The organism is Arthrobacter sp. Hor0625 (assembly GCF_052567525.1).
The window spans coordinates 688815-744307 of the sequence record NZ_CP199586.1 but is presented as its reverse complement, the minus strand read 5'-3'; the positions used below and the strand labels follow the sequence as shown (position 1 = coordinate 744307).

At 68.8% G+C, this 55493-nt stretch carries 57 protein-coding genes, 1 tRNA gene and 2 riboswitches (2 of these 60 cut by a window edge); of the genes, 45 read left to right on the top strand and 13 right to left on the bottom strand.

Annotated elements, in window-relative coordinates:
- Positions 1-764, bottom strand: the 5' portion of a protein-coding gene (locus ACTWLI_RS03300; RefSeq protein ID WP_445155271.1) for an alpha,alpha-trehalose-phosphate synthase (UDP-forming). It extends 778 nt beyond the left edge of the window; 764 of the gene's 1542 nt are visible here — the first part of the coding sequence; the start codon lies at positions 762-764; its stop codon lies beyond the left edge, outside the window.
- Between the two features lie 177 nt (positions 765-941).
- Between ACTWLI_RS03300 and ACTWLI_RS03295 the strand changes: the two genes are divergently transcribed.
- Together ACTWLI_RS03295 and ACTWLI_RS03290 are read left to right on the top strand one after the other, a co-directional pair.
- Positions 942-1832 carry a DsbA family protein gene (locus tag ACTWLI_RS03295; RefSeq protein WP_445155270.1) on the top strand — a complete coding sequence of 297 codons (891 nt, stop codon included), beginning with the start codon at positions 942-944 and terminating at the stop codon, positions 1830-1832.
- Positions 1833-2002: 170 nt separating this feature from the next.
- A tRNA-Thr gene (locus tag ACTWLI_RS03290) sits at positions 2003-2079 on the top strand.
- A 463-nt stretch (positions 2080-2542) separates the two neighbouring features.
- Here ACTWLI_RS03290 and ACTWLI_RS03285 read toward each other — a convergent pair.
- The 4 genes from ACTWLI_RS03285 to ACTWLI_RS03270 form a co-directional block, all read right to left on the bottom strand.
- Positions 2543-3088: a hypothetical protein gene (locus ACTWLI_RS03285; RefSeq protein ID WP_445155269.1), complete on the bottom strand. Its 546-nt coding sequence runs from the start codon at positions 3086-3088 to the stop codon at positions 2543-2545.
- Between the two features lie 45 nt (positions 3089-3133).
- Complete coding sequence (locus ACTWLI_RS03280; RefSeq protein ID WP_445155268.1) at positions 3134-5977, bottom strand: FAD-binding and (Fe-S)-binding domain-containing protein; 2844 nt, start codon at positions 5975-5977, stop codon at positions 3134-3136.
- A gap of 26 nt (positions 5978-6003) precedes the next feature.
- Entirely contained in the window at positions 6004-6750 is a 747-nt protein-coding gene (locus ACTWLI_RS03275) for a FadR/GntR family transcriptional regulator (protein WP_445155267.1), read from the bottom strand.
- Between the two features lie 72 nt (positions 6751-6822).
- Positions 6823-8559 (bottom strand): L-lactate permease, encoded by a 1737-nt coding sequence (locus tag ACTWLI_RS03270; protein ID WP_445155266.1) that lies wholly within the window; start codon positions 8557-8559, stop codon positions 6823-6825.
- A gap of 183 nt (positions 8560-8742) precedes the next feature.
- Between ACTWLI_RS03270 and ACTWLI_RS03265 the strand changes: the two genes are divergently transcribed.
- From ACTWLI_RS03265 to ACTWLI_RS03250, 4 genes are all read left to right on the top strand, one after another.
- Positions 8743-9546 (top strand): (Fe-S)-binding protein, encoded by an 804-nt coding sequence (locus tag ACTWLI_RS03265; RefSeq protein WP_445155265.1) that lies wholly within the window; start codon positions 8743-8745, stop codon positions 9544-9546.
- The gene (locus tag ACTWLI_RS03260) at positions 9543-11078 is read left to right on the top strand and encodes a LutB/LldF family L-lactate oxidation iron-sulfur protein (protein WP_445155264.1); all 1536 of its coding nucleotides are present in this window, start codon (positions 9543-9545) and stop codon (positions 11076-11078) included. The genes ACTWLI_RS03265 and ACTWLI_RS03260 overlap by 4 nt, the downstream gene beginning before the upstream one ends.
- Positions 11075-11734 carry a LutC/YkgG family protein gene (locus ACTWLI_RS03255; RefSeq protein WP_445155263.1) on the top strand — a complete coding sequence of 220 codons (660 nt, stop codon included), beginning with the start codon at positions 11075-11077 and terminating at the stop codon, positions 11732-11734. Before ACTWLI_RS03260 ends, ACTWLI_RS03255 begins: the two co-directional genes overlap by 4 nt.
- A 99-nt stretch (positions 11735-11833) precedes the next feature.
- The gene (locus ACTWLI_RS03250) at positions 11834-12322 is read left to right on the top strand and encodes a GyrI-like domain-containing protein (protein WP_445155262.1); all 489 of its coding nucleotides are present in this window, start codon (positions 11834-11836) and stop codon (positions 12320-12322) included.
- A gap of 24 nt (positions 12323-12346) precedes the next feature.
- On the opposite strand, the gene ACTWLI_RS03245 is transcribed toward ACTWLI_RS03250, so the two are convergent.
- Entirely contained in the window at positions 12347-12694 is a 348-nt protein-coding gene (locus ACTWLI_RS03245; RefSeq protein WP_445155261.1) for a hypothetical protein, read from the bottom strand.
- A gap of 140 nt (positions 12695-12834) precedes the next feature.
- Here ACTWLI_RS03245 and ACTWLI_RS03240 point away from each other — a divergent pair, with 140 nt between their 5' ends.
- Complete coding sequence (locus tag ACTWLI_RS03240; protein WP_056741192.1) at positions 12835-13137, top strand: DUF4193 domain-containing protein; 303 nt, start codon at positions 12835-12837, stop codon at positions 13135-13137.
- 124 nt (positions 13138-13261) lie between these two features.
- Here ACTWLI_RS03240 and fliW read toward each other — a convergent pair whose 3' ends face one another.
- From fliW to ACTWLI_RS03220, 4 genes are read right to left on the bottom strand one after another with little or no spacing between them, the layout of a single operon-like run.
- On the bottom strand, positions 13262-13651 hold the full coding sequence (gene fliW, locus ACTWLI_RS03235) for a flagellar assembly protein FliW (protein WP_445155260.1): 390 nt from the start codon (positions 13649-13651) through the stop codon (positions 13262-13264).
- On the bottom strand, positions 13648-14571 hold the full coding sequence (gene flgL / locus ACTWLI_RS03230) for a flagellar hook-associated protein FlgL (RefSeq protein ID WP_445155259.1): 924 nt from the start codon (positions 14569-14571) through the stop codon (positions 13648-13650). The genes fliW and flgL overlap by 4 nt, the downstream gene beginning before the upstream one ends.
- A gap of 2 nt (positions 14572-14573) precedes the next feature.
- On the bottom strand, positions 14574-15977 hold the full coding sequence (gene flgK / locus ACTWLI_RS03225) for a flagellar hook-associated protein FlgK (RefSeq protein WP_445155258.1): 1404 nt from the start codon (positions 15975-15977) through the stop codon (positions 14574-14576).
- Between the two features lie 10 nt (positions 15978-15987).
- Entirely contained in the window at positions 15988-16473 is a 486-nt protein-coding gene (locus ACTWLI_RS03220; RefSeq protein WP_445155257.1) for a flagellar protein FlgN, read from the bottom strand.
- A gap of 282 nt (positions 16474-16755) precedes the next feature.
- Between ACTWLI_RS03220 and ACTWLI_RS03215 the strand changes: the two genes are divergently transcribed.
- The 29 genes from ACTWLI_RS03215 to ACTWLI_RS03075 all read left to right on the top strand — a co-directional run bounded on the left by ACTWLI_RS03215 (position 16756) and on the right by ACTWLI_RS03075 (position 41044).
- Entirely contained in the window at positions 16756-17625 is an 870-nt protein-coding gene (locus tag ACTWLI_RS03215) for a flagellin N-terminal helical domain-containing protein (RefSeq protein WP_445155256.1), read from the top strand.
- 221 nt (positions 17626-17846) lie between these two features.
- The gene (gene fliD / locus ACTWLI_RS03210) at positions 17847-19178 is read left to right on the top strand and encodes a flagellar filament capping protein FliD (RefSeq protein WP_445155255.1); all 1332 of its coding nucleotides are present in this window, start codon (positions 17847-17849) and stop codon (positions 19176-19178) included.
- Positions 19178-19696, top strand: coding sequence for a flagellar export chaperone FliS (gene fliS, locus ACTWLI_RS03205; RefSeq protein ID WP_445155254.1), 519 nt, complete (start codon positions 19178-19180; stop codon positions 19694-19696). The genes fliD and fliS overlap by 1 nt, the downstream gene beginning before the upstream one ends.
- Entirely contained in the window at positions 19689-20075 is a 387-nt protein-coding gene (locus tag ACTWLI_RS03200; RefSeq protein ID WP_445155253.1) for a hypothetical protein, read from the top strand. Before fliS ends, ACTWLI_RS03200 begins: the two co-directional genes overlap by 8 nt.
- Before the next feature lie 157 nt (positions 20076-20232).
- On the top strand, positions 20233-20574 hold the full coding sequence (locus tag ACTWLI_RS03195; protein WP_445155252.1) for a flagellar basal body rod protein FlgB: 342 nt from the start codon (positions 20233-20235) through the stop codon (positions 20572-20574).
- Positions 20574-20966: a flagellar basal body rod protein FlgC gene (locus ACTWLI_RS03190; RefSeq protein WP_445155251.1), complete on the top strand. Its 393-nt coding sequence runs from the start codon at positions 20574-20576 to the stop codon at positions 20964-20966. The genes ACTWLI_RS03195 and ACTWLI_RS03190 overlap by 1 nt, the downstream gene beginning before the upstream one ends.
- Positions 20966-21271: a flagellar hook-basal body complex protein FliE gene (gene fliE, locus ACTWLI_RS03185; protein WP_445155250.1), complete on the top strand. Its 306-nt coding sequence runs from the start codon at positions 20966-20968 to the stop codon at positions 21269-21271. Before ACTWLI_RS03190 ends, fliE begins: the two co-directional genes overlap by 1 nt.
- Positions 21271-22881: a flagellar basal-body MS-ring/collar protein FliF gene (gene fliF / locus ACTWLI_RS03180; RefSeq protein WP_445155249.1), complete on the top strand. Its 1611-nt coding sequence runs from the start codon at positions 21271-21273 to the stop codon at positions 22879-22881. The genes fliE and fliF overlap by 1 nt, the downstream gene beginning before the upstream one ends.
- Positions 22878-23894: a flagellar motor switch protein FliG gene (gene fliG / locus ACTWLI_RS03175; RefSeq protein WP_445155248.1), complete on the top strand. Its 1017-nt coding sequence runs from the start codon at positions 22878-22880 to the stop codon at positions 23892-23894. The genes fliF and fliG overlap by 4 nt, the downstream gene beginning before the upstream one ends.
- A complete protein-coding gene (locus ACTWLI_RS03170) occupies positions 23884-24567 on the top strand; it encodes a FliH/SctL family protein (protein WP_445155247.1) in 684 nt (227 codons plus the stop codon). The genes fliG and ACTWLI_RS03170 overlap by 11 nt, the downstream gene beginning before the upstream one ends.
- Positions 24564-25892: a FliI/YscN family ATPase gene (locus ACTWLI_RS03165; RefSeq protein WP_445155246.1), complete on the top strand. Its 1329-nt coding sequence runs from the start codon at positions 24564-24566 to the stop codon at positions 25890-25892. Before ACTWLI_RS03170 ends, ACTWLI_RS03165 begins: the two co-directional genes overlap by 4 nt.
- Positions 25889-26323: a flagellar FliJ family protein gene (locus tag ACTWLI_RS03160; protein ID WP_445155245.1), complete on the top strand. Its 435-nt coding sequence runs from the start codon at positions 25889-25891 to the stop codon at positions 26321-26323. Before ACTWLI_RS03165 ends, ACTWLI_RS03160 begins: the two co-directional genes overlap by 4 nt.
- Positions 26320-27000: a C40 family peptidase gene (locus tag ACTWLI_RS03155; RefSeq protein ID WP_445155244.1), complete on the top strand. Its 681-nt coding sequence runs from the start codon at positions 26320-26322 to the stop codon at positions 26998-27000. The genes ACTWLI_RS03160 and ACTWLI_RS03155 overlap by 4 nt, the downstream gene beginning before the upstream one ends.
- Positions 26997-28526 (top strand): flagellar hook-length control protein FliK, encoded by a 1530-nt coding sequence (locus ACTWLI_RS03150; RefSeq protein ID WP_445155243.1) that lies wholly within the window; start codon positions 26997-26999, stop codon positions 28524-28526. The genes ACTWLI_RS03155 and ACTWLI_RS03150 overlap by 4 nt, the downstream gene beginning before the upstream one ends.
- Before the next feature lie 18 nt (positions 28527-28544).
- A complete protein-coding gene (locus tag ACTWLI_RS03145; RefSeq protein ID WP_445155242.1) occupies positions 28545-28979 on the top strand; it encodes a flagellar hook assembly protein FlgD in 435 nt (144 codons plus the stop codon).
- Between the two features lie 30 nt (positions 28980-29009).
- Positions 29010-30182, top strand: coding sequence for a flagellar hook protein FlgE (locus ACTWLI_RS03140; protein ID WP_445155241.1), 1173 nt, complete (start codon positions 29010-29012; stop codon positions 30180-30182).
- Between the two features lie 222 nt (positions 30183-30404).
- Positions 30405-30692: a flagellar FlbD family protein gene (locus ACTWLI_RS03135; RefSeq protein ID WP_445155240.1), complete on the top strand. Its 288-nt coding sequence runs from the start codon at positions 30405-30407 to the stop codon at positions 30690-30692.
- A 3-nt stretch (positions 30693-30695) separates the two neighbouring features.
- Entirely contained in the window at positions 30696-31517 is an 822-nt protein-coding gene (locus tag ACTWLI_RS03130; RefSeq protein ID WP_445155239.1) for a motility protein A, read from the top strand.
- Positions 31514-32341 (top strand): OmpA/MotB family protein, encoded by an 828-nt coding sequence (locus ACTWLI_RS03125; RefSeq protein WP_445155238.1) that lies wholly within the window; start codon positions 31514-31516, stop codon positions 32339-32341. The genes ACTWLI_RS03130 and ACTWLI_RS03125 overlap by 4 nt, the downstream gene beginning before the upstream one ends.
- A gap of 85 nt (positions 32342-32426) precedes the next feature.
- The gene (locus ACTWLI_RS03120; protein ID WP_445155237.1) at positions 32427-33323 is read left to right on the top strand and encodes a flagellar motor switch protein FliM; all 897 of its coding nucleotides are present in this window, start codon (positions 32427-32429) and stop codon (positions 33321-33323) included.
- Positions 33320-34048, top strand: coding sequence for a flagellar motor switch protein FliN (fliN, locus tag ACTWLI_RS03115; RefSeq protein WP_445155236.1), 729 nt, complete (start codon positions 33320-33322; stop codon positions 34046-34048). The genes ACTWLI_RS03120 and fliN overlap by 4 nt, the downstream gene beginning before the upstream one ends.
- Positions 34049-34609 carry a flagellar biosynthetic protein FliO gene (fliO, locus tag ACTWLI_RS03110; RefSeq protein WP_445155235.1) on the top strand — a complete coding sequence of 187 codons (561 nt, stop codon included), beginning with the start codon at positions 34049-34051 and terminating at the stop codon, positions 34607-34609.
- Positions 34606-35433 (top strand): flagellar type III secretion system pore protein FliP, encoded by an 828-nt coding sequence (fliP, locus tag ACTWLI_RS03105; protein WP_445155234.1) that lies wholly within the window; start codon positions 34606-34608, stop codon positions 35431-35433. Before fliO ends, fliP begins: the two co-directional genes overlap by 4 nt.
- A complete protein-coding gene (gene fliQ, locus ACTWLI_RS03100) occupies positions 35430-35705 on the top strand; it encodes a flagellar biosynthesis protein FliQ (protein ID WP_056741139.1) in 276 nt (91 codons plus the stop codon). The genes fliP and fliQ overlap by 4 nt, the downstream gene beginning before the upstream one ends.
- Position 35706: 1 nt before the next feature.
- Complete coding sequence (locus ACTWLI_RS03095) at positions 35707-36465, top strand: flagellar biosynthetic protein FliR (RefSeq protein ID WP_056741137.1); 759 nt, start codon at positions 35707-35709, stop codon at positions 36463-36465.
- On the top strand, positions 36465-37547 hold the full coding sequence (locus ACTWLI_RS03090) for an EscU/YscU/HrcU family type III secretion system export apparatus switch protein (protein WP_445155233.1): 1083 nt from the start codon (positions 36465-36467) through the stop codon (positions 37545-37547). Before ACTWLI_RS03095 ends, ACTWLI_RS03090 begins: the two co-directional genes overlap by 1 nt.
- A 37-nt stretch (positions 37548-37584) precedes the next feature.
- The gene (locus ACTWLI_RS03085) at positions 37585-39633 is read left to right on the top strand and encodes a flagellar biosynthesis protein FlhA (RefSeq protein ID WP_445155232.1); all 2049 of its coding nucleotides are present in this window, start codon (positions 37585-37587) and stop codon (positions 39631-39633) included.
- On the top strand, positions 39611-40783 hold the full coding sequence (locus ACTWLI_RS03080; protein WP_445155231.1) for a hypothetical protein: 1173 nt from the start codon (positions 39611-39613) through the stop codon (positions 40781-40783). The genes ACTWLI_RS03085 and ACTWLI_RS03080 overlap by 23 nt, the downstream gene beginning before the upstream one ends.
- 9 nt (positions 40784-40792) lie before the next feature.
- The gene (locus ACTWLI_RS03075; protein ID WP_445155230.1) at positions 40793-41044 is read left to right on the top strand and encodes a carbon storage regulator; all 252 of its coding nucleotides are present in this window, start codon (positions 40793-40795) and stop codon (positions 41042-41044) included.
- Between the two features lie 146 nt (positions 41045-41190).
- Here ACTWLI_RS03075 and flgN read toward each other — a convergent pair whose 3' ends face one another.
- Positions 41191-41706 (bottom strand): flagellar export chaperone FlgN, encoded by a 516-nt coding sequence (gene flgN / locus ACTWLI_RS03070; protein WP_445155229.1) that lies wholly within the window; start codon positions 41704-41706, stop codon positions 41191-41193.
- Positions 41707-41933: 227 nt separating this feature from the next.
- On the opposite strand from flgN, the gene ACTWLI_RS03065 reads away from it, so the two are divergent.
- Together ACTWLI_RS03065 and ACTWLI_RS03060 are read left to right on the top strand one after the other, a co-directional pair.
- Positions 41934-42752, top strand: a complete 819-nt coding sequence (locus ACTWLI_RS03065) for a sigma-70 family RNA polymerase sigma factor (protein ID WP_445155228.1) — start codon at positions 41934-41936, stop codon at positions 42750-42752.
- A gap of 146 nt (positions 42753-42898) precedes the next feature.
- A complete protein-coding gene (locus ACTWLI_RS03060) occupies positions 42899-43381 on the top strand; it encodes a Dps family protein (RefSeq protein WP_445155227.1) in 483 nt (160 codons plus the stop codon).
- Positions 43382-43546: 165 nt separating this feature from the next.
- Here the strand turns inward: ACTWLI_RS03060 and ACTWLI_RS03055 are convergent, their stop codons facing one another.
- A complete protein-coding gene (locus ACTWLI_RS03055; RefSeq protein ID WP_445155226.1) occupies positions 43547-45112 on the bottom strand; it encodes an MFS transporter in 1566 nt (521 codons plus the stop codon).
- 66 nt (positions 45113-45178) lie between these two features.
- Between ACTWLI_RS03055 and ACTWLI_RS03050 the strand changes: the two genes are divergently transcribed.
- The 6 genes from ACTWLI_RS03050 to ACTWLI_RS03025 all read left to right on the top strand — a co-directional run bounded on the left by ACTWLI_RS03050 (position 45179) and on the right by ACTWLI_RS03025 (position 54096).
- A complete protein-coding gene (locus tag ACTWLI_RS03050) occupies positions 45179-45718 on the top strand; it encodes a TetR/AcrR family transcriptional regulator (RefSeq protein ID WP_445155225.1) in 540 nt (179 codons plus the stop codon).
- A 356-nt stretch (positions 45719-46074) separates the two neighbouring features.
- Positions 46075-46173, top strand: a riboswitch (glycine riboswitch).
- A 1-nt stretch (position 46174) separates the two neighbouring features.
- A riboswitch (glycine riboswitch) is annotated at positions 46175-46293 on the top strand.
- 39 nt (positions 46294-46332) lie between these two features.
- Entirely contained in the window at positions 46333-49224 is a 2892-nt protein-coding gene (gene gcvP, locus ACTWLI_RS03045; RefSeq protein WP_445155224.1) for an aminomethyl-transferring glycine dehydrogenase, read from the top strand.
- Positions 49225-49236: 12 nt separating this feature from the next.
- Positions 49237-50385, top strand: coding sequence for a glycine cleavage system aminomethyltransferase GcvT (gene gcvT, locus ACTWLI_RS03040; protein ID WP_445155223.1), 1149 nt, complete (start codon positions 49237-49239; stop codon positions 50383-50385).
- Between the two features lie 249 nt (positions 50386-50634).
- Positions 50635-51021, top strand: a complete 387-nt coding sequence (gene gcvH, locus ACTWLI_RS03035) for a glycine cleavage system protein GcvH (protein ID WP_445155222.1) — start codon at positions 50635-50637, stop codon at positions 51019-51021.
- Positions 51018-52346, top strand: coding sequence for a serine hydroxymethyltransferase (gene glyA / locus ACTWLI_RS03030; RefSeq protein WP_445155221.1), 1329 nt, complete (start codon positions 51018-51020; stop codon positions 52344-52346). Before gcvH ends, glyA begins: the two co-directional genes overlap by 4 nt.
- 337 nt (positions 52347-52683) lie before the next feature.
- Positions 52684-54096, top strand: coding sequence for an L-serine ammonia-lyase (locus ACTWLI_RS03025; protein ID WP_445155220.1), 1413 nt, complete (start codon positions 52684-52686; stop codon positions 54094-54096).
- Positions 54097-54100: 4 nt separating this feature from the next.
- Here ACTWLI_RS03025 and ACTWLI_RS03020 read toward each other — a convergent pair whose 3' ends face one another.
- Positions 54101-54655: a TspO/MBR family protein gene (locus ACTWLI_RS03020; protein WP_445155219.1), complete on the bottom strand. Its 555-nt coding sequence runs from the start codon at positions 54653-54655 to the stop codon at positions 54101-54103.
- A gap of 97 nt (positions 54656-54752) precedes the next feature.
- Here ACTWLI_RS03020 and ACTWLI_RS03015 point away from each other — a divergent pair, with 97 nt between their 5' ends.
- Positions 54753-55493, top strand: the 5' portion of a protein-coding gene (locus ACTWLI_RS03015; protein WP_445155218.1) for a lipid II:glycine glycyltransferase FemX. 333 nt of this gene lie beyond the right edge of the window; 741 of the gene's 1074 nt are visible here — the first part of the coding sequence; the start codon lies at positions 54753-54755; its stop codon lies off the right edge, out of view.

Genomic DNA, 55493 nt, shown 5'->3' with positions numbered 1-55493 from the left:
TGCTTGACGCTGGCGCCGAGGAAGCGGCGGGCGGAGCGCATGAAGTTGCCGGCGTCGCTGCTGCGCTGCAACCCGACCAGGTCCGCGCCGAGCAGGCCGTCGATGATCGCCCGGCGCCACGGCAGCTGCGCGAAGATCTCCGGCGGCGGGAAGGGGATGTGGTTGAAGAAACCGATCTTCAGGTCCGGTCGTGCCTCGCGGAGCATCTTGGGCACCAGCTGGAGCTGGTAGTCCTGGACCCAGACGGTGGCGCCCTGCGCGGCGTAGCGGATGACGGCGTCGGCGAACCGCTTGTTCACCTTCCGGTACGTGTCCCACCAGGCGCGGTGGAACTCCGGCGGGGCGATCACGTCGTGGTACAGCGGCCAGAGGGTGGCGTTGGAGAAACCCTCGTAGTAAAGCTCGACGTCGCGGGTGCTCAGCTGGACGGGGATGAGGTCGATGCCGCCGTGGCTGAACGGTTCGAGGTGCTCGTCGGGGGCCCCGTGCCAGCCCACCCAGGCGCCGTCGGTCTTGGTCATCATCGGCGCCAGAGCGGTGACCAGCCCGCCGGGGGAGCGACGCCAGCCGTCCTCGCAGCCCGGCTCGTCGGGCGAGCAGCGGTCCACCGGCATCCGGTTGGAAACCACCATGAAATCGAAGGTGGCCCCTGGTTCCGATGCGTCGGCATGCTTGTCGGCGGCGGGCTCGGCGTGCGGCCCTCCGTCAGCTGTCTGTGCAGGTTCCTGCTCGGCGCTCTGCTCGGCGCGCTCCGTTGCTTGCATTGGTGCCCCCTGGGTCGCTTGTGGCTCTTGTCCACCCTAGCCGCGCGGAATCTTCCGTGCTATTCGTCCGTTGGGCACACGGAGGAAACTTGAAAGCGCAAGCTCCCGGGTTTCTCCCCTAAAATGATGAAGTTGCCACCCAGTGGACCATCCCAGGCCGATCGACACGAGGAACTAATGAGCCCCGCAAACGAACCCCGTCAGTCCAAAGCGGAGCGCACCGCCGCGGCGCGCGAAAAAGCCCGAGAGATCCGCGAAGCGCAGCTGAAGAAGGAAAAGCGGAACAAGCTGCTCATCGGCTGGGGCATCGTCGTCGCCGTCGTCGCCATCGTGGTGATCGTGGCACTGGTGGTCACCTCCAACATCAAGAACAACGCCCCGGTGGCGGATTCCGGCCCGACGCCGGCCAACGGCAACGTCCACGGCGGCGTCACCCTGCTGGCCAACACCGAGGTCGCCAAGACCGAACCGGCCACCGTCAACGTCGCGGACCTGCCCTCGCCCGCGGCCACGCCGCCGGCGGACATCAAGGCCCCCGGTGCCGAGGCCGAGGCCGGCAAGCCGGTCAAGGTGGTCCTCTACATCGACTTCATCTGCCCGGTCTGCAAGAACTTCGAGGCGCAGTACAACAGCACCCTCACCGAGCTGCGCAACGCAGGCAAGATCACGGTCGAGTACCGTCCGCTGGGCTTCCTGGACAGCCGCTCCAGCACCAACTACTCCTCCCGCGCGGCCAACGCCGCCGCCTGCGTCGTGAACGAATCGCCGGAGAAGTACTCCGCATTCGTGGACGAGCTGTTCGCCAAGCAGCCTGCCGAGGGCGGTGCCGGCCTCTCCGACAACGAGCTGAAGAAGATGGCCACCGACATCGGCGCCAAGAGCATCGACAAGTGCGTGGACGACAAGACCTACCGCCCGTACGTGAAGTACACGACCCAGGAAGCCGCGGCGATCGGCGTCACCGGCACCCCGACGGTCTTCGTCGAGGGCAAGCAGTGGGGCAAGGGCGCCAGCGCCCAGACCCCGTTCGAGCAGTTCCTGCAGGCAGCGGTCGACGCCAAGAAGTAACAGACACCGTACGCAACAGCCCGGCACCGGTTCTCCGGGGCCGGGCTGTTTGCGTTGCCGGTGCGTTGCTGGTGCGTTGCCGGCATTTTTTACCGGCAGGCTTCCGTGGGCTACCCTTGTCTAGCGCCCAGCGTCCGGCCCTTCATGCGGCCAGCGGACGACGGCGGATTGCCTCCTTAGCTCAGTTGGCCAGAGCACCGCTCTTGTAAAGCGGGGGTCGTCGGTTCGAATCCGACAGGGGGCTCCACAAACCCCTCCGTTCCGGCGATGTTGCCCGGACCGGAGGGGCTTTTGCACAAAGCATTCGGGATGCAGCACGTTTATTTTTCGCCCTGTGGTGTCATTTCTTCCAGGCCGGCCCTGGGGTCTTGGAAAGGGTCGCTGCCACCGCAATCGCACCGGCGACTTGTGCCACGCCAATGGCCCGGGTCAGGCCCGGGCGCTTCTTGAACCAGCCCATGATTGGAGCCCACGGACCGAATTCCCACCGTGCGCAATGCTCTACGGGGAACAAAACGGTCAGCACGCCATCCCCGATGTGCAACATGACCGCTGACTCCACGACCCGAACATCCATGAGGTGCCCTCCCACGCCTGAGTCCGATCCCGGCTGATCCGACCTTGGCAACAGTGTGCGCCGGCCTCTCACAGCAACTCAGGGCTGAAAGTCCTGCAATCCCAAGCCTCGCCGATGTTCCAGCCGACGAGCTTCATCCGGCGGTGATCCTGAGCCCGGCGACCGCTCCGGTCCAGGCTCCGCCTGGCTGAACGCGGGTGAGCTGGGCGCCGACGGGACCTGCAGCCAGCTCAACGACCTGGGTCCGGGTTTCCGAGCAGTCGATCTCCAGGACCGTGTACTGGCTTCCGCCCCTGATGCTCTGGGTGAGGTAGATCTGGGCGTGCGGGATACCGACGCAGGCCGCCGCGACGGAGTGGGGCCCGGCCGTCTTGACCGTGGCTGATTTTTGGAAGCCGACACCCGGGCCGTCGGCGGGGCCTGAATCCGCCAGCAGAGCCTCTCCCGGTGCTATGGCCAGGCGCCGCTCCAGCTCCGCGTAGTTGCGGGTTTCGACAGCCAGTACATCAGGATCTTCGACCGGGACGGTGTACCCCGGGCGGCCGCTGGAGCCGGCCGCCGAGGGGCGGGGGCCGGCATCGTCCTCGTAGGCGCAGCCGGCCAGCGCGGGTCCCAGCACCAAGCAGGCGGCCAGCGCCGCGGCCCAACGCGCCGTCGTCATTCCCCCAAGAACAGACATGCGCCGAGTCTACGGACCACCCGCCGGATGGCAAGCGGGCCGCGCTCACCCCACCGGCCGGGTGGCCTCCTCCAGGATCTCCAGCAGGTGCCGGTAGGAGCGGCCGGTGGCCTTGGACATGCCCAGTTCGCAGGTGCGGTTGGTCGAGGCATAGGCCTCGTAGTCGCGCTCGTTGATTTCGGCGGCCTGGGTGCGGGTGGCGGAATCCGTTAGCTCGGGGTGCAGCAGGCCGCGGTCGCCGGCAAAGGCGCAGCAGCCCCAGTTCAGCGGCACGAAGACGTCCCCCGTCACGGTCCGGGCGATCTCCATCAAGGCATCGTTGGTGCACAGCTGGGTTGACGAGCAGGTCGGGTGCAGGGCCATGGAGGCCACCGGCGCGGACACCGTGAGCCGCCCAAGCACGTGCTGGTGGACGAACTCCACCGAGTCCACGAACCGCAGCCCGGCGTAGCGCTCCGCGGATTCGGCCGCGAGCCGCTTCATCGTCTCGAGGCCTTCGGTGCAGGACGCGGCGTCGCACACCACGGGCAGGCTGCCCTGCCCGCTGGCCTCATACAGGCGGTCGAGGACCTTGACCGACATCGCCGCATAACCCTCCGAGAAACCTTTGGACTTCCACGGGGTGCCGCAGCAGAGGCTGTCGATGCCTTCAGGGATGGTCAGGGCAACCCCTGCGCGCTCGCAGAGGTCCAGGAAGGCCTGGGCGGATCCCTTGGCGGACCCGCCGGGACCGCCGCCCGGCGCGTCCGCCGGGCCGAACATGGTCCCGATGCAGGCCGGGAAGAACACCGCGACGCTGTCCGGGTCTTGCCGGGACCGGCGCTTCGAACCGCCGGCGGGCAGGACGGCGTCGTACGCCGGGACGGTCTCGGCGCCCAGTACCGCCCGGCCGACGGCGGTCGCGGCCTTGGCCAGCGGGGCCGGCACCGTCTTCGCCACGGTCAGGGCGAGGCCGCCGCCGGCGGTGACAGCACCCCAGCGGTCCGCGGCAACGCTCCAGCCGGCCGCGGCGACCGTGTTGGCATTTTCCTGGCGCAGCCGCCGGACCAGGTCCCCGGTATTGATCAGCACCGGGCACGCGGTGACGCACATGCCGTCGGCCGCGCAGGTCTGCACGCCGTCGTAGTCGTAGTCCTTCCGCAACCGGGTGGCGAGGGCGTCGTCGCCGCGCTGCTCCGCGGCGGCGATCTCGCGCCGCAGCACAATCCGCTGCCGCGGCGTGAGGGTGATGTCCTTGCTCGGGCAGACCGGTTCGCAGTAACCGCACTCGACGCAGCGATCCACCTCTTCCTCCACGGTCGGCGCCACCTTGAGGTTTTCGATGTAGGACAACGGCTCGTCCGCAAGCAGCACGCCCGGGTTAAGCAGGTGGGCCGGGTCGATCAGCCGCTTGATCTCCTGCATGACCTCGTACAGCTCGTCGCCGTACTGGCGGCGGACGAACGGCGCCATGATCCGCCCGGTGCCGTGTTCGGCCTTGAGCGATCCGCCCGCGCCGAGGACCAAGTCCACCATGTCGTCGGTGAAGGCCTGGTAGCGCAGCAGCTGGTCCGGGTCGTCGAAGCGCTCGTTGAGCATGAAGTGGACGTTCCCGTCCTTGGCATGGCCGAAGATCACCGAGTCCTCGTAGCGGTGCTCGGTGAACAGCCGGGTCAGTTCGCTGCAGGTGTCCGCCAGCGCCGGGACCGGCACCACGATGTCCTCCAGCAGCGCGTTGGTGCCCGACGGCCGGGCGCCGGCCACCGTGGTGTAGAGACCCTTGCGGACGTGCCAGAGCGCGGCCCGGTCCTTCGGGTCCGTGGTCAGGGCGAACGGCGCGGCCAGGTCCAGCGACCCGAACAGCGGCTCGGAGTCCTGCCGCCGGGAGGACAGCTCCGCGGCGTCCGCGCCTTGGTGCTCGACCAGCAGCGCGGTGTGCCCGCGGACCGGTAGCGAACGGATGGCCGGGGGTGCGTCCGCGGCGAGCTGGGCGACCTTGAGGGCGGCCGCGTCCATCAGCTCGATGGTCGCCAGGCCGGAGGCCACGAGGTCGGGCAGCGCGGCCGTGGCGGCGTCGAGGGTGTTGAAGACCAGCAGCCCGGTGGCCACGGCGGGCTTGACCTCGACCGTCCGGAAGACCGCCTCCGCGACGAAGCCGAGGGTGCCCTCGCTGCCGATCAGCAGGTGCGTCAGGATGTCGACGGCCCGTTCGAAGTCGAGGAAGGCGTTGATCCCGTACCCCATGGTGTTCTTCATGGAGAACAGCGAGGTGATGATGCGCACCGAGTCCGCGTTTCCGGCCACCCGGCGGCGGAGCCTGAGCAGGCCCTCGTGGAGGTCGGGTTCGAGGGCTCGCAGCCGCGCGTCGGCGTCGGCGTCGCCGGTGTCGATCACTGTGCCCGAGGGCAGCACCAGCACCATCGACTCCAGCGTCCGGTAGGTGTTGAACTCGGTACCGCAGGCCATCCCGGAGGAGTTATTGGCGATGACGCCACCCACCGTGCAGGCGATTTCGCTGGCCGGGTCGGGCCCAAGCTTGCGTCCGAAGGCTGCCAGCCGGGCGTTGACGCTGCGCACGGTGGCGCCGGGCTGGACCCTGACCCGGGCGCCGCCGTCGAGGACCTCGATGCCGCGGAAGTGCTGGCGGGTGTTGATGAGCAGGCTGTCGCTGACGGCCTGGCCGGACAGGCTGGTGCCGCCGGAGCGGAAGGTGGCCGGGAGGCCGAGTTCGCGGCTGCGCCGCAGCAGGCGCCCGACGTCGTCGGCGCTGCGGGGAGTGGCGACGCCCTGCGGGATGAGCAGGTAATGCGAGGCGTCGTGCGCCATGGCCCGCCGGTCCAGGTCCCGGGTACTGACGGTCTCCGGGTCCAGCTGGTCGATCAGGGATGTGGCGGCTGCCGTGGCTGTCATGCGCTGCTCCAGGGTCGTGCGTGCTGTTAGGGGGCGGGGAGGGGCGGGACCGCTTCGCGTGCCCGCTGGTAAAACCATTCGATGTGTTCGCGCAGCCGGCGGGCCGCGAGTTCGCCGTCGCGCGCCTCGACGGCGTCGAAGATGCCGTGGTGCTGGCTCCGGAGCACCGCGAGGACCTCGGGCCAGGACTCCATCGCGTCCATGGCGCCCTTGACGTAACCGACGATCGAGCCGCTGAGGGACTCCATCATGGTGGCCACCACGGCGTTTCCGGCCAGCGAGCTGAGGGCCACGTGGAACCGTGCGTCGAGCTCGTGGAAGGTGGCCCGGTCGATAGCGGGGTCGTCCATGGCCTCCAGCAGCCGGGCGGCCTGCTCCAGTTCCGCTTCGCCGCCGCTGCGGGCAGCGCCCGCCTGGGCGGTCCAGGTTTCCAGCAGGATGCGCGTTTGCACGATGTCTTCGACCGGGAGCCGGCTGCTGGCCACATGCAGCCGCAGCGCCGAGGACAGGCCCGCGGACGGGTCGGAGATGACGATGGCGCCGGAGGTGGGGCCGGAACCGACCGAGCTGCGCACCACGCCCATGGCGTCAAGGATCCGGATGGCTTCGCGCACCGAGGCCCGGGAGATGCCGTAATTCTCCGCCAGGGTGCGTTCACCCGGGAGGCGGTCGCCGAGCTTGATCTTGCCCGACCGCAGGTCTGCCTCGATGTCCTGCAGGAGCGCGTCATAGGTACGACGGCGGGGGGCGGCTCCTGCTGCGGCGCTGGTCACGGGCGGGTTCCTTCCGGGCGGGGGAGTGCGGGCCGCGGTCGGCCCGCACTCCGGAAATGGGCGGGGCGGGAGCTACGGCAGCATCCAGCCGAGGACGGGGGTGGACTGCAGGAAAGCCAGGGTGCACAGCACCAGCAGCAGAGCCAAGCTCCATCCGACTACCTTACGCAGGATCACCGATTCCTGGCCGTCCATATTGACCGCGGTCGCCGCGATGGCGAGGTTCTGCGGGCTGATCAGCTTGCCCACGACGCCGCCGGAGGTATTGGCGGCCACCAGCAGGTTCGGATCGATGCCGGCCTTCATGCCCGCGGTCTGCTGCAGCTTGGCGAACAGGGCGTTGGCCGAGGTGTCCGAACCGGTTACGGCGGTGCCCAGCCAGCCCAGCACCGGGGAGAGGAAGGCGAAGAAGCTCCCGGTACCGGCCAGCCAGGTGCCGATCGAGACGGTCTGGCCGGAGTTGTTCATGACGTACGCCAGGGCAAGGACCGTGATGATGGTCAGCCCGGCCCAGCGCATCTTGACGATGGTCCGGCCGATCTCCAGGACCGCGTCGCCCACCGAGAGGCGGAACCGGCCGCCGTCGTCGTACTTGGAGTACACCAGCGCCACCAACAGGCCGGTGATCAGCAGCAGCGTGCCCGGGCTGGAGAGCCACTGGAACGAGTAAACGGTGGAGGACACCGGCTTGCCCTCGGCGTTGACCAGGGCGTCGTGCAGGATCGGCCACGGGATTTTGATGTCCGTGGCGGCCAGGAACGCCGGCAGGTCCACGCCCAGCTTCCAGAGCTTCGCGATGCCGAACACCACGATCACCAGGAAGTACGGGAACAGCGCCAGCCAAGTGCGGGAGGGGGTGAGCCCGCCGTCCGCGGTCTTCTCGACGGTTGCGACGGCTGCGTTGCCGCGGTGGCCGTCGCGGCCACCGGCCGCGGTGCCGGCCGCGACGGCGGCTTCACCCAGCCGGCCGCGCGCGGCTTCGCTGCCCTTGGGCTTCCAGAGTCGGAAGAAGACGACGGCGGCGCCGAGCCCGACCAGCGAGGCGAGGATGTCCGTGAGTTCGTAGGAGAAGTAGTTCGAGCAGAGGAACTGGGCGACGGCGAACGACGCGCCCACCACGAGGGCGGCCGGCCAGCAGTCCTTCAGTCCCCGGCGTCCGTCGATGATGAACAGCAGGATCAGCGGCACGAAGGTCGCCAGCAGCGGGGCCTGGCGGCCGACGATGGAGGCAATGTCCGTGGCGTGCAGCCCGGTCAGCCCGGCCGCGGTGGTGATGGGGATGGCCATGGCGCCGAAGGCGACCGGGGCCGTGTTGGCCACCAGGACGGCGGCGGCCGCCCGCAGCGGCGGCAGGCCCAGCGCGAGCAGCATGGTGGCGGTGATCGCGACCGGGGCGCCGAACCCGGCGAGGGCCTCGAGCAGCCCGCCGAAGCAGAACGCCACCAGGACGGCCTGCAGCCGCACGTCGCCGCCGCCGATCGCGTCGAACACCCGGCGCAGGTCCTCAAACCGGCCGCTGAGGACCGTGACCTGGTAGAGCCAGACGGCCATGACGACGATCCACAGCACGGGGAAGGCGCCGAAGACGCCGCCCTGGGTCGCGGACAGGATGGCCAGGCCGGCAGGCATGTGGAAGGCGGCGATACCGACGACCAGCGCCACCAGCAGTGCTGCGGCTCCGGCCACGTGCGCCTTGGTCTTGACGACTGCCAGGAGGATGAAGAAGGTCAGCAGCGGCAACAGACCGACGATGGCCGACCAGGCCACGCTGTTGAGCACCGGATCGGTGGTGGGGGTGAAGTGGTCCACGGAAGTTCCTCTGCGTTGAGAGACGACGGCTTTGGTCTGACCACTGTGGTCGGACCATGAGAGTGTAGCCTACATCTCACTCTCGTGTGAGCCCGTTCACCCGGCGGCTGTCTGTTGTGGGTGACGCGGCCACGTGCTTTACTTTGGTCAGACCACACGTCCAGCGGGCCCCGAAAGGCTGTCATGAGAATCGCATTGTTCGCCACCTGCATCGTCGATGCGATGTATCCGCGCACCGCGCAGGCCACTGTCAGCATCCTCGAACAGCTCGGGCACGAGGTCGTCTTCCCGGCCGGCCAGGCCTGCTGCGGCCAGATGCACGTCAACAGCGGCTACCTCAAGGAGGCCGTTCCCGTCGTCGCCAACCACGTGGCCGCCTTCGATACGGCAGACTACGACGTCGCCGTCGCCCCTTCCGGCTCTTGCGTCGCCTCGGTGAAGCACCAGCACCCCATGGTGGCGCGCTCCTGCGGGGACACCGCCCTGGAAGCCCGGGCCACCGCCGTCGGCGCCAAAACCTACGAGCTCTCCGAGCTGCTGGTGGACGTGCTGGGGGTGACCGACGCCGCCGCCCAGCTGGGCTCCTACTTCCCGCACCGGGTCACCTACCACCCCAGTTGCCACGGCATGCGCCTGCTCCGGCTGGGCGACCGGCAGGCCCGGCTGCTGCGCAGCGTCGCCGGCATCGACCTTGCCGAGCTGCCCGAGGCCGATCAGTGCTGCGGCTTCGGCGGCACGTTTTCGATGAAGAACGCGGACGTCTCCTCCGCGATGCTGGCGGATAAGACGGCCAACATCCGCTCCACCGGCGCCGCCCTGTGCACCGGAGGGGACGCCTCCTGCCTGATGCACATTGGGGGCGGCCTCTCCCGCGAAGGCAGCGCCGCAACCACCCTGCACCTGGCCGAGATCCTGGCCAGCACGTTCGAAGCGCCGGCCTCCGTCACCGGGGACGTCCGCGTCACCACCGGAAAGGCCGGCCGATGAGCACCTTCCTGGGCATGCCCTCCCTGCCGGTCTTCGGCTCGGGCAACCTGCACGCCGCCGAACCGTTCCCCAAGGCTGCGCACCGCGAACTGGGCAATGCCCAGCTGCGCGCCAACCTTGGCCACGCTACGCACACCATCCGGGACAAGCGCCTCCAGGTGGTCTCGGAGTTGCCGGACTGGGAACAGCTGCGCGACGCCGGCTCCGCGATCAAGGAAAACGTGATGGCCCGCCTGCCCCAGCTCCTGGAGCAGTTCGAGGAGAACTTCACTGCCCGCGGCGGGGTGATCCACTGGGCCCGCGACGCCGATGAGGCCAACGCGATTGTGGCGGGGCTGATCCGCGACACCGGCGAGACCGAGGTAGTCAAGGTCAAGTCGATGGCCACCCAGGAAATCGGGCTCAACGAATACCTCGAGGACCAGGGCATCGCGGCCTTCGAAACGGACCTCGCCGAGCTGATCGTCCAGCTGGACCACGACAAGCCCAGCCACATCCTCGTCCCGGCCATCCACAAGAACCGCACCCAGATCCGGGACATCTTCCTGCGCGAGATGCCCGACGCCGACCCGGAACTCACCGATTCCCCGGCGGTGCTCGCCATGGCCGCCCGCGCCCACCTGCGCCGGAAGTTCCTGACCGCCAAGGTGGCCGTCTCCGGGGCCAACTTCGCGCTGGCCGACTCCGGGACCCTCGCCGTCGTCGAATCCGAGGGCAACGGCCGGATGTGCCTGACGCTGCCGGAGACCCTCATCACCGTGATGGGCGTCGAGAAGCTGCTGCCGGGCTGGCAGGACTTGGAGGTGTTCATGCAGCTGCTGCCGCGCTCCTCCACCGGCGAGCGGATGAATCCTTACACCTCGCTATGGACCGGCGTCACGGAGGGAGACGGACCCCGGAACGTCCATCTGGTGCTGCTGGACAATGGCCGCAGCGCCGCGCTCGCGGATGAGATGGGCCGCTCCGCGCTGCACTGCATCCGGTGCAGCGCCTGCATGAACGTCTGCCCGGTCTATGAGCGGACCGGCGGCCACGCCTACGGCTCCACCTACCCCGGTCCGATCGGTGCCATCCTCTCGCCGCTGCTGACCGGCATCGAAGCGGAGGAAAACAGCTCCCTGCCCTACGCGTCCTCGCTCTGCGGTGCCTGCTACGACGCTTGCCCGGTGAAGATCAACATCCCGGACATCCTGGTGCACCTGCGCAGTAAGGATGTGGACAGCAAGCGCGGCACCAAGAAGCTGCCCAGCCAGATGGACGTGGGCATGAAGGCCGCGTCCTGGGCGCTGTCCTCCGGCAAGCGGCTGGGCCTGGTGGAGAAGGGGCTTCCCCTGGGCCGCCTCGCGGCCGGGCCGGACAAGAAAATCACCAAGCTCCCCGGCATCGCCGCGGGCTGGACCCAAAGCCGCGACATCCCCGCCCCGCCGCCGGAATCCTTCCGCAGCTGGTGGGCTCGGGAGCACGGGAATCCGAACGATGATGTTGCCCCGCCGCAGGAGACTGCGACGCAAGGGAAGGAAGGGCAGGCATGAGCGCTCGCGAGGACATCCTCGGCCGCATCCGCTCCGCACTGAGCGACGCCCCGGCGGCGCCTCCGGTTCCGCGGGAGTACCGGACCACCTCCGAGCTGGATGAGGAGGCCCTGATCCATCTGCTGGTGGACCGGCTGGTCGACTACAAGGCGCAGGTCTCCGTGGTACCCGCCGCAGAGGTTCCGGCGCGGGTCGCCGAACTGCTCGCCGAGGCGCGCAGCTACGTGGTGCCCGCCGGGCTCGACGCCGGCTGGCTGGCCGACGTCGACGACGGCACCTCCACCGGCCGCGCCGCGGGCGCTGGCACGGAACGGCGCCGGGTGGACTCGGCCAGCGCGCCGCTGGGCGTGGCGGAACTGGACGGCATCGACGCCGTCGTGACCGCCAGCGCGGTGGCCGTCGCCGAGACGGGAACCATCATCCTGGACGGCAGCCCGAACCAGGGCCGGCGGGCGATCAGCCTGGTGCCGGACCACCACATTTGTGTCGTGGCCGCCACGGACATCGCCGGAATCCTGCCGGAGGCGCTGCGCCGCATCGACGGCACCCGGCCGTTGACCATGATCAGCGGCCCGAGCGCCACCAGCGACATTGAACTCGAACGCGTCGAGGGCGTGCACGGCCCGCGCCGGCTCGACGTCATCATCAGCCGCTGACTCCGGCCCCGGCCCGGCGGCGCTCCGGCTTCGGGGTCCGGCCCGGTCCGGGGCCTAGTGCCCTTGACCACTTCGCAGCCGCGGGCGGAGCCTTGCGCTATGAATGATTCGAATCCGGAAACCACTCGGGAGATCAAGACCACCGACCTGGCGGAGCAGCCCACTGCGGTCCTGCGTGAGACGGTGCCCATGAATGCGCTGCGGGAATTCTTTGACCGCGCCTACAGGTCGGTGATGACCGCGGTTGAGCAACAGAACGTCCAGCTGGCCGGTCCGCCGTTCGCTATGTACCGAGGGATGCCCACGGACGTCGTCGACGTCGAAGCCGGCTTCCCGCTGGCGGCCCCCTATCCCGGCGGGGACGCCCCCGGGGTGACGGCCGGCGTGCTTCCCGCAGGCCGCGCCCTCGAGGCGATGCATGTGGGCCCCTATGACACCCTGCCGGAAACCTACGGTGCCGTGATGGCGAAAATGCAGGCCGAGGGGCTGACTCCGGGAGAAGCCATGTGGGAGTACTACCTCAGCGACCCCGCCAAAGAGCCGGATCCGGCCGCCTGGAAGACCCTGGTAGTCTGGCCGGTCTCCTGAGTCGGCGCCCGGCCCGGCCCGGGGCTAGTCGGCGTCGATCTCCTCGAGGAGTTTCTTGGCCGCCTCGGCAATGTCGTCGTGGCCGTGCTGCGCGGCCCGGCTCTCGAGGGACACGACGGCGCAGCGGTGGACCTTCCTGAAGTCGCCAAAGGGGAAGGTCACGCTGCCTTTGGTTCCCTTCGACGCCTCAGCGTCCAGGCCCAGGTGCCAGTGCGAGAACTCGGTGAAGCCGTTCTTTTCGATGAACTTGTTTTCCTGCTCCGCCGTCGGTGCGTGCTCGCTCCAGTCGTCGCGGGTGTCGCGCTGAACCTTTCCGTCTTTGATCAGCTGACGGGCGTGGGAAAGCGCTTGCTTGTTCAGTTTCGTAGCCATCATTGCCTCCGTTTTCGTTCGGCCCGCGACGCGGAATGTCGCTTTAAGCACACTATTCTCTAACTCCCAGCATCATGCCCTAAACTGCTTCACTGAGGTGCCTGAAATGGCGCTGTGCAGCAACGAAAGTGAACCCCGCTATGGCTACCGATTACGACGCCCCACGCAAGACAGAAGAAGAGTCTCCCGCTGAATCGCTGGAGGCCCTTCAGGCATCCCGTGGCGGCGGTGCCCAGACTGCTGTTATCGACGTCGACGAGAACGACACGGCCGAGGGCATCGACCTTCCCGGCGCCGATCTCTCCGGCGAAGAACTGACCGTCATTGTTGTTCCCGAGCAGTCCGATGAATTCACCTGCTCGTCCTGCTTCCTGGTCCGTCACCGGTCCCAGGTCGCCAAGGAAAAGAACGGCCTGAAGTACTGCCGCGACTGCGAAGGCTAAATCTTCCCCTCCCGGCCGCCCGGATAACGGGCTGGTTCCACGGATTTACACAGAGTTAAAGCAAAGCGCCGGACCCCGCGGGGTCCGGCGCTTTGCTGTCTTCGGGGCTGTGTCAGGGGTCTGTCTAGGCGGCGCCAAGCTCCGCGCGCAGCGGGTATTCCTTGCCGTCCAGCACCAGCTGGGTGCAGCGCCGGGAAGCCGGGTTGAGCACGATCGGTGCCATGAGGTTCACCGTGGTGGCGCTGGGGGAGTGGTTGACCACGACGAGCAGCTGCGGTGCTTCGCCGTCGCCGAGCTCCAAGGCCTCCCGAGCCGCAACCGGCAGCGGCGGGTGGTAGCCGGGGACGAACAGGGCGGCATCCGCGAGGAACAGGCGCACCGGCGCGGACCCGGACTCCAAGGCAAACAACCCGGGGGCGCTGTCGATGCTGCGCAGGGCAAAGTCCTCGACCATTTCCAGCCCCGGCATGGGGGCGGTGAACGTCACCGGAATGCTGCTCAGAACCGAGTTCATCGCAGGAAATCCATCAGGGTCGGCTGCAGGACGCGGGCCGTGGCGGCGAGGGCCACCTGGTAGTTCGTTTCCTGCAGCTTCAGGTCCATGATCACGCTGCCGAGGTCAGCTTTTTCGATGCCGGTCCGCTGGGCGTCCAAGGATGCCTCCATTTCGGTGTTGACGTTGCCGGCACGTTCCAGCTGTGCCTGCCGTGTTCCAATTTCAGCACGGCCGTTGACGATGTTCTTAAACGCGGTGTCGACGTCGGCGACCTGCGGCAGTACGTCCACCCCGGTCCTCAGGTCAGCCGCCAGCTTGCTCACGACGTCGAAAACGGAGCCGTTGCCGTTGCCGAAAATCCCGGCACCGTCCGCGTCCACCCGCACGGTCTGGGTCGCGCTGATGCGCCGCTCCACCGCGTTGTATCCCGTCCCGTTGAACGTGGGCGGGGTGCCGGTGTCCCCGGGGACTTTTGGATCGCGGGGTGTTCCCGGGGTGAACGCGCCGGCCGTGTCCGCGGCCCCGGCAAAGATGTTCCGGCCCAGGTGCTGGCTGTTGGCAATCGAGATGAGGTCCTGGTTAAGGGATTCCAGTTCTGCGGCGATCGCGTCCTTACCGGACTGGTTTAGTGAGCCGTTGCCGGCCATCACGGTGAGGTCCTTGACCCGGCGCATCACATTGGTGGCTTGTTCCAGCGCGGAGTCCGCGGCCGTGAGCCACGAGTTGCCGTCGTCGATGTTCCGGCCGTACTGGGCGTTGGCCGCCTGCAGCGAGCGGGTCGCCAGGGCCTGGGCCGTGGCGGCGGGATCGTCGGAAGGACGCGAGATCTTGTTCAGCGAGGTGGCTTTGTCCTGCAGCTCGGCCAGCTTGGCCTGCTGCGTCTGCAGGGTCCGCTGCGCGGCCGCGCTCATGGTCAGGTTCGTTACCCGGTTCAGCATGGCTACCTTCCTACCAGTCCGGTGCGGTTGATCAGGACGTCCAAGGCCTCGTCGACGGCGGTCATCACCCGGGCGGCCGCCTGATAGGCGTGCTGGTTGGTGAGCAGGTTGACGTTTTCTTCATCCAGGCTCACCGACGCCTGCGAGGCGCGGCTGGTCACTGCGGAGGCCTGCGCCGCCTGGGTCAGGGCCTCGCGCTGCTGGGCGCCGCGGGATTCGACGCCGATGCCGGTGACGATCCCGGACCACAGCTTGTCCGGCGAGTCCGCGCCCGTGCCCAGCTGCGAAATCTGGTCCGCGATGCTGGTGTCCAAGGCGCCTTTGCCGGATGCTTTGAGCGCGATGTCGGCCGTGTCCGTCGGTGCCTTGAGCCCCAGTGCAGCCGGAAGCGTGGCCTTGAATGTGAAGAAGTCGACATTGGCGCCGGCCACGTTTTCGCCGGTGCGGTGCACGGTGTTCACTTTCTCAGCCAGGGCGGTGGCCAGCGTGTTGTAGGACTCCGCGGCGGCGGCGATGGCGCCGCCGGAAGCAGCGGGGGCCAGTACCGAGAGTGCGCCGGCGATCTCCCCGCCGTCGGCCGAGGCTACGCCCGCCGGGTTCTTCCACAGCAGTTGGACGGTGGAGCCAAGGGTGTCCGAGGCCTGGTTGCCGGAGAGCTCAAGGCTGCGGACCGAGGTGCCCATGACGAGGGCGTTGCCTCCGATGTGCACGTCGACCGTGCCGTCGGCCTGTTCGCGGACAGTGCCGCCCGCCAGCCGGGAGATGGTCTCGGTGAGCTTGGCCCGCGCGTCGATCAGTTCGTTGGCGGAGCCCCCGGCGGCCAGGGTGGAACGGATGGTCGCGTTGTAGGCGGCCACCTGGCTCGCTGCCGCGTTGACGGCGTCTACGGCGTCGGCCGCCTGGGCGCGCACGCTGCTCCATTGACCCTGCAGGGACCGGTAGGCGGAGGAGATCTTTTCCGTCAGCGAGGTGGCCGCGTTCAGCAGCAGCCCCTTGGGCCCGTCCTCGTCCGGCTGGTTCGCGGCGCCCTGCCACGCGGACCAAAAGCCTTGGAGCGCGGCGGAGATGCCGTTGTCGCCCGGCTCCTGCAGGATGCCTTCGATGCCCTGGAAGGCGGTGGACCGGATGCCGGCATAACCGGCCTGCGCGGCGGCGGTGCGGACACCGGTGTCGAGCACGGTGCTGCCCAACCGTGCGATGGCGTCCACCGAGACTCCCTGGCCGGTCTGGGCGACGCCATTGCTAAACATCCCCGGGGCCGGGGCGCCAATGGCGGACTGCTGGACGCGCTGGCGGGTGTAGCCCTCCGTGGCTGCGTTGGCGATGTTCTGCCCGGCCACATTCATGCCCTGCTGGGCGGCGGTCAGTCCGCGGTAGGCGGTATTCAGGGCGCCGAAGGTGCTCATGGTCGCTTCCTTAGAACTGCTGGTCGAAGATGCGGGAACCGGCGGTGTCCCCGGTCCTGCCGTGGGCGTCGTAGGTGCCGGCGGCGGCAGGGCGCAGGTCCGCGAGGGATTCCTGGGTGGAACGGACCGCGGTGCGCAGGTACTGCTCGTTGGAATCGCGCAGTTCCTTGATCAGGGCGGTCTGGCGGGTGAGGGCGGTCAAGTGTGCGGTCAGGACCTCGGCCCAGGCGCCTTCGGGGGCCGCCTCGGCGAGTTCGCCGAGGGTGGCGTCAGTGGGGAGGCCCCACATTTCGGCGACGACGGCGGCCTCGATGGTGCGGGCCAGGCTCGCCTGGGACAGGTGGCCCAGGACCTGCTCAACTTCCTTGGTGCCGTGCGGCAGCCAGCGGGATTTGCCGGCGGTGAGCAGCAGCTGTTCTTCCTCCAGCTTGAAGGTAAGAACGTCCAGGAGTTCACGCTCCCGCCACAGCAGGGCGGAAAGTTCGTGGATGGCCATGGTTCGGACGGCTCCCTTTATCGGTGCGAGTGGTGCGGCGGTGCCGAGGCGCAGATTCATCGTGCGGACGATGCCGCCAGCAGCAGGGTTCGTACAAACTATCGGCAGGATTTCCGCACCCGTTAGCGGAAATAAGGCTGTTAACAGCGAAGTATGGGCGGCCGGAAATTCAGAAAAGAATTTTGGATTTCTCCTTACCTGTGCCGCCCGGGTGGCGATAGCTACTCCTGAAGGCCCACGGATGGGCCATCGCTTACAGTCCCAACTCACGGAGGAAATACCATGGGCTTCGTTATTAACAACAACCTCGCGGCGAACAACTCGTACCGCAACCTCAACGCCACGCAGACCGACCTCTCCAAGTCCCTGGAGAAGCTGTCCACCGGCCTGCGCATCAACCGCGCCGGCGACGACGCAGCAGGCCTCTCCATCTCCGAGGGCCTGAAGTCACAGGTCACCGGCTCGGCCCAGGCCGCCCGCAACGCCCAGGACGGCATCTCGGTTATTCAGACCACTGAAGGCGCCCTGACCGAAGTTCACTCCATCCTGCAGCGCATGCGTGACCTCGCTGTTCAGGGTGCGAACGACACCAACAACAAAGAAGCCCGAGATGCGATCAAAGCTGAAGGCCAGTCGCTCGGCCAGGAACTGGACCGCATTACCAAAGCTACGAACTTCAACGGCATCAACGTACTCCAGGGCGGCAGCGGCCTGAGCATCCAGGTAGGTACCGGCAAGACCGCCGGCGTCGATACCATAACCGTCGCACTTGGCGATGTGGCTACGGGTGTAAACGGTACAGATCCTCTCACGGATGTACTTTCCGCCGACACGGCTGCAGAAATCACGGGCTTTGCGGTGGATACCAGCACAAATGCTTTGGCGACCATCGGGCGCATCGACGACGCGATCAAGGCCATCTCGGGTCAGCGTTCGGACCTCGGCGCCTCGCAGAACCGTCTCGAGCACACCATCAAGTCCCTGAACATCGCCGGTGAGAACCTGCAGGCCGCCCAGTCCCGCATTGCGGACGTCGACATGGCTTCGGAAATGGTCAAGTTCACCAAGGCGAACATCCTGTCCCAGGCCGGCACGGCAATGTTGGCCCAGGCCAACCAGTCCAGCCAGGGCGTTCTCTCGCTCCTGCGCTAGTCCGGATCCGGCAGGCCGGCAGTTCAAGCAGTAGGACTGTAGGGCTGCCACCGTGATCGGACGAAGAGACACCCCCGATCACCAAGCGGCGTAAGGGCCGGACGATGGCGAAACCATCGTCCGGCCCTTACGTGCAACACAAAAGCTCCACCCAGCGGCAGCTTGAACATTTTTGACAGCACGTTCTTGACAGCACATTTCGACAGCACTGAAAGGCAGCGATGGGAATCTCACTCGACGGACTGGCCAGCGGGCTCGACACCACCGCCCTGATCAGCTCCATCATGCAGTCGGAAGCCCTGCCTCAGACCCTGCTTAAGAACAAGTCCTACGACCTGCAGTCCATGGTCTCCGCACTGCAGGGGCTGAACGGCAAAGTTGCCACGCTCGCGACGCAGGCCACCGCCGCCGCCAAACCCGGCGCCCTGGAGCTCACCACTGCGACCACGACGAGCGACAAGGTCACCGCGACCACCACCGCGGCAGCCAAAGCGGGCTCGCTCGACTTCCAAGTCACCAAACTGGCCCAGACTCAGGTCACCGTGACGCCCAAGATCAACGCTGTCACCGGCTGGCCCTACACCACGATGACGATTAACAGCGGCGGCAAGGATTACGTCATCGAGCCGCTCGGGACCAACCTAGACGACGTCGTGACCAAGGTGAATGCTGCCGGTGCGGGCGTCACCGCTACCAAGGTCGATGTCGGCGACGGAAACTTCCGGATTCAGTTCACGGCGACAAAGTCCGGCGACGCCGGGAAGTTCACGATCACCGGTCCGGCCGACTCTTTCACCGACGTGACAGTCGCCCAAGACGCCGAGCTGGTGCTCTGGCCGACGAGCCCCGCCGCGCAGACCAAGATCAAATCTTCTACCAACACCTTTGCTGGCGTGCTGCCGGGTGTGACGCTCACCGCCAAGGAAATCAGCATTGCCCCCGTGACGCTGACCGTTTCCCGCGACGACGCCGGCATCACCAAGCTCGCCTCGGACTTGGTGGACGGGGTCAACGGCATCTTCTCGCTGGTGGCCAGCAAGACTGCGGTCAGCACCACCACCAACACCACCGGCACCAAAGTTGCCGCCGGGGTCTTTGCCGGGGACAGCACCGTGCGCTCGGTCAACCAGAGCATCCTCTCCGCCGCCTCGCTGCCGGTGGGCACGCCGCCCCGCTCGCCCTCGGAAATCGGAATCAGCATCACCAAGACCGGCACCATGGAGTTCGACGCGACTAAGTTCGGCGCCGCCCTCGCCGCGGACCCGGCGGGGACTGCCGCCAAGGTGCAGGAGTTGGCCGGCCGGATCGCCACCGCGGCGACCAACGCCTCGGACAAATACACCGGCACCCTGACCACCAAGATCACCGGGCAGCAGTCGGAGGTCCGGGACCTCGCCGACCGGATCAGCGACTGGGACCAGCGGCTCGCCTCCCGCAAAGCCACCCTGCAGAGCACCTACTCCGGCCTGGAGGTAGCGCTGAGCAACATGAAGGCGCAGCAGTCCTGGCTCACCTCACAGCTCGCGGGCCTCTCCGGCGGGAGCGCCAAGTAATGACCAGCACCCCCTTCGGCTACGGCGGCGGCCTTGGCGGCGCCGCGCAGCGGAACCAGTACCTCGCCGACTCGGTGCTCTCGGCACCACCGGCCCGCTTGCTGACCATGCTTTACGACCGGCTACTCCTGGACCTGGGCCGCGCGGAGACCGCGCAACAGGCCGCCAACTGGCCGGTCGCCTCCGAAAACCTGCTCCACGGCCAGGCCATCATCGCCGAACTGATCTCCTCGCTGAAGACGGACGCGTGGGACGGCGCGGACGGGCTGCTGGGCCTCTACAACTACGCCTTCACCGCCCTCGTCAACGCCAACATCCAGCGCGACGCCGCCCTGACCCGCGAAGCGATCGAGCTGCTGGAGCCGCTGCGCCAGGCCTGGCACGAAGCCGCCGCGTCCATCCCGGCCGCGCAGACCGCCCAGCCAGCGCCGGCGGCAGCACCGGCGTCGGGATTTGCAGCGGCGGGCGCGTGGAACACTCAGCCCGGCGCCGGCAGCGGGAGCCTCGGCTTTGGCTGATCAGGCGCATTTGGGGGAACACAGCGCGGAGCCGGTCGGGAAAGACCCCGCCCTGGCCGCGTGGATGCTGGTGCTGGACGTACTGGAGATGGCCGTCGTCGCGGCCGAAAAAACACTTAAGGATCCGCTGGGCCCGCTCGCCGCGCCCGGGCAGCCCGTCGCCGCGCTGCCCGTGGAGCGGTGGTCGCCGCCCGCACTGCACACGCCGCTCCCGCCCGAAGCACGGCGGCGGGCCATGGCCCTGTCTGCAGCGCAGGAACGGGTGGCGCGACGCCTGGAAGCTGCCAAGCACGACGTTGGCCGGCAACTGCAGGCGGTCAGCTCGGTGCCCGGCGTCGGCGATCCCGCGGGTGCGATCTACCTCGACGTCAACGGCTGACACCGCCCGCGCGGGGGACCGAAAAAGAACCCGAAGAAACCTTTCACACTTTTTCCTAACGCGGCGCTGAACTGTGCCGATAACCACAGTAAGAGCACGGATCGCTCGTTTACCGGCCACGGATCGGCCACCCCACAAATTTCCCAGGCAGGACTCTGTGCTCGAATCCGTGACTTCCGCCGCCCTGGCCAGCGCCATGGACGGATTGGCGCTGCGCCAGCGCACCATCGCGAACAACATCGCCAACGTCAACACCCCGAACTACCACGCCAAGCGGGTCAGCTTCGAGGATGCCCTTGCCGCGTCCGTGCAGTCAGGCGACGGTCACGCACAGGCAAGCATCGCGGCGTCCCTGGAGCCCACCCAGCTCAACGGGAACAACGTCAACCTGGACACTGAAACCCTGTCCAACATCGACACCGTGCTGCGCTTCCAGTTTGCAGCCCGGGCCATCGGCGGGGAATTCACCGCCGTCCGTTCCGCGCTGAGGACGAACTAATGACTTTTGACGCGATCGGCATCGCCGGCTCCGCCCTGACCGTGCACCGCAAATGGCTCGACGCCGTCTCGGACAACCTCGCCAACATGAACAACGCCTCCGCTACGTCCGGCCCGGCGTTCCGTGCCAAGTACGTCGAGGCCGCCGAGGGCGCCGAGGGTACCGGCGTGTACGTCAAGAGCACGCAACTGGGCGACGGCGCAGGCCGCGTCGTGTACCAGCCGGACCACCCGCTGGCCGACGCCGACGGCAACGTCAAGTACCCGGACATCGACATGGCGGAGCAGATGGGCGCCCTGATCATCGCCCAGCGCGGCTACCAGGCCAACACCCAGGTTGTGGACCGCGCCCGCGAGACCTATCTCGCCGCCCTTGAGATTGGAAGATCCTGATGCCCGTTTCCCCCATCGCCCCGGTCCAGGGTGTCCTGCCCACCGACTACCTGTCCGGCGCCGCCGCGGTCCCCGCCACGGACGGGTCCTCCTTTGCCTCCTCGCTCACCGGTGCTGTCGACAACCTCCAGCAGCTGCAGTCGACGTCGAAGGAACTCGCGGTCTCCGCCGTCACCGGCAACCTGGATGACATCCACAACGCCACCCTCGCCGCGAGCCGCGCCCAGATCACGCTCGAACTCGTGGCCACCGTCCGGAACAAGGGCGTTGACGCGTTCAACGAGATCATGAGGATGCAGGCCTGATGCCTCCGCAGATAACCGTCTTCTTCCAGCGCTTCGGCGCCGGCCTCAAAGGCTTCACCACCGGCCAGCGCACCCTCGCCGCGATCGGCGCAGCCCTGCTGGTGGTCGGCATCATCGCCCTGACCGCCTGGCTCGGCCGTCCAACCCTGGCCCCGCTGTTCTCCGGCCTGAAGGACACCGACGCGAACGGGATCGTCGAGCAGCTGCGCAAGGACAACGTCCCCTACGAGCTCAGCGACGGCGGCTCCACCATCCTCGTGCCGCAGGACAAGGTCTACGACGAACGGCTCAAGGCCGCCGCCGCAGGACTTCCGACGGCGGCGGCGACCGGCTATTCGCTGCTGGACAAAATGGGCGTCACCTCCTCGGAGTTCCAGCAGTCCGTGACCTACAAGCGCGCGCTGGAAGGCGAACTGGCCAGCACCATCGGCGCCATGGACGGGGTCAAGACTGCGGCGGTCCGCCTCGCCATCCCGGAGAAGACCGTGTTCGTCTCCAAGACCCCGGACACCACCGCCTCGGTGTTCGTCGAGACCGCGCCCGGCGTCACCCTCTCCGGCGACAAGGTCCAGGCCATCGTGCACCTGACCTCCGCCGCGATCGAAAACCTCAAGCCCGCCAATGTCTCGGTGGTCGACTCGCAGGGCAACGTGCTCTCCACTGTCGGCGGCGGCGCCGCGGGCTCCGCCTCGAAGCAGGCCTCTGATTACCAGCAGCGCACCGGCGACGCCGTCCGCGCGGTGCTGGACCGCGTCGTCGGGCCTGGCAACTCCACTGTTGCGGTCGCTGCGGACATCACCGGCGAATCAGCCCAGCAGAAGAGCGAAACCTTCTCCAACACCCCCGGCGCTCTGCCGCTGAGTGAGTCGTCCAAGACGGAGAAGTACTCCGGCTCCGGCGGGGGAGGGGCCGGTGTCCTCGGCCCGGACAACATTGCCGTGCCCGGCGACACCGGCGGCAACGGCAACTTCGACTCCACCACCGCCACCAAGAACAACGCCGTCAACAAGGTCACCGAGGACCGGGTGATCCCGCCGGGCGCGGTCAAGCGGCAGACCATCTCGGTGGCCGTCAGCCAGACCGCCGCGGGCGGGCTGAACATCGGCTCGCTCACCGCCCTGGTCACCTCCGCCGCCGGCGTGGACAAAGCCCGCGGCGACGTGGTCACGGTCGAGGTCATCCCGTTCAGCACGGCAGCCGCGGACCAGGCCAATGCTTCCCTCGAGGCGGCCAAGGCCGAGCTGGAGGCGCAGAAGCAGCAGGCTTTCTTCAGCACCCTGGTCACGGCCGGCAGCATCCTGCTCGGACTGCTGATCCTGGCCCTGGTCATCACCGTGATCCTGCGCCGCCGCCAGAAGCGCGAACCCGTTGACCTCGGCGAACGCCTGGACATGCTGCCGGTGATCCCCGCCGTCACGGCCATCGACCCTGCCCCGGCGACCTCGGCCATCCCGCTGGCCGCCCTGCCGCCGCAGCCGCTGCCGGCCCCGCCGCTGGAGGTCCTCGAGGCCGAACGCCGCATGCAGGAAATCGACAGCATGGTCGCGGCCAACCCGGAGAAGGCAGCGGATTACCTCCGCAGCCTGATGGATGACAGGCAGCCGGTATGAAACTTGCCGACTCGACCCTGACCGGCACCCAGCGTGCCGCCGTTGTGCTGATGCAGATGAGCGCGCCGAACGCCGCGCGCGTGATGGCGCAGTTCACGGACTCGGAGGCGGAGGAAATCGCCGCCGAGATCGTCCGGCTCCGCAAGGTGGACCCCGAGGTCGCCGAACAGATCATGAAGGACTTCCACGAGGCAGCCCTGAGCAGCCCGCGGCAGGCGCGCGGCGGTCGTGAACTCGCCGAGGGCCTGCTCGAGGCGTCCTTCGGCTCCGAGAAGGCCGCGGGCCTGATCAACCGGCTTACCGTCAACATGGCCGGCAAGTCCTTCGAATTCCTCGAAGACATTGAACCGGTCCAGATCCTGGCGCTGATCGACGGCGAACTGCCCCAGACCATCGCCCTGGTCCTCGCGCACCTGAGCCCGCGCAAGGCCTCGGCCGTGATGTCCGGGCTGCCCGGGTCGCTCCGCGCCGACGTCGCGCTCAGCATCGCCACCATGGGCTCCGGCGCGCCGGAAGCGATCGGCATCGTCGCCGACACTCTGAAGCTGCGCGGCGGCGCCGCCGTCTCCCAGCAGGCGTCCAAGGTCGTCGGCGGCATCCAGCCGCTGCTGGAAATCATCAACCGGACCGACGCCGGCACCGAGCGCTCCGTGCTGGACGGCCTGGACCTGCTGGACCCGGACCTCGCCGTGGAGATCCGCGCGCAGATGGTGACGTTCGACGACATCGTGAAGCTGGAACGCCGCGACGTGCAGCTGGTGCTGCGCGGCCTAGACGCCTCCGTGCTCTCCGTCGCCATGAAGGGCGCCTCCGAACAGGTCCTGGAGACCATTACGACCAACGTCTCCGGCCGCAATCTCGAGATCCTCGAATCCGAGATCGCGGCCCTGGGACCGCTGCGCGCCTCCCAGATCGAGGAGGCGCGGGCCGCCGTCGTCCGCTCCATCCGCGAGCTCGAGGCCGAGGGCCAGATCACCATCCAGCGCGGGGACGAAGAAGACTATGTCTACTGACCGCGCTTACAGCGAGGGCGCCGTCGCCGACGGCGTCCCGGCCCGGATCGTCTTCCCGTCGCTGCGCTCCAGCGGGCCGGCCAACGAACAGGCCGGCTACACCGAGGGCCACGCCGCCGGCTACGCCGCGGGCGTGCGCGCCGCGGCCAAGGAACAGCGCCGCTGGCGGGACCGGATGGCCGCGGAGCAGGCCGCCTCGCTCGCCGCCGGGCAGCAGGACCTGGACCGGGCCGTCCGCGCCCTCGCGGTGGCCCGCACCGACTTCGCGCACCGCAACGTCCAGGCGCTGACCGACGCCGAAGAGGTGCTGGCGCGCACCGCCCTGGAGCTCGCCGAAGCCATCCTGGGCTACGAACTGGCCGAGGGAACCCGCACCGCGCGCGGCGCCCTGGCGCGGGCGCTGTCCGGTAGCGACGCCGCGACGGTGCTGGCCCTCCGCATGCACCCCGCCGACATCGAAGTGCTCGCCCGCGAAGGCCAGGACCTCCCGGCAGGCCTGCCGCTGCTCGCCGACCCGACCCTGCAGCGCGGCGACGCGAAGGTGGAATACCAGCAGGGCTGGCTGGATGCCAGCCTCGGCAGCGCCCTGGCCCGCGCCAAGGCGGCCCTGCTGGGCGACCAGTGGACCGACGCGCCCGGGACCCCCGGCATGCCTTCGGGCGGACAGCCATGATCACCCACTGGCGGCCCAAGAGCGAGGACTTCGCCGCGGCACTCTCCGCCGCCGCACCCCAGCGCGTCGGCACCGTCACTTCCGTGATGGGTCTGGGCCTGGAGGTTTCCGGGCTGGACTGCGCACTCGGTGACCTCGTCACGGTGGGAGAGAACTCCGGGCTCGACGCCGAGGTGGTCGCGGCCAACGACGGCGCAGTGCGCTGCATGCCGCTGGGACGCCTGGCCGGCATCGCCGCCGGCGACCCGGTCCGTGCCAAGGGCGGCACCGTGCTGGTCCCCACCGGGGCCGGGCTCTTCGGCCGCGTCCTGGACGGCCTGGGCCGGCCGATTGACGGCAAGGGCCCCCTCCTCAGCGGCCCCCGCGTGGCGATCGACAACGAGGCGCCCAACGCCATGAAGCGCGCGCGGATCAACACCCCGCTGCAGACCGGCGTGCGGGTCCTGGACACCATGACCACCCTGGGCAAGGGCCAGCGCATGGGCCTCTTCGCCGGCTCCGGCGTCGGCAAGTCCTCGCTGCTGTCCATGATCGCCCGCGGCACCGACGCCGAGGTCTCGGTGATCGCCCTAGTGGGGGAGCGCGGCCGCGAAGTCCGCGAGTTCCTCGAAGACGACCTCGGCCCGGCCGGCCTGGCCCGCTCCGTCGTCGTCGTGGCCACCTCCGACGAACCCGCGCTGATGCGCATGCGCGCCGCCTTCACCGCCACCCGGATCGCCGAATCCTTCCGCGACCAGGGCAAGGACGTGGTGCTGATGATGGACTCGCTCACCCGCGTGGCCATGGCCCAGCGCGAGATCGGGCTCTCCGCCGGCGAGCCGCCCGCGACCCGCGGCTACCCGCCGTCGACCTTCTCCGTACTGGCGCGTCTGCTGGAACGCGCCGGCACCGCGGAGACCGGCTCCGTCACCGGCATTTACACCGTGCTGGTGGACGGCGACGACCACAACGAACCGATCGCCGACGCCGCCCGCTCCATCCTGGACGGCCACGTCGTGCTGGACCGCAAGCTCGCCGTCACGGGCCACTTCCCGTCGGTGGATGTGCTCGGTTCGGTGTCCCGCGTCGCGTCCAAGGTCAACGCCGGGCCGCATCTGGCTGCCGCGTCCGCGCTGCGCAAGGTGCTCGCGGCCCGCAAGGCCGCCCAGGACCTGATCGACGTCGGCGCCTACCAAGCCGGAACCAACCCGCTGGTGGACGCCGCCCTGGCGCACGAGGAAGCCGTCAGCGCCTTCCTGCAGCAGCCGATGGAAGAATCCACCCCGCACCACGAGTCCTGGCGCCAGCTGGGCTACCTCACCTCAACTCTGGGAGCCGCCGCATGAACCGGCAATTCTCGCTCGCGGGGCTGCTGCGCCTCCGCCAGATCCAGCAGGATCAGGCCGCCTCCGGGCTGGCCCGCGCCCGCTCGCGGTCCAGTTCCGTCCGGGCCCGGGAATCCTCCGCCCGGCGGCAGCTGGCCGCCACGGACGGGGACATTGACAGCACCGCGTCGCTGCGCGCCGTGGCCGCGGCCCGGTCCGCTTCGCACAGCATGCTCGCGGACCTGCAGGGCCTGGCCCGGCTGGCCGAGACCGACGAAGCCGCCGCGCGCGAGGAATTTATCGCCGCGCGCACCCGCTCCACCGGTCTGGAAAAGCTGCAGGCACGCCACCATGCCGAAGTCAGCTCCGCCGACCTGCGGGCCGAGCAGTCCACCCTGGACGAGATCTCCTCGACCAGCTGGCACCGGGATGACCAGCAGGTGCGCCCATGAGCATGACCGAGGCGCTGGGCCGCATTCAGGGCATCCAGTCGATGATCGCCGAACTCACCAGACCGGCCCAGGCCGAGAGCAAGACGGCGACGCTGCAGTCTGCTGCCACTGCCTCCCTCGCCACCGGAACGGGTGACACCGGCTCCTTCACCGAGGCGCTGACCGCTGCCCTCGGCGGAAGCTCCGCGGCCGGCCCGGAAACCGCCGCGCTCGCAGGCAGCTTGGGCGGCGGCCTTGGCCTGGGCGGGCTCGCCGGGCTCACTGCCCCGTCCGCCGTCGCCCGGCCCGTCTCCGCCGGGACCGCCACCGGTACCGACGTGGTGGCGATGGCCAAGAAGTACATCGGCGTGCCCTTCGTCTGGGGCGGCACCAACCCGGCCACCGGCATGGACTGCTCCGGCTTCACCCAGCGGGTCTTCAAGGACCTCGGCGTCGAGCTTCCCCGCGTGGTCAGCGACCAGATGAAGCAGGGCACCCCCGTGGCGTCCCTCGCGGACGCCAAGCCCGGGGACCTGCTGATCAGCTTTGGGGGGAACCACATCTCCATCTACCTCGGCAACGGCAAAGCGATCGACGCCCCCGTGCCGGGCAAGACCATCCAGATCCGGGACGCCTGGGAACAGCACTCCAACCTGACCTCCATCCGCCGGATCGTCCCGGCTGGGGGCGGAGCGTGAAGGGCGTGGCCGGGGCGGACCTGGCGACTGCGCTGGCGCCGGCCCGCGGCGCCGGGCAGGGCAGCCGCGGCCGTACCGAGGGCGGGGCGTCCGACGCCGGTGCCTTCGGTTCGGTCCTGAGCGACGCCGTCGGCGCCGCCGCCACACCTACTCCAACGCCCACCCCCGACGCTCCCTCAGCTTTGGTACCTTCCAGCCCCGACGCTCCCTCAGCTTTGGCGCCTTCCGTACCCAACGCTCCCTCAGCTTTGGCTGGTTCCGCCCTCGTGCCTCCGGCGGATCCCGCCCCGTCCACCGCAGATGACGCTGAGACCACGACGAACGCGAACCAGCCGGTCCCCGCGCCGGCATCGGCCGGCACGTCGACGGCAGATCCGGCGTCGGGCTACCTTGCAACCGCCAACGCCATTGGCGCTTTGGGCTGGATGAATCCCGGTGGGCCGGGCACCGCGGCCGTAGCTCGCGACGCCGCCGCGGCTACCGCAGGTGCGGTGACAGCGGAGGCAGTGAGCGGCCAGGCGGCCACGCCCGCCGGAGCCCCGGTCAGTTCCAGCCTCATACCGCCCGGTATTGCCGGGCCCGTCGCCGCCGCTGCCCTGCAGGCTGCCCCCACGACGGTGGGTTCGGCCCCCGTGGCGTCGGTGCCGACTGCAGCGGCGTCGGCCTTCGCTTCGGCGCCGACCGGAGTTCAGGCAGCGGCATCCGCCCCCGACGCCGCGACGATGCCGTCCGGCGGAAAGGCCGGCCTTGCCATGCCTGGCCCGGCTGCGCCTGCCGTCGCCCTGCCCGCCATGCCCGGGACTTCCAACGCGTCCAGCGCGCCGACCGCCACGCCGTCCGGGATCGTGACGGCCGGCGTCGGCGTGAACAAACCGGCCGGCTCCACAGGCCCGGCCCCGGATGCCCTCCCGCTGGCGGCCGTCCCCGCCGACGGACTAGCGGCGGCCGGTGCCTCGGCCCTGGCCGCACCCGGGCAGGCCCCCGCGCTGGTGACACCCGGCCCCGGTACGCCCGCCGGAGCGCCCGCGTCCCCGGCAGCCTCGCCGCAGCCGGCACTCCAGCCCCAGCTGGCCAAACCGCTCTTCACGCTGGCCGCCGCGCCGCATGGCCAGCACGTCATGACCCTGAAGGTCAGCCCGGAAGACCTTGGCCCGCTGACCGTGCGCGCCCACATCGACGGTGCCGGCGTCCGGATCGAACTCTTCGCTCCTGCGGACACCGGCCGCGAGGCGCTCCGGGCAATCCTGCCGGATCTCCGCAAGGAGCTTGCGGACTCGGGGTTCGGGGCCAGCCTGGACGTTTCCGACCAGAGTGGTCCCTCCGGCGGGGGACAGGACGCCTCGGCGCGGGACGCAGGCCGCGCAGACAACGGCAGCGGCGCCCGGAGCGGTTCCGGGAGCGGCGGCCAGGACGGGCGCGGGGAACCCCGGCCCGGACACCGCTGGGACCAGCTGGCGGACCAGTCATCGCTGCGCACCGCCCGAATCCTCAACGGCCCGCAAACCACCCTCGACATTCTCGTCTGACACGAAGGAACCCGACTCATGACTATCCAGCCCATCGCCCCCCAGCCGGTGACGGCCGCGGGGACGACCCCGGAGGCTGCAGCCGTCCGGGCACCCGTGCAGACCATGGACGCCAACGTGTTTATGTCGCTCCTTGTGGCCCAGCTGAAGAACCAGAATCCCAGTGCCCCCATGGATACCAACCAGATGATGGCCCAGACCATCCAGCTGTCCATGATGGAAAAAATGACCGAGCTCACCAGCAACAGCAAGGAGGGCTTCTCCCTGCAGATGCGCTCCGCCGCGGCACAGCTGATCGGCCATTCCGTCGACTACACCCTCCCCGACGGCACCGCCGGCTCCGGGATCGCCAGCTCGGTCTCCTTCGCCGGCTCAGTGCCGACCGTCAAGGTCGGCGAGCTTTCCATTCCCCTCGACTCCATCAGCGGCCTCACCGCACCGGCCGCTTCCTAGCCGTTTTCCTCCCGTAGAAAGGCAGTTCCCATGCTCCGCTCGCTGTACTCCGGAATCTCCGGCCTCCGCGCCCACCAGACCATGCTGGACGTCACCGGCAACAACATCGCCAACGTCAACACGGCAGGCTTCAAGGCGTCCTCCACCCAGTTCCAGGACACCCTCTCCCAGATGACCCAGGGCGCCTCTGCGCCGCAGGGCGAGTCCGGCGGCAGCAACCCGGCACAGATCGGACTCGGCGTCCGCGTCGCCGGTGTCAGCACCAACTTCGCCCAGGGCTCCTCGCAGAGCACCGGCCGTGCCACGGACATGATGATCTCCGGCGAAGGTTTCTTCGTCACCAGCAAGGGCGGACAGCAGCTGTTCACCCGTGCCGGGTCCATGACGTTCGACGCCGCCAGCCAGCTCGTCAGCCCCGACGGCGGCATCCTGCAGGGCTGGACCGCCAACAACGGCAAGGTGGACCAGGCCGGCGCCATCGGCGACATCACGCTTAACCCGAACACGATGATCGCCACCCCCACCACCAAGGTCACCTTGGACGGCAACCTGCCCGGCGAAGCGCTCGCGACCGATGATCCGCTGCAGCGTGTGGTCAAGGTCTACGATGCCACCGGCGCTGCCCGCGACATCACCTTGAAATTCACCCCCAACGGCGGCAACAGCTGGAAGGTGGACGGACTTGACGGTGCTACCACTGGTTCGATGACCATGACCTTCGCCAACGGCAAGCTCACGTCCGGCTCCTCGCTGGCACTCGGCGGCATCAACGTCGATCTTTCGCAGGTTTCCGCCTTTTCCGGCATGAGCTCGCTGACGGTCGCCGGACAGGACGGCGCCCCGGTGGGCAAGCTTGAGTCCTTCACCCTGGGCAACGACGGTTCGCTGATCGGATCCTTCAGCAACGGCGTCAAGCAGGTCCTGGCCAAGATCGCTCTGGCCAAGTTCACCAACCCTGCCGGCCTGGAGAAGGCCGGCGGCTCCTCCTACGTCGCCACCGCCAACTCCGGCAACGTCCTGCTGGGCGCAGCGGGCGATGCCGGGATCGGTACCCTGGCCGGCGGCTCGCTGGAAATGTCCAACGTGGACCTCTCGCAGGAGTTCACCAACCTGATCGTCGCCCAGCGCGGCTTCCAGGCCAACGCCCGCATCATCACCACCTCCGACGAGGTCCTGCAGGAACTGGGCAACCTCAAGCGCTAACCCCGCGGCCCAGGCCGGCAAAAATCATGCGGTCGTTGCAACGCCCAGAGCGTTGCAGCGGCCGTATGACATTTCCGCGTCAGAGCAGCCAGCAGTGAGAGAGCAACGGGGGAGCGGGCAGCGCGGCGCCTAACGAAATGGGCGCGCCGGCCGACAGTAAAAGGAGAACATCCCATCCCGTCGTCCGGCCGACCAGCCGGGCAGTCCCCAGAGAATCGGCCCATGATCGTTGTCACTCGCCTCAACGGAACGCGCTTCGCGGTCAATCCGGACCTGATTGAACGGATCCACGAGAGCCCGGACACCCACCTGGTCACGCTCGACGGCGCCGCGTACGTGGTGTTGGAAAGCCTCGCCGAGGTGGTGGAGCTGATTGCCGACTACCGGGCCTACGTGCTGAGCAAGGCCCGGGACTTTCCCGCAGTCACCGGTTTCCCGCTCAGCCTCGTCCCGCCGGCCGATGCGGATGACGACGCCGACCACTCCGCACCTGAACCACCAAGAAAGTAAGTCATGGATCCCGCAACAGCCGTAGGACTTCTCCTTGCCTTTGGCTCCGTCATTGCCATGGTGCTCATTGAAGGCGGCAGCATCACCGCCCTGCTGCTGCCCGGGCCCCTGATCCTGGTCTTCGGAGCCACCCTGGCCATCGGCCTGGCCGGCAACACGCTCAAGGACGTCATCCAGGCGTTCAAATCCGTGCCGGCCATGTTTGTCGGCAAGACCGCAAAGCCGCAGGAAAGCATCGACCAGATGGTCCGCTTCGCGGAGAAGGCGCGCGCCGAGGGCTTGCTCTCCCTTGAGGAAGAGGCCGCCAGCGTCAAGGACCCGTTCCTGGCCCGGGCCCTGCAGAACATCGCAGACGGCACCGACGCCGAGGACCTCCGCATGCAGATGGAGGACGAGATCGACACGAAGTCCCGCAGCGACCACGCCTCGTCGAAGTTCTTCGCCAGCCTCGGCGGCTACGCCCCGACCGTCGGGATCGTCGGAACCGTGGTCTCGCTGACCCACGTGCTGGAGAATCTCTCCAAGCCGGACGAGCTCGGACATATGATCGCCGCCGCGTTCGTCGCGACCCTGTGGGGCCTGCTCTCTGCCAACTTCATCTGGCTGCCGTTCAGTTCGCGCCTGGCGCGGCTCTCCGAGCTGGAGATCGAACGCATGACCCTCGTGATGGAAGGCATGCTCGCCGTGCAGTCCGGCGCCCAGCCGCTGTTGCTGGCCGAACGGCTCCGTTCCATGGTCCCCGAGCACCAGCTCAAGAACGCCGACAAGGGCCGCAAGGCGCCCAGCGGCGACGAGCATGCGGAGCCGATGGACACGGCCGCGTGAGCGGCCGCCGGCGGCCGCGCAAGAAACCCGAGGCGCACCACGTCGACGAACGCTGGATGGCCTCCTACATGGACATGGTCACGGTGCTCATGTGCCTGTTCATCGTCCTCTACGCCATGTCCACAGTCGACGCCAACAAGTTCGAAAAGCTGCGCAACTCACTCGCCACCGGCTTCGGCACGGTCGCCTCGGAGACCGTGGACACAGCCTCCGGCACGGTGGTTCCGCCCGAGTTTGTCGACAAGGACCTCGAGGCGTTCTCCGCCGTCCAGTCGGAGGACAAGAAGACCCAGGACGCGGCCCTCGAGGCCGCCAAAAAGGAAGTTGACCGGCTCAAGGCCCTGGAAAAGAAGATGAAGGCCGGGCTGGCGGCGGCCGGGCTGAGCCAGAACGTCGAATTCCAGATCGACCAGCGCGGGCTGACCGTTAAGCTCGTCGGCTCGCAGGCCTTCTTCGACCCCGACCGGCCCGAACTGACGCCCCGCGCCTCCCGGGTGCTGGAGATCATTTCGCCGATCCTCCGCCCCGCGGCGCTGGAGATCATGGTGGAGGGCCACGCGGCCAAGGGCATCACGGCATACCCGTCCACCTGGGAACTGTCCTCGGCGCGCGCCGTCAACGTGCTGCGCTACATGGTGGACCGCGGCGGGATCCCGCAGCAGCGGATCGGCGCCGTCGCTTTCGGCTCCGCCCGCCAGGTCAATGACGATTCGACGCCGGAGCTCATGGAACGCAACCGCAGGGTCGACATCGTGGTGATCTCGGACAAGCCCGACGTCGTCCGTGCCCTCATCCCGAAGGCACTGCAACTCAGCCAGAAGTAGGGCCTGCTGCCACCGGCGGGAACCCGCCGGAACTGCCTGCCCTCGATTGCTTACGCCGGCGGATCGTCGGCCGATAGTGGCAACCGTGAGTGTTTTGGATGAGCGGGAAGTGGCACGGGAGCGGACCGTCAGCGTCTACGACTTCCGGCGTCCCGCGACGCTGGCTCGGGAACACAGCCGCGTCCTGGAACTCGCCTTCGAAACCTTCGCCCGCCAGTGGGGCACCCAGCTGACCGCCAAGGTCCGCGTGAAGTCCGTGGTCCGGCTCGAAGACGTCCGCATGCAGAGCTATGACGAATACGCGGCGTCGCTGCCGGCCGTCACGGCCATGGTCCTGTGCACGGTCGAGTCGCACGACCCCAAACTCGTGGTCCAGTTCCCCGCCCCCTCGGCCCTGGGCTGGATCAACCGCATGCTCGGCGCCTCCGCCGACACGACCATGCCGGACCGGAAATTCACCCAGATCGAACAGGCCCTGGTCAAGGGCCTCATGGACGAGGCCCTCGAGGACCTGGGCTACTCGCTGGGACCGCTGCTGAGCGAAACCATCCGGGTGGACACGGTCCAGTACAACTCCCAGTTCGCCCAGGCGGCGCCGCCGAGCGAGCTGATGATCGTGGCCGCGTTCACGATCAACGTCGGCGACATCAGCGCCCCCGCCACCCTGGCGGTGCCGGCCGGCATCCTGCTGGGCCGGCTGAAAAAGGTCAATCCCACGGACGACCGCGGCAACGCGGCGGCCCGGGTCAGCTCCCAACTCGAACGCGTGCCGGTGGAGCTCTCGGTGCGGCTCTCGACGTCGTATGTCACCCCCAGCCAGGTGCTCGGCCTGGCGGTCGGTGACGTGCTGACCCTTCCGCACCTGGAAAACCGGCCGTTCGACGTCACCCTGGACGGCACCAGGCTGGCCACCGCCGCTCCGGCCCGCAACGGCTCCCGGGCCGCCGCCGTCATTGTCACAATCGAGGAGAACCAGCAATGAGCATCACCCTGACCAAGCACGAATCGTCGGCGGAACGGCTTGTTGAGGAGCTGCCCAGCCCGGTGGCGCTGAAGGTCGTGGCGCTGGTCCCGGCCCGCGCCGCCGCGGCCTATGCCCGCCAGGCCGTCACCGCCACCTTCGTCGGGTCCGTGACCGCGGACCTGGCCCTCATGCTCAGCGACCGGACCTTCCTCGACGAGGCGGCCGGCGGCATGGCCGGCGGCCAACTCGGCGTCGTCTCCGTCACCGATGTGCTCCGCCCGGCGATGGAAAGCGCCAGCTCCGTCTTCGGCGCCGGCGTGCTTTCCGACCTGCGCGAATCCGACGCGTCGGGCCTGCTCACGGACCCGGACACCGCCATCTTCGAACTTTCCGACGGCTCCAGCCCGGCGGCCTGGTTTGCCGTCCGGCTGCGCGAGAACGGCGCCGGCCAGGACCGCGGCGGCGACCCCTTCGGCGGCGGCGACACGGTGGCCGGCCGGCTCGGCCGGATCAACAACATCGAAATGGCCCTGACCGTGGAGATCGGCCGCACCCGCATGTCGGTGCGCGACGTGCTCTCGCTCGAGCCGGGCAAGATCATCGAACTGGACCGCTCCGCCGGGGCCCCGGCCGACGTCCTGCTCAACGGACGGCTGATCGCCCACGGCGAGGTGGTGGTCCTGGACCAGGACTACGCCGTGCGGATCACCCGCATCCTCGACGTGGCCGAGGGGCTTAGCTGAATGGACTCGCTGATCCTCGGGCTGCGGGTAGCCGTAGCCCTGGGCGCGGTGCTGGGCTTGATCTGGCTGTTGCAGCGCCGTCTGGGCAAAGGCACCGGACGACGTCGTGCTGACGCCACCCTGAATGTGGTCAGCCGCCAGAGCGTCGGCCAGCGGGCCTCCGTGGTCGTGGTCGACGCCGGCGGCAAGCGCTTCCTGCTCGGCGTCACCGACCACGCCGTCAATGTGCTGCACACCGGGGACGCGCCCGAAGAGACCGTCGAAGCGGTGCTGCCGGCTTCCCGGCGGGGTGCCGCGGCTGCGTTCGCCCAGGCCCTCGCCGGGGCAGCCACGGCCGGCGCCGCCGGAGCCCCCGCCGCCGAGACGGCCGAGGCGGTCGAGGCCGGTTCACCGGACCGGCCGCTGTCCCGCCGCAGTTCCATCCACCGCGAAGCCCACGCCCGGACCGCCCCGGGCCGCACCGGCCAGCCGGTGGGCCACCCGCCGCTGCACGGATCGATCCTGGCCGGTTCCACCTGGAAGCAGGCCGCTGCCGCTCTCAGGAGCGGACGCAGCAATTGATCCGCCCCCTCACTTCCCAGATACTCCGGGTGCTGGCGTTCGGCTTTTCCGCCGTGCTCCTGGCGGTCCTGCTGCTGTGGCTGAATGCCTCCGCCGGCCATGCCGCCCCCATCCCGCCGGTGCCGCCGACCCCGCCGGCCAGCCCGGACACCGGCAGCGTTAACATCGAAATCAACGGCATGGACGGCAAGCCCTCCACCGCCGTCCTGACCCTGATCGGGATCACGCTGCTGTCCGTGGCGCCGGCCCTGCTGTTGATGATGACGTCGTTCACCAAGATCTTCGTGGTTCTGGCGATGACCAGGAACGCCCTGTCGCTGCCGTCCATCCCGCCCAACCAGGTGCTGGCCGGGCTGGCGCTGTTCCTCTCGATCTTCGTCATGTGGCCGGTCATCAACGAGATGAACACGCTCGGGGTGCAGCCCTACCTGAACGGGAAACTCGACTTCAACGGCGCCCTCAGCGCCGGCTCCGGCCCGCTGCAGCATTTCATGCTGGCCCACACGCGGGAAGAGGACATCGCCCTGATGACCCGCGCCGCCGGCATGGAGAACCCGGCCACGCCCGAGGCCGTTCCGCTGCAGACGCTGATCCCGGCGTTCATGATCTCCGAACTCCGCGCCGCCTTCATCATCGGCTTCGTCATCTTCATCCCGTTCCTCGTGATCGACCTGGTCGTCTCCGCGGCCCTGATGTCGATGGGCATGATGATGCTTCCGCCGGTGATGATCTCGCTGCCGTTCAAGATCCTGCTCTTCGTCCTCGTGGACGGCTGGGGCCTGATCATCACCTCGCTGGTGCAAAGCTATGCGGGCACCGGATGAACGCCAACGCCGTCCTGGACATCTGCCTCCAGGCCATGATCGTCGCCGCCAAGCTCTCGGCCCCGGTGCTGGTGACGGCCCTGGTCGTGGGCCTGGCGATTTCGCTGCTGCAGTCCATCACCCAGCTGCAGGAGGCCACGCTCTCCTTCGTTCCGAAACTCGCCGCCGTCGCGGTGGCCCTGGTGGTCTGCGGGCACTGGATGATCTCGGAGATGGTCGCGTTCACCAACGACCTGTTCGCCAAGATTCCGGCCCTGCTCGGAGGCCTGTGAGGTGGGCATCCCGATCGACCAGACGTGGCTGGAAGTCCTCCTGCTGGCCACCGTCCGGATGACGGCGTTTCTGGTCGTGGCTCCGCCGTTCGCCCACCACGCCTTCCCCGGCCGGGTGAAGGCGATGCTCGGCGTCGGGCTGGGCCTGGCCGTCTCGCAGCGGCTCGCCGGCGGCTACACCGCCCGTGACACGGCCGGGTTCTTCACCGGGGTGGTCCTCGAACTCGTCACCGGCCTGGCCTTGGGGTTCCTGGTCATGCTGGTCTTCTCCGCCGTGCAGTCCGCCGGCAGCCTGATCGACCTGTTCAGCGGGTTCCAGATGGCGCAGGCGTTCGATCCCCAGATGATGGTCAACGGCGCCCAGTTCACCCGGCTGCTGCAGATGGCCGCCCTGGCCCTGCTCTTCGCCTCCGACGGCTACCAGCTGGTCATCGGCGGACTGACCGGCAGCTTCACCGCGCTGCCGCTGGCCGGGGGACTGGACCTCGCCCAGCCCGTCCAGGCCATGATCTCCGCGGTGACCGGCATGTTCCTCGCCGCCGTCCAGATCGCAGGCCCGCTGCTGGTGGTGCTGTTCCTCGCCGACGTCGGACTCGGGCTGCTCACCCGCGTGGCGCCGGCGCTGAATGCGTTCTCCCTGGGCTTCCCGCTCAAGATCATGCTGACCCTGGCGCTCGCCGGGTTCCTCTTCCTGGCCCTGCCCAGGATCGTCTCCACCCTCGCCGGCCAGGCCGCCAGGACAGTGCTGGGGGTGGGCTGATGTCGGATTCACAGGAAAAAACCGAGCAAGCCACCGACAAACGCATGCGGGAGGTCCGCTCCAAGGGCCAGCTCTCCCGCTCGCAGGACCTCACCGCCTGGCTGGCGGTCGGCGCCGCCGCCGTGATGATCCCCGCCACCGTGGACCGCGCGGCCAACGCAGCCACCGACCAGGTCTTCAGCGTCCGGGGCGTCATGGCGGCCCCCGACCCGGCGAAGGCCGTCAAGGCCCTCGAGGACGGACTCGGCTCGCTCGCCGGGATCCTCGCGCCCATGCTGATCGTGGTCCTCGTCGTGGTGGTGGCCGGGTCCGCCCTGCAGGGCGGCATCCATCTGAAGAAGTTCCGCGTGGACTTTGAACACTTCAAGCTGTTCAGCGGCCTGAAACGGGTCTTCGGCACCCAGGCGCTCTGGGGCGGGGTCAAAGCCCTGCTCAAGGCCACCGTCGTCGGCCTCGTCCTGTACTCGGTTGTGCAGGGGCTGGTCCCGGTCCTGCTCACCGCGGGCGGACTCCCGGTCGCCGGGGTCGTCGCGGCCGCCGGCGGAGGCATCTCCTCCCTGGTCCAGTTCGCGGTTTTCGCCGGCATCGCTCTGGCGGCCGTGGACTACTTCGTGGTGATGCGCCGGAACCGGAAGAAGACCCGGATGTCCAAGAAGGAAGTCCAGGACGAGAACAAGAGCAGCGAAGGCGACCCGCTGATCCGCTCCCAGCGCCGGGCCCGGCAGCTGTCCATGAGCCGGAACCGCATGATCGCCGCGATCGGGGACGCCGACGTCGTCCTCGTCAACCCGACGCACGTCGCCGTCGCGCTCAAATACGAACCCGGGAAGTCCGCGCCGCGCGTGGTCGCCAAGGGCGCCGGCCACGTGGCCGCCCGGATCCGGCAGGAAGCCGAGGCCAAGGACGTGCCCATGGTCCAGGACATTCCGCTCGCCCGCGCGCTGCACGGCGCGTGCGAGCTGGGCCAGGAAATCCCGGTCGATTTCTACCACGCGGTGGCCGCCGTGCTGGCCTTCGTCATGTCGCTCAAGGCCCGCGGCGCCGCCGCCGGGCTGCACCGCATGGCGGGAGCCGCACTATGACCACGCTTCGAACCAGCGTCTGTGAAAGGACCGCATTATGAACAACAGGCTTGCCCGGCTGGCGGTGCCGATCGGCATTGTCGGCATTGTGCTGCTGCTGGTCGTTCCCGTGCCCGCGCCGCTGCTGGACTTCCTGATCGTCTGCAACATCCTGCTGGCGCTGCTGGTGCTGCTGACCAGCATGTTCGTGAAGAAGCCGCTGGACTTCTCCGTGTTCCCCTCGCTGCTGCTCGTGGCCACGCTGTTCCGGCTGGGCCTGAACGTCGCCTCCACCCGGCTGGTCCTGGGCAACGGCTACGCCGGCCAGGTCATCGAGGCGTTCGGCAAGGTCACCGTGGGCGGCTCCATGATCATCGGCGCCGTCGTGTTCCTGATCCTCGTGGTGATCCAGTTTGTCGTGGTCACCAAGGGCGCCGAACGCGTCGCGGAAGTGGGGGCGCGCTTCACCCTCGATGCCATGCCCGGCAAGCAGATGGCGATCGACGCCGACCTCAACGCCGGACTGATTACCGACACCCAGGCCCGGGAACGGCGTGCTGAGGTCTCCGCGGAGGCCGACTTCTACGGCGCCATGGACGGTGCCTCCAAGTTCGTCAAGGGCGACGCGATCGCCGGCATCATCATCATCATCATCAACTTCATCGGCGGCATCGCCATCGGCATGCTGCAGCGCGGTCTGGAGATCGGCGACGCGCTGAACACCTACGGCATCCTGACCATGGGCGACGGGCTGGTCACCCAGATCCCGGCGCTGCTCATGGCCGTCTCCACCGGCATGATCGTCACCCGGTCCAACGCCGAGGCGGACATGGGCCGGACGGCCTCCACCCAGCTCCTGCAGTCGCCCAACGCCCTGATGATCGCCGGCGTCGCCGCCCTGGCCATGGCCTTCATCCCGGGCATGCCGCCCATCCCGTTCATCCTGGTCGGCGCCGGACTGATCCTGGCCTCCCGCCGCACCAAGGCGAGCCAGCTGCAGGCCGAACAGGCCCGCGACGCCGAAGCCGCGGCCCTGGGCGCGCCCGAACAGGACCCCAACGAGAAGCTCCTCGAGGACATGCGCGTCCACCCGGTGGAAATCCTGCTCGCCCCGGACCTGGTCGACATGGTCTCCGGCGCCTCCGATGACCTGCTGGCCCGGGTACGGTCGCTGCGGCATAAAATCGCCATGGAACTGGGCCTGGTCATCCCGCCGGTCCGCACCCGGGACAGCGTGGACCTGCCCCCGGCCACCTACGCCATCCGCATCGCCGGCGTGGAGGCCGGCCGCGGCACCGCCCCGGGCGGCCAGCTGCTGGCCCTGGGGGAGTCGCTGGACTCGCTGCCCGGCGTGGCCATGATCGAGCCGGTCTTCGGGCTCGCCGGCAAGTGGATCCCGGCGGAAATGCGGCACAACGCGGAAATGACCGGGGCGACCGTGATCGACCGGGTCTCGGTGCTGGTCACCCACCTGTCCTCGATCGTCACGGCCAACGCCGCCCGGCTGCTCTCCCGCGAGGACGTCCGGGTGCTCACCGAAGGCGTGCGGAAGCAGAGCCCGTCCGCCGTCGACGAACTCACCCCGGCCCTGCTCACCCTGGCCGAACTGCAGCGCGTGCTCCAGGGCCTGCTGGACGAGCAGGTCCCGATCAACGACCTCGCCCGGATCTACGAGGCACTGACCCTGCGCGCCAAGGTCTCCACCGACCCGGAGTCGCTGGTCGAGGCTGCACGCCAGTCGCTCGGCCCGGCACTGACCGCCAAATTCATGGACGGGCCCGTGTTGAACGTGATCATGATCGACCCGCTGCTGGAGCAATCCATGCTGGAGGACATGCGTCCGGCCGAGGGAGGCAGCCAGATCGTGATGGGGCAGGACCGGCTCGACGCCGTGCTCCGTTCGGTGCAGAACGCGATGGACTCCGCGGCTGCAGCGAACCGCCAGGCCGTCTTGGTCTGCGCCCCCGCCCTGCGCCCGGCCATCCACCGGCTTGTCGGGTCGCAGCCCGGGTCCCTGCCGGTGCTGTCCTACCGCGAAGTCACTTCCGCCAATGTCCGGATCGAAACAGTAGGAGTAGTGCGCCATGCCGAACCGCTTTCGGCTTAAGGGAGCCTCGCTGGAGGAAATCCGCAGCAAGGCCGGGGCCCAGTACGGGCCCTCGGCACGGATCGTCTCCGCGGAGCGCGTGACCAGCCCCGGGATCGCCGGGCTCTTCGCCGCCAACCGCTACGAGGCGATCGTTGAGGTCCAGCCCACGCACGACGTCGTCACCGGCGAGGTGGTGCCCGACGCCGACATCCTGGCCGAGGGGGAGGAAGCGGCGAAAGCGGACAGCGGACAGAATCGCCGACCCGATGCGGCCGCGCCGAAGGCCGGGACACCGGCCACCGGGCAGAACCGCCGGCCCGAGGCCGGCGCGCCGAAGGCTGCCGCCGTCCCCGGCCACGAGCTGCAGGGCGACGCGATCGCGGCGCTGCTGGCCGAAGCGGATGCCGCCGAGCTCACCCTGCACCGGCCCGCCGCGCCGGGGGTGTCCACCGCGACGCCCGGCTTCGCCGAACTGCTGGACCAGCTGGGCTCGGGCCTGCGTCCGGCAGTCCCCGCCGCAGCCGGCACTGCTGCCACCGCCACTGCTACCACCGCGGGGGAGGCCGCCGCAGCGCCGCCGAGGTCCGCCGCCACACCGGCCGAGGCGCGGACGGCCCCCGGCCCGGTGCGTGCTACCGCCCCGGTGCGGGAGATCGTCCCGGCGCCGCTGGGCGGCACCGGGGACCTGGTCGTGCTGGTCGGCCTCGGCGACGACGCCCTCGACACGGCGCTGGCCATGTCCATCGCCGCCGGCGGGGCGGACGTGCGCACCGCCGGGGAGCTGAGCGCCTACGGCCACCTGCACCTGGACGGGCGCCAGAGCGCGACGGCGGCGCGCGCGCACGCCGTCGAGACCGAACAGACAGTCATTGCCGCCTTCGGACTGGGCAAGGCCCGCAACACCCTGGCCCGGCTGCAGGCGATCGCCTCGCTGTCACCGGACCAGCTGTGGGTGGTGGTGGACGCCGGGCGCAAGGCCGAGGACACGGCCCGCTGGGTCGGTGTGCTGCGCTCCCGCCTGGACCTGGCCGCCGTCGCCGTTGTCGGGGCGGCGGACACCGGCACGCCGGAAAGCGTCGAGGCCCTGGGCCTGCCGGTGGGCTGGATCGACGGCCGGCCCGCGACCCGTCCGTTGCCGTGGGCCGCGGCGTCCGGCCACGAAGGGTAGATTGAGAGAATGCTGGTACTTACACGCAAGCCGGGCGAACAGATCATGATCGGCGACGGCATCGTCATCACTGTTCTTGAGGGCCGCGGCGACGGTGTCCGGATCGGCATCGAAGCGCCCCGCGGCGTGCCGATCCAGCGGCGCGAAGTCATCGAAGCGATTGCCGCCGCGAACCTGGCGGCCGCCCAGGCCGGCGCGGACGCCGGTTCCGGCACCGAGGACGCGCTGCGCGGGCTGCTGCCCCCGCCCGCCCGGGACTGAGACCGCCGACCAACACGGGCCGGGGCTCACCCGGGTGCGGCGCCGAGGACGCGCTGCGCGGGCTGCTGCCCCCGCCCGCCCGGGACTGAGACCGCCGACCAACACGGGCCGGGGCTCACCCGGGTGCGGCGCCGCCGACGTCGTAATCAGTGCGAGTTCGCGTCGTCGCCCAGGTACTGCATCAACAGCGGCTGCGCTGCGCGGCGCGTGATGGACAGGGCGCGTTCGACGTTCCCGGCCATTGTCAGCTGCTCGACCATCGCGGCCGGGTCGCCCTTGCCGGCCGGCAGTTCCAGTCCGAGGATCATGCGCTCGCTGGCCGCAGCGGTGTCGCCGAGCCGGACGAGCAGGGCACGGAGCCCGTCGAGATGGTCCCGCAGAACATCCGGCCAGGCACCCGGCGGCGCTGCAGCAATCAGTTCGATAAGTGTCGCCTGCGCCGGCAGCCCCCACTCGGCCGCAACCGCCGCCGATTCGACATTTCTGGCCAGTGCCTCGAAGCGCAGCCGGTCCAGTACCGACTCCACCTCCGAGGCGGTAAAGGACAACCACTCGATGTTGCCGGCGGCGAGGTGAAGGCGCTGCGTTTCCAGCCGGAACAGCAGCAACTCGAGCTGCCTTCGTTCCTGCCACAGCGCCGCCGAAAGATCCCCTGCACCCATGGGCCCCATTTCCCCCGCCATCCCGGCCAAATTACGGCTTCCCGCATTTTCCGCCAAGCTTTTCCCTGAGGGTACACGCAGATTCCGGATCAGGTGATAGGTTTCGTTCTGGGTGCTGCGCCCGGGCTTCGAACACCGCCTCCCATGGGGGGAGTGCGGGACCGTTTGCGGGTGCGGCTCTCAGGGTTTTAAAACTCCTGATCCGGTCTCATGGGGGGACAACACTATTGAATCGCGTGGAACGCAACGAGATGGTCATCCAGCATCTTCCGCTGGTCGGCTACCTCGTCTCAGAATTGTGCTCGAAGGCGTCCCACCTCTCGCGCGATGATCTGGCGTCGGCTGGCGCCGTGGCCCTGATTACCTCGGCCGACTCCTTTGATCCCGGCCTGGGTGTGCCCTTCGGCGCCTTCGCCCGCCGCCGTATCCTCGGCGCCTTCGCCGATGAGATGCGCGCCAGTGACTGGGCCACGAGGTCGGCCCGACGGCGGATCAAAGAGACCATGTCGGTCCAGGAAACCCTGGCGGGCGCGCTCGGCCGCACGCCCTCGGTGGAGGAGATCGCTTCGGCGCTGGGCGTCCAGCAAAGTGTTGTCGAAGCTGCCCTGGCGGACGCCTCCCGCACCCTCACCCCCCTGGACGACGCCGTCGTCGACACGCTGGCCGCGGAAACGCTGTCGCCGGAAAGCTCGGTCCTCGCCGATGAGCGCCTGCAGTACCTCCGCGCGGCCGTGAAGTCCCTGCCCGAGCGGATGCGGTACGTCGTCGAGGAAATCTACTTTGGTGACCGGACCGTCAAGGACCTCGCCGCGGAACTGGGCTCCACCCACGCGGCCGTGTCGCAGCAGCGCGCGGAGGCCATCCGGCTGATGCGCGACGGACTCACTGCCCACTACGCGGACGACCCGGACCAGGGCTTTGAGCCGCAGTCGCGGATTACCCAGCGCCGGCGCAACGATTACCTCGCCCAGCTGTCGGAGGCTACGGCCGGCGGCATCACCCGGGCCATTTTCCCGCAGGGACCGGTGCTGAACCAGGCTGTTTAGGCGTCGCTATGGCGCCACGGAGTGCTTAGTAAGCTCGCTTAGTAAGCTGATCGTGAAATTTGCACCGGACCGTCGCCTGCCGTCTCCTCCCTGCGGTAGCGTCTGAGGCATAACGCCCATCCAGACGTTCCTATCAAGGAGGATTCATGAAAGCATCACCTACCCTGGCGAGCAACATGCAGGCCGTTCTCGTGGACCTGATCGAACTTCACGTTCAGGGCAAGCAGGCGCACTGGAACATTGTGGGCACCAACTTCCGGGATCTGCACCTGCAGCTTGACGAGATCATCGAGGCCGCCCGCGGTTTCGCCGACGAGATGGCCGAGCGCATGCGCGCCCTGCACGCCCTTCCGGACGGCCGCAGCTCCACAGTCTCCAAGACCACGGCGCTGGCCGAATTCCCCACTGGCCTGATCAACACCAAGGACGCGATCGACAAGATCGTCGCCGCCCTCGAGGCCGCCGTCGGCACCATGCGCAAGGTGCACGACGAGGTTGACGAGCAAGATCCCACCACCGCCGACCTGCTGCACGCGTTCATCGCCAAGTTTGAGCAGTACGCCTGGATGGTCAACGCCGAAACCATGCGCGCCTCGGCCTCCGTCACCACCGCGGAGCCGAAGAAGTAGCAGTACCTCTGCCAAACGTCCGGCGCCGGGGTTTTCCCGGCGCCGGACGTTTGTCGTTAAGCCTTGACGGCTTCGGCCCGCCGCGGTCGGCGGCGGCGTCCACGAAGTCCCGCCGCGGCCGCGGGCGGCGTCCACGAAGTCCCCGCCGCGGTCGGCGGCGGTGGGTCAGGACGCCGTCGGCACCTTGCGCAGGACGACGCCGGCCAGCACCGCGGCGCCGGCCATCAGGGCCAGGGCGATCGCGGCGGTGATGTGCACGCCCGAGTCGAAGGCGGCGCGGGCGGCGGTCTTTACCGCCTCTGCCAGCGGGGCCGGCAGGGCCTGGGCCAGTTCGGAGGCGCCGGCGAGGGTTTCGCCGGCCTGGGCCGTGGCGTTCGACGGCGCTCCGGCCAGCCCGGCGGGAAGCTGCAGGTTGCGCTGGTAGGACGCGGTCAGGATCGAGCCCAGAATCGCGGTGCCGAGCAGGGAGCCGACCTCGTAGCCCGTTTCCGAAATGGCGGATGCCGCACCGGATTTCGCCGCCGGCGCCGCGCCCAGGATCAGGTCGTTGGAAATCGTCTCGGCCGCACCGACGCCCAGGCACAGCACCAGCAGGGCAGCCAGCAGCAGGCCGGGGCCGCCGCTGTGGTCGCCCAGCGCAACGACGGCATAGCCGGCCGCGCTCAGGAGCAGGCCGCCCGCCACGACGAACCCCGGCCGGACCCGGCGTACCAGCGGCACCACGAGCAGGCCCGCAACGACCGTGGCCACCAGGGCCGGGACCATTGCCAGCCCGGACTCCGAGGGGCTCTGTCCCTCAAGCAGTTGCAGGTGTTGGGCGAGGAACAGGATGAAGCCGTTGTAGGAGAACAGGGCCAGGACGTTGGCCGTGATGGCGGTGCTGAACACGGGGTTGGCGAACAGGCTCAGGTCCAGCAGGGGAGTGAAGGAAGACGAGGCGGCCAGCGCCCGCTGGCGGCGGACGAACGCGTATCCCGCTGTCAGGCCTGCGGCCAGGGCAAGCAGCGGCTCCGGTGCCACGCCATGGGTGGCCAGCAGCTTGATGCCGTAGACGGCGGGCACCATGGCCAGCAGGGACAGAACAATGCTGGGCGCATCCACCTTGCCAGGGTTCGGATCCCGGGACTCCGGGATCAGTGCGGGACCCAGGACCAGCAGCGGCAGAATGATCGGCACCGCCACCAGCAGGACCGCGCCCCACCAGAGGTGCTCCACGAGCCAGCCGCCGAAGATCGGCCCGAGCGCGGCGCCGCCGGAGAAGCCCGCCGCCCAGATCGCCACCGCGAGCCGCCGCCGGTTGGGCTGGGGAAAGATGTTCCGGATCAGGGAAAGGGTTGAAGGCATCAACATGGCGCCGAAGAAGCCCAGCCCCGCCCGCCCGGCGATCAGCCATTCGGCGGCCGGGGCGAATGCCGTCACCGCCGAGACGGCCGCGAAGCCGGTGCTGCCGATAAAGAGCAGCCGGCGCCGACCAATCCGGTCGCCCAGGCTGCCCATCGCCACCAGCAGCCCGGCCAGCACCAGCGGGTAGGCATCCACGATCCACAGCAGCTGCACTCCGGTGGCGTCCAGGCTGCGGGCGATCGCGGGCAGGGCGAAAGTTAGGGCGGTGTTGTCTACTGCGACCAGGAGCACTGGAAACATCAGCAGCGAGAGCGCCAGCCAGTCACGCCATGGTGCCCGGGGAGGGCTGGCGGACCGGAGGGGTGAGGTCAGGGGTGCACTGCTCATAAAATAACTGTACCGTCTGGACGGTACAGTTAAGAAGTTCGACCGCGGGAAGGCATGATGGAAGCCATGGCCAGAAAACCGGTAGCCCGCGAGGCGGTCCTCGATGCCTTCGAAGCGCTGCTCATCGCCGAGGGGGAGCGCGCCGCGACGCTGGATGCTGTGGCCGCCCGCGCCGGGGTATCCAAGGGCGGCCTGCTCTACCACTTCCCGAACAAGGAAGCGATGATCGCGGTGCTCCTGGAGCGCCTCGACCGGCTCCTGGCCGAAGACCTCGCCGCGATGGCCGCCGCGCCCGAGGGGGCTGCGGCCTACTTCATCCGCTCCTCGGTCTGGGCGGATACCCCGCTTGACCGTGTCTTCGTGGCCGCCACCCGGCTGGCCGAGGTCGCCCATGCTGAAACCCTGCGTCGGATGGCCGGGGTCCAGGCGAGCTGGCTGGCGCTGCTGGCGGCCGACGTCGGACCGGCCATGGCCCGACCGGTGCTCTACATGGGGGACGGGCTCTACTTCAACGCCATGCTCGACCGCGGCCCCGGCGGCGCGGCCCCGGAACTCGCCGGCGGCGTCGAGGACCTGCTCGCCGCCGTCGAGCGCCTGCGCAACTAACCCCCTCCCGTCCCGCAGCACCTCCCTCAGGTCCGGTGCCCTTTCGGCGGACGCTCCCTCAGGTCCGGTGCCCTTTCGGGGGACCCTCCCGCAGATCCGGTGCTCTTCCGGGGGACCCTCCGCCCATCCCGTGAGGGGGCGTTTCGAAAAAAGCGCCGGACGTGGGAGCGTCCCGGAAAAACGTGCCGAAGGTGAGGGAGCGTCCCGGAAATTCGCGCCGGAAGTGAGGGAGCGTCGGAGGGGGCGGCGGGGTCTGGGGGCGGAGAGGCTGCGCTGGAGAAGTGGGGTTTGCGGACGCGCCTCCGGCATAGGACAATGGAGGTTGTGACTGTGGTCACGAGCAATTGAATAGCCTCTGATCTGCGGCGGGAGAGCCCTGCCATTAGGTACACGCAGGCGCCGTAGGAGCAAACCCTCCCCAGGAATCTCTCAGGCCCATGTACCGCCGCGGCAAGGCAACTCTGGAAAGCAGCAGGCCCGTCCCTCGAGGACATGCCGTGCTCACCGACGGTGCAAGCGGAGCCCCACAAAAGCGGCTGCGCGGAAACTCTCAGGTCCAATACAGAGCGGGGAGGAACCCGAATCAATGTGGCGTACCCTGCGCCGCCTTAGTTATGGAGTTCCTTGTGACTGTTACCTCAGCCTCCACGTCCTTCGTCGACCGGCACATCGGCGCCCGCCGCCAGGCCGACGTCGACACCATGCTGAAGGCTGTCGGCTACGACACCGTCGACGCTCTGGTGGATACCGCCGTCCCGAAGGACATCCGGCAGGACTCCGACCTCGCGCTCGCCGCGGCCCTGAGCGAAGTCGAAGTGCTCGCCGAGCTGCGCAAGCTGGCCGCCAAGAACAAGACCGCCGTGCAGATGATCGGCCAGGGCTACTACGACACCGTCACGCCCGCCGTCATCCGCCGCAACATCCTCGAAGCCCCGGCCTGGTACACCGCGTACACCCCCTACCAGCCCGAAATCTCCCAGGGCCGGCTCGAGGCACTGCTGAACTTCCAGACCATGGTCCAGGACCTCGTCGGCCTGCCCATCGCCAACGCCTCGCTGCTGGACGAAGCCACTGCCGTCGCCGAGGCCGTGCTGATGATGCGCCGGGCCAACAAGAACAAGACGGCCCACGACGGCAAGACCGTCCTCGACGCCGATTGCCTCCCGCAGACCATCGCGATCGTCAAGGGCCGCGCCGAAGCCCTCGGCTTCGAGGTCGAGGTCGCCGATCTGTCCAAGGGCCTGCCCGACGGCGCCATCAACGGCGTCGTGCTGCAGCAGCCCGGCGCCTCAGGCCGGGTCTTCGACCACTCCGCCGTCATCGCGGACGCGAAGGAACGCGGCGCGCTCGTCACCGTCGCCGCGGACCTGCTCTCCCTGACCCTGATCACCTCCCCGGGCGAACAGGGCGCCGACATCGCCGTCGGCTCCGCCCAGCGCTTCGGCGTTCCGCTTTTCTTCGGCGGCCCGCACGCCGCGTACATGGCCGTGCAGAAGGGCCTGGAACGCTCCATGCCCGGCCGCCTCGTCGGTGTGTCCAAGGACAACGCCGGGCTCCCGGCTTACCGGCTGGCGCTGCAGACCCGCGAGCAGCACATCCGCCGCGAGAAGGCCACCTCCAACATCTGCACCGCCCAGGCGCTCCTGGCGATCGTCGCCTCGTTCTACGCCGTCTACCACGGGCCGGACGGCCTGAAGGCTATCGCCGAGACCGTCCACGGGCACGCCCGGACCATTGCCGCCTCACTGAAGGCAGCCGGCCTGTCGGTCCTGCACACCTCGTTCTTCGACACCGTGACCGTGTCCGTCCCGGGCAAGGCCGCCGAGATCATCGCCGCTGCCGACGCCAAGGGCATCAACCTGCGCGCCATCGACGCCGACACTGTCGGCATCTCCGCCGACGAAGCCACGACGCCGGCTATCGTCGCCGACGTCGTCGCCGCCTTCGGTGCGAGCGTCACCGACACTTCTGAAGGCTTCGCCCTGGACACCGCCGTCGAACGCACCTCGGACTACCTGCAGCACCCGGTCTTCAACACCCACCGCTCCGAGACCCAGCTGCTGCGGTACATCCGCCGCCTTTCGGACCGGGACCTGGCCCTGGACCGGACCATGATCCCGCTGGGGTCCTGCACCATGAAGCTGAACGCCACGGCCGAGATGGAAGCCATCTCCTGGCCGGAATTCGCCTCCATCCACCCCTTCGCACCCGAGGCGCAGACCGCCGGCTGGCGCGAACTGATCGAGGGCCTCGAAGCGGACCTGACCGAAATCACCGGCTACGACCAGGTCTCCATCCAGCCCAACGCCGGCTCCCAGGGCGAACTCGCGGGCCTGCTGGCCATCCGCGGCTACCACCGCTCCCGGGGCGATGAGCAGCGCAACATCTGCCTGATCCCGGCTTCCGCGCACGGCACCAACGCCGCCTCCGCGGTCCTGGCCGGGATGAAGGTCGTCGTCGTGGCCACCGCCTCCGACGGCACGATCGACCACGCGGACCTCACCGCCAAGATCGAGCAGCACAAGGACGCCCTGTCGGCGATCATGATCACCTACCCGTCCACGCACGGCGTGTACGACGCCGACGTCCGCGAGGTCTGCGACGCCATCCATGCCGCCGGCGGCCAGGTCTACATCGACGGTGCGAACCTCAACGCCCTCGTCGGCCTCGCCCAGCCCGGCCAGTTCGGCGGCGACGTCTCGCACCTGAACCTGCACAAGACCTTCTGCATCCCGCACGGCGGCGGCGGACCGGGCGTGGGCCCGGTCGCGGCCAAGGCGCACCTGGCCCCGTTCATGCCCGGCAACGCGGCCGACCCGGCCAACGGCGCCGAGGGCACCCCGATCTCCGCCTCCCGCTACGGCTCGGCCGGTGTGCTGCCGATTTCCTGGGCTTACGTGAAGCTGATGGGCGGGCAGGGCCTGACCGAGGCCACCAAGTCCGCGCTGCTCGCGGCGAACTACATCGCGGCCCGCCTCAACGACCACTTCCCGGTGCTCTACACCGGTGAGGGCGGGCTCGTGGCGCACGAGTGCATCCTGGACCTGCGCGAACTCACCGCCAAGACCGGGGTGACCGCCGAGGACGTCGCCAAGCGCCTGATCGACTACGGCTTCCACGCCCCGACCCTGGCGTTCCCGGTGGCCGGGACCCTGATGGTCGAGCCCACCGAGTCCGAAGACCTCGGCGAGATCGACCGGTTCATCACGGCGATGATCACCATCCGCAAGGAAATCGACCAGGTGGCACACGGCGACTTCACCGTGGAGCACAGCCCGCTGCGCAACGCCCCGCACACCGCGGCCGCCGTGATCAGCACCGACTGGGAGCGCGCCTACCCCCGCGAACAGGCTGTCTTCCCCGTGCACACGCTCAGGCAGGACAAGTACTTCCCGCCGGTCGGCCGGATCGACGGCGCCGCCGGCGACCGGAACCTGATCTGCTCCTGCCCTCCCCTCGAAGCCTTCGAAGATCACTCCGACGACTCCGCAGACTCCGCCAACTAAGGACAGCCAACGATGACTGAGAACTACACCGCGCTCTACGAAGAGCACAAAAAGCTCGGCGCCTCCTTCACGGACTTCGGCGGCTGGCAGATGCCGCTCAAGTACGGCTCGGAGCTCGCCGAACACCACGCCGTCCGGACCGCCGCGGGCCTGTTCGACCTCTCCCACATGGGCGAAGTCTGGGTCACCGGCCCGGACGCCGCCGCCTTCCTCGACTACGCCCTCGTCGGCAAGATCTCTGCCATGGCAGTCGGCAAGGCCAAGTACTCGCTGATCTGCAACGAGGACGGCGGCATCATCGACGACCTCATCACCTACCGGCGCCCGGCGGCGGCCGACGGCACCGACAAGTTCCTCGTGGTCCCCAACGCCGGCAACGCCAAGGTCGTCGCCGCGGAGCTGGCCGCGCGGGCTGCAAACTACGACGTCACGGTTCAGGACGCTTCCGCCGAGATCTCGCTGGTCGCGGTCCAGGGCCCGAAAGCGGAGGCCATCCTGCTCCGTCTGGTTCCCGCTGCCCAGCACGACCTGGTCACCGGCCTGAAGTACTACGCCGCCGTCGAGGTTCCGTTCATGGTGGGCGGCGCCGGCAGGGACCTCCTCCTGGCCCGCACCGGCTACACCGGGGAAGACGGCTTCGAAATCTTCGTGGCCAACGAGGACGCCGCCGCCCTCTGGCAGGCGCTCATCGCCATCGCCGAGGACGGCGAGCTGACCCCCGCCGGGCTCGCCTCCCGCGACTCGCTGCGCCTTGAGGCCGGTATGCCGCTCTACGGCAACGAGCTCTCCCTCGAGGGCGACCCGTTCGCTGCCGGGCTGGGCCCCGTCGTCGCGCTGTCCAAGGATGGCGACTTCGTCGGAAAGGCCGCCCTGGCCGCGAAGAAGGAAGCCGGCGCCGGCACCAGCACCGGACGCAGGCTCGTCGGGCTCAAGGGCCTCGGGCGCCGGGCCGGCCGCGGCCACTACCCGGTCCTCAAGGACGGCAACGTCGTCGGCGAGGTCACCTCCGGCCAGCCGTCCCCGACCCTGGGCTACCCGGTCGCGATGGCCTACGTCGACGTCGCCTTCACCGAACCCGGCACCGCCCTGGACATCGATCTCCGCGGCAAGCCCGAACCGTTCGAGGTCGTCGCCCTGCCGTTCTACAAGCGCCAAAAGTAACCCTCTCGTGGTGCTCGCACCCGGCTTGGGCGCGGCACCTGCGGCCCGGCGCCGGCCAGCCACAGTTTTCACGCGTGCTCGCTCGTTCTCCCCACCGTCTCCCTAGCCTCGCAAGCTCGGCCAGGGAACCCTGACGGCGTGGGCCCCCGCTTAGACGCACGCTTTCGAAAACGGCCGACGGCCGCCCCTCGATTGCGGGCCCCTCTTGGATCGCTCCAGATTTTAACCCTCTAAAACTTAGGAAATTTCATGGCAAAAGTAGCTCCCGAACTTCAGTACTCCGACGAGCATGAGTGGGTTGCCCGGGAGGACGGCACCGACGTCGTGTCCATCGGCATCTCGGCGGTCGCCACGGACGCGCTGGGTGACATCGTTTACGTTGACCTGCCCGAGGTCGGCTCCGCGGTGACCGCGGGCGAGACCTGCGGCGAGGTCGAGTCGACGAAGTCCGTTTCGGATCTCTACGCCCCGGTCACGGGCGAGGTCACCGAGATCAACGACGCCGTCGTGTCCGATCCGGCACTGATCAACAGCGACCCCTACGGCGCCGGCTGGCTGTTCAAGGTGGCCGCCGTATCCGAGGGTCCGCTGCTTTCCGCCCAGGATTACGCCTCCAAGAACGGCGGCGAACTGTGACCGGCTCGACGACGGCCGCCGGCACGGCGTTCGAGCAGGTTGTGTCCCCGTCGCTGGACGCTGACCTGTACGCCCTGGATCCGGAGATCGCCGTGCAGATCGACGCGGAACTGGGCCGCCAGCGCGACGGCCTCGAGATGATCGCCTCGGAGAACCACACCGCCCGCGCTGTTATGCAGGCGCAGGGCTCGGTGCTGACGAACAAGTACGCCGAGGGCTACCCGGGCAAGCGCTACTACGGCGGCTGCGAACACGTCGACGTGATCGAGCAGCTCGCGATCGACCGGGTCAAGGCCCTGTTCGGCGCCGAATACGCGAACGTCCAGCCGCACTCCGGTGCGCAGGCGAACGCCTCGGTCATGCACGCCCTGATCCGCCCGGGCGACACCATCATGGGCCTGAACCTGGCCCACGGCGGGCACCTGACGCACGGCATGAAGATCAACTTCTCCGGCCGGCTCTACAACGTCATCCCGTACCAGGTCCGCGAGGATGACCACCGGATCGACATGGTCGAGGTCGAACGCCTCGCCCAGGAACACAAACCGCAGCTGATCGTGGCCGGCTGGTCCGCGTACGCCCGGCAGCTGGACTTCGCGGAGTTCCGCCGGATCGCCGACTCGGTCGGTGCGTACCTGATGGTGGACATGGCGCACTTCGCCGGGCTCGTCGCGGCCGGGCTGCACCCCTCCCCGGTCCCGCACGCGCACGTGACGACCTCCACGACGCACAAGACCCTCGCCGGTCCGCGCGGCGGGATCATCCTTTCCAACGACGCGGACATCGCCAAGAAGATCAACTCGGCCGTGTTCCCGGGCCAGCAGGGCGGCCCGCTGGAGCACGTCATCGCGGGCAAGGCCGTGGCGTTCAAGGTCGCCGCCTCGGCGGAGTTCAAGGAACGCCAGGAGCGCGTCCTGGCCGGCGCCCGGATCCTCGCCGAGCGCCTGGTCCAGGACGATGTGACGGCCAAGGGCATCAGCGTGGTCTCCGGCGGGACCGACGTGCACCTGGTCCTCGTGGACCTGCGGGACTGCGAGCTCAACGGCCAGGAAGCCGAGGACCGGCTTGCCGCGATCGACATCACGGTCAACCGCAACGCCGTCCCGTTCGACCCGCGCCCGCCGATGGTCACCTCCGGGCTGCGGATCGGCACCCCGGCCCTGGCCACCCGCGGGTTCGGCGAGGCCGCCTTCACCGAAGTCGCGGACATCATCGCCGAAGCGTTGACCGCCGACGCCGGCGCGGACCTGACCGGACTCCGCGACCGCGTCCAGGCCCTCGCCGCCGCCCACCCGCTCTACCCTTCGGTTGCTAACCTAGCCTGACCGACCTGTGGCCGGTCCTTCCCGGGCTGGCTCCGGGACCGGCGGACCGGACTTTTCACGCGTGCTCGCTCGTTCCTCGCTTAGACGCACGCTTTCGAAAAGCCCGGCTCCGCCGGCCCCTCGTGCATCGTCGCACCAAGGCGGCGCACAGGGGCCACGCGCTCGGGTGACGGGCAAACGGCGGTTGGGCGGGGTCCGGAAGCGTGCGTCTAAGGGAGTGCGACGTCCGCTCAGCGGGCGGCGCCGACCGAGCACGCGGAGGAGCTCGCCCAACCGCCACCAACCGGCCGACCGCCACCCAAACGCTCAAGAAGCAGTGTCTAGTTAGGATTCAGGAATGGCTGTTGGAGTCTTCGACCTTTTTTCCATCGGAATTGGGCCGTCCAGCTCGCACACCGTGGGCCCCATGCGGGCCGCCGCGGTCTTCGCCGAGGAACTCAAAGCTTCCGGCAACCTGGGGGCGGTGGCCTCGCTGCGGGTTGATCTCTATGGGTCGCTGGCTGCGACCGGGCACGGGCACGGGACGATGACGGCGATCCTGCTGGGCCTGGAGGGCTTCCACCCGGAGACGATCCTGCCCGCGGAGGTCGAGGAACGGTTGGCCGCGATCGCGGAGACCGGTGTCCTGAACCTTGCCGGGGCCGTGCCCCTGCCGTACGGGGTGAAGGACATGGTGCTGCGCCCGCTGACGGTGCTGCCCCGGCACACCAACGGGATGACGTTCACCGTCGCGGACGACGGCGGCACGGTCCTGCACGCTGCGACGTTCTTTTCCGTCGGCGGCGGCTTCATCGTCCGCGAGGGCGAGGAGGACGCGGCGCTGAAGGAACTCGACGAGTCCATCGAGGAGCTGCCCCTGCCGTTCCGCACCGCGGCGGAACTGCTCGAACACTGCAGGGCGACGGGCCTGTCGATCAGCGACATCATGCTGGTCAACGAACGCGCCGCCCGGACCGAGGACGAGATCCGCGCCGGGCTGCTGCACATCTACGCGGTGATGGCCGAATGCGTTCAGACCTCGCTCAAACGCGAGGGCCTGCTGCCGGGCGGGCTGAAGGTCCGCCGCCGCGCCCCGGACTGGCACGAGCGGCTGATGAAGGAAAGCTGCAAGGAAGACCCGGACTACCGGGACCCGAAATACTGGCAGGAATGGGTCAACCTCATTGCCCTGGCCGTGAACGAGGAAAACGCCTCCGGCGGCCGGGTCGTGACCGCACCGACCAACGGCGCCGCCGGGATCATCCCGGCCGTGCTGTACTACGCCCTGCACTTCGCCCCCGGCATGGACCAAGCCACCCAGGCCGACCGGGACGAGACGGTGATCAAGTTCCTGCTCGCTGCCGCCGCCGTCGGGGTCCTCTACAAGGAACAGGCCTCGATCTCCGGCGCCGAGGTCGGCTGCCAGGGCGAGGTCGGCTCCGCGTCCTCGATGGCCGCCGCCGGGCTCGCCGAAGTCCTCGGCGGGACCCCCGCGCAGGTCGAAAACGCCGCGGAAATCGCGATGGAACACAACCTCGGCCTGACCTGCGATCCGATCGGCGGGCTCGTCCAGATCCCCTGCATCGAACGGAACGCGATCGCCGCGGCCAAAGCGATCAACGCCGCCAAAATGGCCCTCTGGGGTGACGGCTCCCACCGGGTCTCCCTCGACGAAGTCATCATCACCATGCGCGAAACCGGCAAAGACATGTCCTCCAAATACAAGGAAACCGCCATGGGCGGCCTTGCCGTCAACGTCGTGGAGTGCTGATTCCCTAGTTGTGCAGCGCCGCCCACAGGTTCAGGGACGACGCGAACACCACCCAGGTCAGGTAGGGCAGCATCAGCAGTCCGGCGGCCCGGCTGATCGGACCAAACCGCAGCACCGTGACAGCCACGGCCACCGCCAGCGCGACGATAATGGCGAATGCAGCCCACAGCGCGGGGGTGCCCCACGCCGGGTACAAGCCGAAGAACGCCGGCGTCCACAGCAGGTTCAGCACCAGCTGGACGGCGTACACCGTGAGGGCCGCCCGGGTGCCGGCGGCCCGGCGGCGCCAGACCAGCCACGCGGCGACGGCCATCGCGATGTACAGGATGGTCCAGACCGGCCCAAAGACCCAGTTCGGCGGGGTCCACGGCGCCTTGTCCGCGGCGGCGTACCAGCCGTCGACGTTGCTGCCGGTTGCCAGCCCGCCGAGGGCCGCGACCAGCGCCGACGCGGCCAGCAGCACCAGCAGGGCCACGGCCTGGGCGCCGCGGCCGGGAGCGGCCGCCTCCTTCCCTCGGGGATCCAGGGGACGGGCTGGCGGTTCCTGCTGCGCGTGCATGGCATCCAGCTTAACCGTCCCGGCCGCCCGATAGACTTGAGGCTGCATGCCAGCCATGCCGCCGAAGCTTGTTCCGCGAAGATTGGATACCGCACCCTTGCGAGAATTCACTGCCCGCTTTGCCTCCGCCGAAGAGGTCGCCAACTGGGATGCCCACGTCACCGCAAACCCCAACGGCGGGAACCTGCTGCAATCCGAAGCCTTCGCCGAGGTCAAGCAACACTTCGGCTGGAAGCCCCTGCACCTGGTCTACGAAACGGCCGACTACACCAGCTACAACCTCGTCCTGGAAAAGTCCTTCCCACTCCTGGGCAAGCTCTGGTACCTGATCAAGGGCCCCGACGTCGCCTCGGTCGACGACATTCCGGGCATCGCGGCCGCCAACGCCGAGTTCGTCAAACGCTCCCGGCTGGGCGTTTTCGCGATCAAGATCGAACCCGACATCGTGCTCTCCGACGACGCACGCCGGGTCCTCGAAGGCGCGGGCCTGGTGAAGACCCCCAACCTGCAGCCCAACGACTCGACCGCGTTGCTGGACATCTCCCCGCAGGAGAACCAGCTGCTGCGCAACCTGCACTCGCGCGGCCGCAATGCCGTCCGCCGCGCCATCCGCGAGGGCGTCGAAGTCCACAACGCCGAGCCCACCGAAGAGAACTTCCGCGCCATGTACGCGCTGATGACGACCACCGTGGAGGCCAAGTCGCAGGTCCGGGTCCGGGAGTACGAGTACTACCGGCAGTTCTGGACCAACTTCCTCGACCGCGGCCAGGGCCGGCTCCTCTTTGTCTACGAAAACGGTGTCCCGTCGGTCGGGGCGTTCGTCATCAACTACGGCCGC

Coding starts and splice junctions, on each gene's coding strand:
- ACTWLI_RS03250 (WP_445155262.1), top strand. CDS start 11,834: ATGAATGATTCGAATCCGGAAACCACTCGGGAGATCAAGACCACCGAC.
- gcvH (WP_445155222.1), top strand. CDS start 50,635: ATGGCAAAAGTAGCTCCCGAACTTCAGTACTCCGACGAGCATGAGTGG.
- ACTWLI_RS03055 (WP_445155226.1), bottom strand. CDS start 45,112: ATGAGCAGTGCACCCCTGACCTCACCCCTCCGGTCCGCCAGCCCTCCC.
- fliF (WP_445155249.1), top strand. CDS start 21,271: ATGCCTCCGCAGATAACCGTCTTCTTCCAGCGCTTCGGCGCCGGCCTC.
- fliS (WP_445155254.1), top strand. CDS start 19,178: ATGACCAGCACCCCCTTCGGCTACGGCGGCGGCCTTGGCGGCGCCGCG.
- fliG (WP_445155248.1), top strand. CDS start 22,878: ATGAAACTTGCCGACTCGACCCTGACCGGCACCCAGCGTGCCGCCGTT.
- ACTWLI_RS03280 (WP_445155268.1), bottom strand. CDS start 5,977: ATGACAGCCACGGCAGCCGCCACATCCCTGATCGACCAGCTGGACCCG.
- fliN (WP_445155236.1), top strand. CDS start 33,320: ATGAGCATCACCCTGACCAAGCACGAATCGTCGGCGGAACGGCTTGTT.
- flgL (WP_445155259.1), bottom strand. CDS start 14,571: ATGCTGAACCGGGTAACGAACCTGACCATGAGCGCGGCCGCGCAGCGG.
- ACTWLI_RS03140 (WP_445155241.1), top strand. CDS start 29,010: ATGCTCCGCTCGCTGTACTCCGGAATCTCCGGCCTCCGCGCCCACCAG.
- ACTWLI_RS03295 (WP_445155270.1), top strand. CDS start 942: ATGAGCCCCGCAAACGAACCCCGTCAGTCCAAAGCGGAGCGCACCGCC.
- ACTWLI_RS03090 (WP_445155233.1), top strand. CDS start 36,465: ATGTCGGATTCACAGGAAAAAACCGAGCAAGCCACCGACAAACGCATG.
- gcvP (WP_445155224.1), top strand. CDS start 46,333: ATGGAGTTCCTTGTGACTGTTACCTCAGCCTCCACGTCCTTCGTCGAC.
- ACTWLI_RS03020 (WP_445155219.1), bottom strand. CDS start 54,655: ATGCACGCGCAGCAGGAACCGCCAGCCCGTCCCCTGGATCCCCGAGGG.
- fliQ (WP_056741139.1), top strand. CDS start 35,430: ATGAACGCCAACGCCGTCCTGGACATCTGCCTCCAGGCCATGATCGTC.
- ACTWLI_RS03060 (WP_445155227.1), top strand. CDS start 42,899: ATGAAAGCATCACCTACCCTGGCGAGCAACATGCAGGCCGTTCTCGTG.
- fliD (WP_445155255.1), top strand. CDS start 17,847: ATGGGAATCTCACTCGACGGACTGGCCAGCGGGCTCGACACCACCGCC.
- flgN (WP_445155229.1), bottom strand. CDS start 41,706: ATGGGTGCAGGGGATCTTTCGGCGGCGCTGTGGCAGGAACGAAGGCAG.
- ACTWLI_RS03255 (WP_445155263.1), top strand. CDS start 11,075: ATGAGCGCTCGCGAGGACATCCTCGGCCGCATCCGCTCCGCACTGAGC.
- ACTWLI_RS03155 (WP_445155244.1), top strand. CDS start 26,320: ATGAGCATGACCGAGGCGCTGGGCCGCATTCAGGGCATCCAGTCGATG.
- ACTWLI_RS03215 (WP_445155256.1), top strand. CDS start 16,756: ATGGGCTTCGTTATTAACAACAACCTCGCGGCGAACAACTCGTACCGC.
- ACTWLI_RS03220 (WP_445155257.1), bottom strand. CDS start 16,473: ATGGCCATCCACGAACTTTCCGCCCTGCTGTGGCGGGAGCGTGAACTC.
- ACTWLI_RS03135 (WP_445155240.1), top strand. CDS start 30,405: ATGATCGTTGTCACTCGCCTCAACGGAACGCGCTTCGCGGTCAATCCG.
- ACTWLI_RS03285 (WP_445155269.1), bottom strand. CDS start 3,088: ATGTCTGTTCTTGGGGGAATGACGACGGCGCGTTGGGCCGCGGCGCTG.
- ACTWLI_RS03240 (WP_056741192.1), top strand. CDS start 12,835: ATGGCTACCGATTACGACGCCCCACGCAAGACAGAAGAAGAGTCTCCC.
- ACTWLI_RS03260 (WP_445155264.1), top strand. CDS start 9,543: ATGAGCACCTTCCTGGGCATGCCCTCCCTGCCGGTCTTCGGCTCGGGC.
- ACTWLI_RS03145 (WP_445155242.1), top strand. CDS start 28,545: ATGACTATCCAGCCCATCGCCCCCCAGCCGGTGACGGCCGCGGGGACG.
- ACTWLI_RS03075 (WP_445155230.1), top strand. CDS start 40,793: ATGCTGGTACTTACACGCAAGCCGGGCGAACAGATCATGATCGGCGAC.
- ACTWLI_RS03085 (WP_445155232.1), top strand. CDS start 37,585: ATGAACAACAGGCTTGCCCGGCTGGCGGTGCCGATCGGCATTGTCGGC.
- ACTWLI_RS03130 (WP_445155239.1), top strand. CDS start 30,696: ATGGATCCCGCAACAGCCGTAGGACTTCTCCTTGCCTTTGGCTCCGTC.
- ACTWLI_RS03160 (WP_445155245.1), top strand. CDS start 25,889: ATGAACCGGCAATTCTCGCTCGCGGGGCTGCTGCGCCTCCGCCAGATC.
- ACTWLI_RS03265 (WP_445155265.1), top strand. CDS start 8,743: ATGAGAATCGCATTGTTCGCCACCTGCATCGTCGATGCGATGTATCCG.
- gcvT (WP_445155223.1), top strand. CDS start 49,237: ATGACTGAGAACTACACCGCGCTCTACGAAGAGCACAAAAAGCTCGGC.
- fliE (WP_445155250.1), top strand. CDS start 20,966: ATGCCCGTTTCCCCCATCGCCCCGGTCCAGGGTGTCCTGCCCACCGAC.
- flgK (WP_445155258.1), bottom strand. CDS start 15,977: ATGAGCACCTTCGGCGCCCTGAATACCGCCTACCGCGGACTGACCGCC.
- fliO (WP_445155235.1), top strand. CDS start 34,049: ATGGACTCGCTGATCCTCGGGCTGCGGGTAGCCGTAGCCCTGGGCGCG.
- ACTWLI_RS03080 (WP_445155231.1), top strand. CDS start 39,611: ATGCCGAACCGCTTTCGGCTTAAGGGAGCCTCGCTGGAGGAAATCCGC.
- ACTWLI_RS03170 (WP_445155247.1), top strand. CDS start 23,884: ATGTCTACTGACCGCGCTTACAGCGAGGGCGCCGTCGCCGACGGCGTC.
- ACTWLI_RS03165 (WP_445155246.1), top strand. CDS start 24,564: ATGATCACCCACTGGCGGCCCAAGAGCGAGGACTTCGCCGCGGCACTC.
- fliW (WP_445155260.1), bottom strand. CDS start 13,651: ATGAACTCGGTTCTGAGCAGCATTCCGGTGACGTTCACCGCCCCCATG.
- ACTWLI_RS03025 (WP_445155220.1), top strand. CDS start 52,684: ATGGCTGTTGGAGTCTTCGACCTTTTTTCCATCGGAATTGGGCCGTCC.
- ACTWLI_RS03190 (WP_445155251.1), top strand. CDS start 20,574: ATGACTTTTGACGCGATCGGCATCGCCGGCTCCGCCCTGACCGTGCAC.
- ACTWLI_RS03245 (WP_445155261.1), bottom strand. CDS start 12,694: ATGGCTACGAAACTGAACAAGCAAGCGCTTTCCCACGCCCGTCAGCTG.
- ACTWLI_RS03050 (WP_445155225.1), top strand. CDS start 45,179: ATGGCCAGAAAACCGGTAGCCCGCGAGGCGGTCCTCGATGCCTTCGAA.